Genomic DNA, 57,671 nt, shown 5'->3' with positions numbered 1-57,671 from the left:
GCGACCGCCCTCTCGACCCCGGCGCCCAAGATGCCAGCGCACGGCAATCTCGGCGGGGCGCTGGCTTGGCCTGAGCCGTTGGATCAGGGCGACCTGCAACAGCTGAAGGCCGATATTGGCACAGGCAAAATGGGTGATGTTGACTTAGGACCGTCAAAAAATATCCTGGATTATCTGCTGAACGGCAGGACAATTTCCCCGGCGGAACTGAGCAACCCGCGACGGCTGATCGATTCCTTGATCGCATCGCCCAGAGGCAAAGCGCTGGGTGAAGCGATTCAGGCTGCGTTCGAGGCGCGGGGCGTCAAAGGCAGCGCTTCTGACTGGCTGCTCACGGCCTTGAACACCGAAAGCGCCAGTGTCCCTGGCAACGAGGTCGATCACCAAGCCCCTGGCCAAATTGAAGGCTATCGGCTGGTCTCGGCGGAGAACTCGGGCAAAAAACCGTCAGCGGTTATCCAGGAGCTGGCTGATCACCTGGTCGCCAAAGGCAACGCCTCATCCCCGCAAAAGGCCATGATTCAGGCTCACCTGCTGCTGGCCAGCCGGGCTCCGGAATTCCTGATCAAGGACATTCCGGAAGGCGTCGTCGTGGGCACCCACAGTTGGGTCAGCTTTGCCACGGCGGCGGCCCGAATCGAAAACAAAGCGCCGGGAAACACCGCGTCGATGAGCTATGCAGACGTTATGCTCGAAGCCAGCGTTGCGCCGATCTCTGACGACGAACGCACTGTCGAATATGCCGCCCAGACCGACGCCATCAAACACTGGGCCGTTGCCAACGGTATGGATTACCCGTCGACGGATGCCTCGATGACGACTGCCCGCGAGGCCTACAGTGCGCAGATTCGCGAGTTGAAAGAAGCTGCGCAAATGCAAATCGGGCAGATGCCGACGACGAGGGGCATTGCGCTGGAACAGTTAAAAGTAGCCCTGCCTCACGTCGACCCGAAACTGTTCGAAGAAAAAACCATCACCCTGCAGCCTTCCAACCGGCACTTCCCCGGGCCTTACTCGATACTGGACATGTATATCGATGGTCGAGGCCTCAACGCCGCACCCGACTCAGCGGATAACTGGGGGGAAGCGGGCCGTAGTTTCGTGAACCTACTGACATTTGGCGGCGTCACCCTGCAGCCGGACGGTCGTCCCAGCGCATGGGTGTCCTCCTCGGACGGGTTCAACATTAACGATGTACTGGAACGGCTTAACGAACTACCGCGCCCGACGAAGATATTCAACGAGACGTTCCCGGACTACTCCAGTGCCGTCAAAAAAACGACCGCTGCGCAGCTCAAACACCTTATTTCGAAGCAGCCGCTGGAAGATCGGCAGAATCTGGAGTTTGGCAAAATAACCATCCGTAAAGAAATGGAGTTCCATCGCGCCGATCAGCCCAGGCGCGTTTCAGATGGTGTTCTGCTGGTCGAGACCGAGCGCAACGGCCAGCGCATGACCTATGAAATCGACCGACTAAAAGGGACGGTGACCAAGCTGCCGGACAAGACTTATCGGGACTATGAACCGACGCTTCACTCTATAAAAGCGGGCAAGCGTTTTGATCAGGTAAAACCCGCAGGTCACTCTGCAGCGGGGATAACGCATGAAAACAAAGATGCACAAGGCGCACCTAATAGTTTCAGTAGCGCTAGAACCCAATACATCGTTGATGCATTGATAGAGGATATCAACTTGCCTGCGGTGGAGAAGTACGCCAAGGGCAAAACCACCTTCGACGCTGAAGTACCGCTGCATGAGACCGTTGAAGAGATCGCGCTCAACCTGATCCCGTTCCGATCAGCCATCGTTAATTTTACCAACGGCAATATTGGTGGGGGCGTTGTCGATCTTGCCTTCGATATCTTTGGTTTCGCCGTCGGCTTGGGCGCCGCGGCAAAAGGCGCGAAAGTCGCGGCGGCCGGCGCGTCGACAGTTGCCAAAGCGGGTCAGGTTGCCAAGATTATAGGACGCGCGACCGTGGGCGCACTCAATCCATTGGACGGGGTTGCCGACCTGGCTCGCGGAGTGGCGGGCGGTCTGCGTAAAGGGGTCAGCACAGCGTTCAAGGGGGTCAAACATCTGCGCGGCTCTTACCGAGGTGTCGATCTACTTGAGTTGGCGAAAAAAACCGATGTCGCCGAAGGCACATTCAAAGCAGCCAATGGCACACGCGAAAGCAAAACACTGGGCAAATTCGATGAGGCGACCAATAAGTGGTACGCCTACGATCCGCTCACGAAGCAGGCATACGGCAAGCCGTTGGACAACTTCAGCGTCGACACGCCGAGGTTGAATGACCCCGATAGCCTGCACTCGATCGGCAGTAATAATGTGGCGAAAACTGCCAGTCAGCAGCACGGCGTGGCAGCAACCGGCACATTCACCGTGGGGCAAGAGACGGTCGAAGGTAACGTGGTTTTGTTTCAAGGTAACTGGCATCGTTACGATGCGATCAATAAACGTGCCTTCGGCCCGCCGCTGACAGATTTCAAACCGAGCCGGGTCGCGGCCAATGGTGACGTGAGGTCGATGGACGCCGATTTGTTGGGTTATGAGGTCAAGCACATTGCCCCCCAAGAGTTATCGACAAAAGGCTTGCAGTCCAATGTGTATGTGGGTCGCAGTAAAAAAGAATATGTAAAAATCGATGGCAAGTTTTATGAATCACACCTCAAGGATGGCCAGCGAGTTATCCGGCATCCGGCGCGCACCGGGCCTGACCTGCCGGTCAGGGATCTAGGGCTTTCCGGATGGGAACCGCTCTCCAGAACCGACCGCCTCCTGGGGGGCGCAGGGGGCAATCCTTGGAAACCCGGAGAAAATACCTACTTAATCCCGCTGGACGATATCCACCTGACGGGAAACCCAGCACGCCCCTATTCGCTGAACTACAAGGGCGTAGAACATGATATCTCCTTCGACAGCTATGCCGGCGCGTGGAAATCCAGCGACCTCAAAACAGCAAACGATGCCCAAGGCCAGGCTTACTTCTGGAGGAGTGGCAAAGGAAAATGGCAACGAGGAACGCTTAGTGAGTTTAAAAAGGCTAAAAAAATCGATGCGCGCGGGTTTAAATATGTTGATGTCTCTCCCCCGACAATTCTACGGGTTCCAAAAGATGCTCAGCCCATCCCCAAACAGATTCACTATTTTTGGGCTGGCAGTGATATCCCGTCGAACCTGATAGAAAACATCGCGAATAACTCTGCCAATGCACCTGGGTATAAATCCATTATCCATGTCGATGCAGACAGCCCGGCGATGTTTGAAAAAATCAAAAGCCAATTGCACGCCAAAGCGCCGGACCTAAGCGTCATGAATCTGCACGGGGAAGATTTTTTCAAACAATTGAAAGACACTGAAATGTACCGCTACTTTCGCCAGGGCCAAGGCAAAAATCTCGCCGCCACTTCGGATGTCGCCCGTTATCCACTGATGAATAAATACGGTGGCATTTACCTCGACACCGATGATGCGATTCCAGTCAATATTGGCACTACCGCATTGAAGGCGGGCGCCAACGACATTCTGCTTAACAGACCCGTCGCCCACACTATTACGGACTACAAGCCCTTCTACAACACCAGTAACTTTGCGACACAGCCTGACAATCCGGTGATCAACGATATGATCGCGGAGATGAACCAGCGGTTTTCCGCTAACAAAACATACTTTGAAAACAACCGCCCGACCGTCACCAGAGGGCCTGGAGGGGCAATCCAATACACCTCTGAATTTCGCACCTACGAAGGTAAAATTTTCGAGACGGTAGGCCCAACAATGTTTGATGACGTGCTCAAGTCAAAAAGACCTGACATGTACCATCTGGGCCTCGATGGATTGGCTAAAGAATCAAAGATTGTCGACGGTAAACTGGTCTCATCCGGACCAATAGTCGATATTGAAGGTGAAGCGCGCCAGTATTATGCGAGCAAGGGTATTACTCCGCCGGACCTGCTGGGTAATCAGATAAAAAAAATAAAGGAGCACTACCTGTCACTTCTTCACCAGTTCCAAATAAAGATTGGCGCTGAACACTCCTGGATCGGAACATGATCAACTAATGCTCATACCGGCAGCCGGCCAACGCTGGCGGGGTATGAGCAATCAGTCCTGATGCTCGTTGCTGCCAACGTCCTCCGCTTCATCCGGGTCCTTGAGCGGCACTTCTGCATCATCCATCAGCGACCCCGGGTCTTCATTGCCGGGGTCGTTAAGGTCTTCTTCCGCATCTTTTGACATGACCGTCCCCTCTGATCGCCTTGACATAGAGTAGCTCTTTTGAAGAACACGGCCTGCGTCAAGATGAGGCCCTGCGCGGGTCGTTAAAGTTCCGATGAATCCCTGGCCGGGCATTCAGAGACGTTCAAGTTCAAGTATGCACTGTTGTAGTGCGCACACCGTTCCCTTGTGGCGAGCAAACGCGCTCGCCACAAGGGAATAGAGACGCTTTGCCGGTTTCGGCACAGGCATTGCTTAATCCATTCATCGTTCACCTGCCATGCCCGGATACAGGAGCATTCGTTACCCCCCGACCCAGAGCCGACCCCATAAGAAAGTAAGGACCTGGCCCGATGGCACCCTGCGCCACGGGCTCATAAAAATGCGTTTTTCAAAGCGGCAGTGCCCCCCGCGCTTCCCTCGGCACTGACAAGGTACTGGAATGGCTCAATCTTTCTTTGATGAAATGAATGACGCACACGGCGTGTGCCGTGCGCACTATCAGGATTTCTCCCGCTGGCTGGCCAATACGCCGCCGGAACTGCTGGCCCAGCGTCGCCGCGAAGCCGACCTGTTGTTCCACCGCGCCGGGATCACCTTCACCTTGTATGGCGACGAGCAGGACACCGAACGCCTGATCCCCTTCGACATCATCCCCCGCAGCATCCCCGCCAGTGAATGGAGCGTCATCGAGCGCGGCTGTATCCAGCGCGTCAATGCGCTGAACATGTTCCTTGCCGATATCTACCACGACCAGCGCATCATCAAGGCCGGGATCATTCCGGCAGACCAGGTGCTGGGCAACGAGGGTTACCAGAAGGCCATGGTCGGCCTCGACCTGCACCGCGACATCTACTCGCATATTTCCGGGGTGGACCTGGTGCGCGATGGCGACGGCACCTACTACGTGCTCGAAGACAACCTGCGCACCCCCAGCGGCGTGAGCTACATGCTCGAAGACCGCAAGATGATGATGCGCCTGTTCCCCGAAGTATTCGCCAAGCAGCGCATCGCGCCGGTAGACCACTACCCCAACCTGCTGTTGAAAACCCTGAAAAGCGCCAGCCGCCTGGACAACCCCAATGTGGTGGTGCTGACGCCAGGGCGCTTTAACAGCGCATTTTTCGAGCATGCGTTCCTGGCCCGGGAAATGGGCGTGGAGTTGGTGGAAGGCGCCGACCTGTTCGTGCATGACCTCAAGGTGTTCATGCGCACCACCGACGGTCCCAAGGCCGTGGACGTGATCTACCGCCGTATCGACGACGCGTTCCTTGACCCGCAGGCGTTCAACCCGGAGTCGATGCTCGGCGTGCCCGGCCTGGTCGCGGCCTACTGCGCCGGCAACGTGGTGCTGGCCAACGCCATCGGCACCGGCGTCGCGGACGACAAGTCGATCTACCCCTACGTACCGGAAATGATCCGTTTCTACCTGGACGAAGAACCGATCCTGCAAAACGTGCCGACGTTTCAATGCCGCAAGCCGGATGAGCTGTCCCATGTGCTGGCCCACCTGCCGGAATTGGTGGTCAAGGAAACCCAGGGCTCCGGCGGCTACGGCATGCTGGTCGGCCCCGCGTCCACGGCGGCCGAGATCGAGGACTTCCGCCAACGCATCAAGGCGCGTCCACACGCCTATATCGCCCAACCGACCCTGAGCCTCTCCACCTGCCCGACATTTGTCGAAAACGGCATCGCCCCCCGGCATATCGACCTGCGCCCATTCGTGCTGTCCGGTAAGGAAACCCGCCTGGTACCCGGTGGCCTCACACGGGTGGCGTTGCGCGAAGGCTCGTTGATCGTCAACTCGTCGCAAGGCGGCGGAACCAAGGACACCTGGGTGGTCGAGGGCTGAGTATGTTGAGTAGAACCGCCGCAGATTTGTACTGGATGTCCCGTTACCTGGAGCGTGCCGAGAACCTGGCGCGCATGCTCGAAGTCAGCTATTCGCTGTCATTGATGCCCCAGGCCGGGCGCAGCGATGGCCTCGACGAACTGGCGATGTCGTTGCTCAGCAGCGGCACCCTGGACAGCTACCTGGAGCGCCACGGCCAACTGGATGCCGAACGCATGTTGCACTTCTTCGCCCTCGATGAAGAAAACCCCGCCAGCATCTACAACTGCCTGCGCGCCGCGCGGGGCAACGCCCATGCCGTGCGCGGGCGCATCACCGCCGACATGTGGGAAAACCTCAACGCCACCTGGCTGGAAATGCGCAGCATCGCCGCTGGCGGGCTGGCGCGGCATGGCATCAGCCACTTCTGCGATTGGGTCAAACAGCGTTCGCACCTGTTTCGCGGGGCGACGTCCGGCACCATCATGCGCAATGACGCCTACCGGTTCATTCGCCTGGGCACCTTCGTCGAGCGCGCCGACAACACCTTGCGGCTGCTGGATGCGCGCTACGAGATGTTCGGCGAGGAATCGGAGGAAGTCAGCGACTTGTCGGCGCGCGGTTATTACCAGTGGAGCGCCCTGCTCCGCGCCTTGTCGTCATTCGAGGCGTACACGGAGCTGTATCCGAATGCGTTGAACGCACGCTCGGTGTCGGAGTTGCTGCTGTTGCGCAGTGATGTGCCGCGCTCGTTGCATGCCTGCATCGAGGAACTGAGCCATATTCTGGCGGACTTGCCGGGCAGTTATGGCCGCACCGCGCAGCGCTTGGCCGCCGAGTTCGAAGCGCGGCTGCGCTATACCGGGATCGACGAAATCCTCGAAGAAGGCTTGCACAGCCGCCTGACGGAATTCATCGACACGGTACGCGAGTTGGCGCGGGCGATTCACAGCTCGTATCTGGAGGTGGTTTAGACATCGAGGGGCGCGCTCTTTCGCTCGCGGTATTCCCGAGGGGAGCAGTTCATCAGGCGCTTGAAGGCACTGCTGAACGCACTGTCCGACTGATACCCGAGTGACTGGCCGATACGGGAAACGCTACTGCCCGAAGTGCTCAAGGCCTGTACTGCCAGGTGCATGCGCCAGCGAGTCAGATACTCCTGGGGCGCCATCCCGACCCGCCGCTTGAAGTGCAGGGCAAAGGTCGATCGGGACTGACTCGCGACACCGGCCATGTCGCTCAAGGTCCAGCGGCGTGCCGGTGCGGCGTGTATTTGCTGCAGTACCGGCGCCAACCGCGGATCGTTCAACGCCGCCAACCAACCCGTGGTACTGGCGCCCATGGATGACTGATAGAGGCGCAGGATCTGCACCAACATCATTTGCGCCAGATGTTCGGTCATCAACGCCGCGCCTTGCATCGGGCTGGCATACTCCCGAGCCAAGCGTTCCAGGCACCAGCGCAAAACGCTGGCCTGCTCGGACCTGGCACTGATGCGCACCACCGGCGGTAACCCCTCCAGCAATAGCCGGGCGTCGTCACCGTAGCTAAAACGTCCGCCGATCAGGAACAAATCCACAGTTTCACCCAGACGGGCAATACCACCCACCGCGTCACGATACACCTCGCGCGCATCAACGCCCTCCCGCGCCAGGTTGCTGGACAACCTCCAGGGACGGTTTTGGGTCAACAAAAAGCAATCGCCCTCGCTCAAGGGGATCGGCACCGGCATGCCCTCCACTTCCAGCCAACACTTTCCCTCCACCACAGCGTTGAACTTGATGCCCTCCGGCGGCGGAAAATCCAGGGCCCAATCGCCGCCAGCCTTGAGGCCGGCGAAATAGGCGCGATGGCTCTTTAACAGTGCCACCACGTCGGACAGGCTATCCATAAAAAACTCCGGACGATCGCGATAGAAAAGCGGACTTTAGGCCGTTTCGCGTCCGACCTCTAGGGGAGAACATAGCCGCCCCCCCATGGAGAGCGCCCTATGATCAATACACAAAGCCCTATCGAGAGTGGATTCGACAGCACGACAACCGCTTTGCAAGCGTTGGCGGGTAAAGATTTGCACGGTATGACTGCCATCGTCACCGGAGGTTATTCAGGCATTGGCCTGGAAGCCGTTTTAGTCGCTATCGCCCACCACCGTGGCAACAGCTGCCGCACCCGCGCTTCGCCGAAGCGATCATCGATCAACATCACCACGCCGGTGTCCTGCTGGCTGCGGATCACCCGCCCCGCCGCCTGCACGACTTTCTGAATGCCTGGGTACAAGTAGGTGTAGTCGTAGCCGGAGCCGAAGATCGCGCCCATGCGCTGCTTCATGTGTTCGTTGACCGGGTTCAGTTGCGGCAGCCCCAGGGTGGCGATGAACGCGCCGATCAAGCGCGCGCCGGGCAGGTCGATGCCTTCGCCAAACGCGCCGCCCAGTACCGCAAAGCCAACGCCCTGGCTGTGTTCGGTGAACTGCTCGAGAAAGGCCTGGCGCTCGGTTTCGACCATACCGCGTGACTGCTGCCACAGTGCGATGTGCGGGTGTCGCTCGGCGAGTAACTGTGCCACTTGTTGCAGATAATCGAAACTGCTGAAGAACGCCAGGTAATTACCCGGTTGGCGGGCGAACTGCTCGGCGATCAATTCAACGATGGGTTCCAGTGAGGCCTGGCGATGCACGAACCGGGTGGAGACCTCATCGACAATCCGCACCCGCAATTGCGCGGCATTGAACGGTGATTCCACATCGACCCAGGCGGTGTCCGCCGGCGGGCCCAGCAGGTCGGCGTAGTAGTGACGCGGGCTCAGCGTAGCGGAAAACAACACGCTGCTGCGTGCCGCCGTCAGTCGCGGGCGGATGAATTCGGCGGGCACCACATTGCGCAGGCACAACGTGGAACCGCTGCGCTTGCCGCGCAGTTGGCGCAGGCTGATATCAAAGATGAAATGTTCGTTGAACAGCTCGGCGACCTTGGCAAATTGCAGTGCTTCAAAATAGAAGGCTTGCAGATCGCCGCTGAGTGCCTCGGGATGGTCGTTGAAGTAGTCACCCATGGCGCTGGCGCAAAGGCTCAGGGCCTGGAGCAGTTTGTCGGGTTTGGCCGCGTAGGCCTGATACGGCGCGAGCTGGTCCTTGTGCAAGGCGTTCCACTCACGATTCAAGCGCTGCAAGGGTTTCTTCAACGGTTCTGGCGCCATATCGCGCACGGTCTTGAGGGCGTACTGATCAAGGCTTGCGCTGTACATCGAACGGGCGCGCTCCACCAGGTTGTGGGCTTCGTCCACCAGCACCGCGACGCGCCACTGGTTGAGTTGGGCCAGCCCGAACAACAGCGCGCCAAAGTCGAAATAGTAGTTGTAGTCGGCGACCACCAGGTCGGTCCAACGGGCCATTTCCTGGCTCAGGTAATACGGACAGACGCCGTGCTCCAGAGCGACCTCGCGCAGGTTGCGCTGGTCGAGCAGGCGCACCTTGGCGGCCGCGTTACGCGCGGCGGGCAAACGGTCATAGAAACCTTTGGCCAACGGGCAGGATTCGCCGTGGCAGGCCTTGTCCAGGTGTTCGCAGGCCTTGTCCCGCGCCACCAGTTCCAACACGCGCAGCGGCAACTCGGGACTGCTGGCGTACAGCACTTGCGCGGCGTCGAGGGCCAGTTTGCGGCCTGGGGTCTTGGCGGTGAGGAAAAACACCTTGTCCAATTGCTGGGGGGCCAAGGCCTTGAGCATGGGGAAGATCGTGCCGACGGTTTTGCCGATGCCGGTGGGCGCCTGGGCCATCAGGCAACGTCCGGTGCTGACGGCCTTGTACACCGACTCTGCAAGGGGGCGCTGGCCGGGGCGAAAGTCGCTGTGAGGGAACGTCAGGGTCTGCGCAGCGCGGTTGCGAGCGTCGCGGTGCTGCATCTCCTGGCGCGCCCAACCGAGAAACAATGCGCATTGCCGGTTGAAGAACTGTTGCAGATCGGCGGCCGCAAAGCGCTGGTTCAGCAAGGTTTCGCCCTCGCCAACGATATCGAAATACACCAGCGCCAAATCGATGTGCGCAAGCCCGAGCTTCTGGCACATCAGCCAGCCGTAGACCTTGACCTGGGCCCAGTGCAATTGCCGATGGTTGGCGGGCTGGGCATCGAGGTCGCCGCGATAGGTCTTCACCTCTTCGAGGCGGTTGCTGTCCGGGTCGTAACCGTCCGCCCTGCCCCGCACCTTGAGCGCTTCGTATTCGCCTTCCAGGGCCACTTCGTTCTGGTAATGCGCACTGCGCCGGGAGGCGACCGTGCGATGACCGGCGATGCCTTCCTGGGCGCTGGGCGACGGTGTAAAGCGCAGGTCAAGGTCGCCGACCTTGGCCGTGAACTCACACAGGGCGCGCACCGCCACGGTGTAACTCAAGCGGGCTGCGCCCAGCGCACATAGCAGACGGTGACCGGCATCTGGTACTCGCCACAGAACTCCAGCCAGCGCAGTTGGTTGTCTTGCAGGCGATCGCCAGGGCCTTTGACTTCGATCATGCGGTAGGTTTTCCGGGCGGGCCAGAACTGGATCAGGTCCGGCATACCGGCGCGGTTGGCGCGGATGTCCAGCAGCAGCCGCTCGAACCAGTAGTGCAAGTGTTCGGCGGGCAAGCACGCCAAGGCCTGCTCCAGCAGCTCTTCACTGAGCAGGTTCCAGAAGACAAAGGGTGACTGGATGCCCCACTTGTCCACGTAGCGTTGGCGGATGGTGTTTTTGTAGCGGTCATCGCGCAGTTGCTCGAAACAGGCGGCAAACAGTGACGCACGACGCTGATGAAAGTCTTCGCTGTGCAGATCCGCCGGCCCGCGCTGGAACGGGTGAAAAAACGCCCCCGGCAGCGGCGCGAAGATCGCCTCCCAGCACAACAGGCCGAACAGCGAATTGATCAGACCGTTTTCGACGTAGTACACCGGCGCGTCGGGCTCGCTCAGATGGGCCTGCACGCAATACTCCACCGACACCAAGGGTTCCGGCAGCGGCAGCGCCAGGTCCAGGCGCGTGACTTCGCGCGGCTTGACCTTGGGCAAGGCCGGCGCGCCCAACTTGCGCCGCAGGCGCGGCAACACACGCAGCAGGTGTTGCTGCTCGGCGGGACTTTCCGGTGCCTCTTGGGCGGCGCACGCCAGGGCCATGGCCTGGGCGTAGTCTTCCTGGCGCTCCAGCACGCGAATCAAGCGTGAGCGTGCGCCGGGGAAAACACAGGCGCGGTAGATCTGCTCGGCCAGCGCCAACTCGGCACTGCGCTCGCAATACTGGCCGACCTGGAACAACAGCTTGGCCCGGCGTTTTTCCAGCCAAGGGTTGTCGGTCTGCAACATGGCGATCTGCGCCAGCACGCTGTCCAGCGCCTGTGCGGACTCAAAGGCTTGCTGGCACTGGTGCAGGAACAGAAACCCCAGCACATCATCGCGGCTGCGCAAACCGCGGGACTCGGCACAAAACTCGACCTTTTCGTAGGTGTAGATACCCAGGTCCGCCAGCACGAACTCCGACCAGTCCTGATGCAGGTTGCCGAAGAACATCAATCGCAGGCGATCGCACAAGTCCATCACGGTGAGGCTGTAGAGCACGTCATCCAGCTCGGGGCACCAGTGCGCAAAGCGGCGCTGCTCAGTGAACTGCGGCGCCAACTGCTCAAGCCAGTCGGCCTTCTTACCCTTGGGCTGGTCGATCCATGGCTGGAACGCACCCAGCACCTCGCCCTTTTGCAGCACCCCAAACAGTTCGTCAAAACCCAGCAGGCACTGATCATCGACCCAACCCAATGCCTTCAGCGGGCGCGCCGCAGCATGCGGGCAGCCGATTTCCAGATAATTGAGCTTACCCGCGCGAAAATGCACGCCCTTGCGCATCACCATGCGCACCAGCAATGCCTGGGACGGCTGCGGCAACCTGTCAAATTGCTGAATGAAATGCGCTTCGTCAGCATCGAGCAAATCGGCATAGCGTTGCCTCAGCCAATCGAGCACCTGGCGGAAGTTATGCAGGTAATACAGGGGGTCTTCGAGGGGGTCGGCCATGGTACGCAGCGATCAAATACTGGTTATGCATACAGAGTGCCGTCGTAGACGCGTTGTTGCAATCGGTAATAGATAAATGGCGCACGCAACTTTTTGCATAAAAGTGATCAGATGGGGGAGCTGATCGCGTAACATTTATGGCCCGCAGCTGCAGGTAGCGGGACTTTTCAGGGTTAAGGTAAGGGTTATGAGCATGAAGAATTTGGGGCTGCCACTGGTTGCACTCACTTTTCTGGTATTGGCCGGTTGCGCGACGCAAACCGTAGTGACATTGCAAAATGGCACGCAGTATTTAACCAAAGACATACCGAAGACCAATACCGCCGACGGTTTCTATGAATTCACCGACATCGCTGGCAAGCACATCCGCGTCAAAGCCGGCGATGTGGCCACGGTTCGCAAGGAAGACTGATCCCCCTCCGCACATTTTGATCGGCGTGACGCTATGGCTGCGCGCCCATCGGCCCAAACGCCTCATCGACTTGTGCCAGGTCGGTATCGCGCAGGTTGCCAGCGTAATAGTGCAATTTGGTCCAGGCCATCAGGTAGTCGTAGCGCGCCTGGGCCAGGTCGCGCCGGGTACTGTAGAGCTGCTGCTCGGCGTTGAGCACATCGAGGTTGACCCGCTCGCCGCCGAGGATGCTTTGCCGGGTCGACACCACCAGCGCCTCGGCCGAGGTCAGGGCTTTCTGGTAGGCGCGTAGCTTGCTGACGCCCGACAGGCAGGCGCTGAACTGGCGACGCAGTTCGATCAGGGTTTCACGGGTCTTGCCTTCCAGCTCGTATTCGGCCTGCTCCATGGCGCGACTGGCCTGGCGCGTGGAGGCAGAGATAGCGCCACCGGCATACAGCGGCAGGCTGACTTCGACGCCAATGGTGTTGGTGTCGTAGCGCTGGTTGTAGGTGTTGCCGCTGTCGGACTCCTGCTGGCGCGAACTGGCATACGCGGTGATCTTCGGCAGGTGCCCGGCGCGGTTGCGCTCCACTTCATAACGCGCCACTTCCAGGGCCTGGCGTTGCGAGGCCAGCGTCGGGTTGTTGCTGATCGCCAGCGCGTGCCAGGTGTCGTAGTTGGCCGGCGTCAGGCTGAAGGCGGCGAAACGCTGATTGAGCGGCGCGAGGTCGTTGATGTTGACGCTCTGCACGCCGATCAACGCGCCCAACTCTCTTAACGAGGCGTCCTGTTCATCCAGCGCCTGGATTTCTTCGGCAGTGGCCAGCTCATAGCGCGATTCGGCTTCAAGGATGTCGGTGCGCGTGCCCTCGCCCTGCTGGAACAGGTGCTGGTTCTGCTGAAACTGCTGCTCGAAGGCCTTTTTCTTGGCGCGGGCAATCTCGATCTGGTCTTGGGCGAACAACGCTTGGGTGTAATAGCTCAGCACCCGCACCAGCAGCGCCTGGCTCTTGTCGCGAAAACTTTCATCGGCAAACAGCGCCTGGGCCACGCCCTTGCGGTAGTTGGCATAGGCTTCGTAGTCGAACAGCGGCTGCTGCAGGCTGAAGGTGGAGCCGTAGCTGTTGTAATTACGCTCGTCGCGATAGCTGCCGCCGCGCCCGTCAGGCAGGTGCGCTTGGGAATTGTTGCGCCCTTTGTTGTAGTTGTAGGACAGCCGCGGCAGCAGCCCGGCGCGGCCGATGGTGCGGTTTTCCAGGCCGGCGTCGCGCTCCTTGATCGCGCCGAGAAACACTGGATCGTTGCGCAGAGCCTGTTCGTACACATCGAACGGGCCCATGGCGGCCTGGGCAGGCGCACAGCTCAACAGCAAGGCGATGAACAACGGTTTCATGTTCATTCCTCGGTCAACGCAGAGCCGGCGCGGTCGAGCAGCGGCTTGAACAGGTAATTGAGCAACGAGCGCTCGCCGGTACGCACAAACATCTCGGCGGGCATGCCTGGCTTGATCACCAGGCCGTGGAGTGTTTCCAGCGCGGCCTCGCTGACGGTGGTGCGCAGCACGTAGTACGGCTCGCCGGTTTTTTCGTCGAGCAGTTGGTCGGCGGAAATCAGGCTGACCTCTCCCGGCACACGCGGGGTACGGCTCTGATTGAAGGCGGTGAATAGAATATCGACCGGCAGGTGGGTGCCGACCTTGTCCACCAAGTGGACCGGCAAATGCCCCTCGACTTCCAACCGCGTACCCTGGGGCACAATCTCCAGCAAGGTTTCCCCGGCGCGCACCACCGCCCCTTCGGTGTGCACGCCAAGGTTGACCGCAATGCCATCGGCCGGTGCGTTGATTTCGCTGTGCTGCAGGTCGAACCCGGCGGACGTGAGTTGCTGCTCCAGGGTCAGGCTGCGCAGTTGCGCGTCGGCCAGTTGGCTGCGCACTTCCTTCTGGTATTCCTCGCTGTGCTGCTGCAGTTTGAGCCGCGATTCGAGGATGCCCTGCTCCACGCGGCCGCTTTCGCCAGTGTTCTGCGCCAGGTCCTGTTGCACCTGGGACAACTGGCGCTGGTACTCCATCAAGCGGTTGCGTGGGATGTAGCCATTGTCGGCCAAGGGCTGCAGATTACTCAGTTGGTCGCGCAGGGATTGGGCCTGGGCGGTCAGGTCGCTGCGCGCGCGGAGCATGCCATTGAGCTGCGCCCTGGCGCCGTCGATATTCGCGCGAATCCCCGCCTGTTCGCGGGCAAAGGCTTCGCGGCGGCTGCTGAACAGTTGGCGTTGACCTTCTAGCACCAAGGCCAGCGCGGGGTCGGGAGTGGCGCTGAGTTCGGCGGGGAAAACGATGACGGCGCGATTGTCGCGTTCGCTCTGCCAACGCGCCACACTGGCCCAGGCCATGCGGTACTGCGCTTGCAGCGATTGCACATCGGCCTGGTTCTGGGTCTGGTCAAGACGAAACAGCGGCTGGCCCTGTTTGACCGTCTCACCTTCACGCACAAGAATCCGGCTGACCACACCGGGGCTGAAGGTCTGCACCGCCTTGCGCTTGCCCGAAACCACCACGGTGCCCTGTACCGGAATACCCTGGTCCAGCGGCGCCAGGCTGGCCCAGAGGAAAAACCCACCGGCGCCGAGCACCGTCAGCCACCAGCCCATGCGCACGAAGAAACCGGCGCCGCGTTGTTCAACAGAGAGAATGCTCATGCGCCTGGATTCCTTCCGGCTTGATACTGACGACTGAAACTGACGCCGGTTTGTTCCTTCGGCGCCGCTTGCTGGCCGGACAACGCGCGCAGCACTTCCTGACTCGGCCCAAACGCCTGCAAGTGACCTTCGTTGAGCACCAGCAACTTGTCCGCCTGGGCCAGGGCCGAAGAGCGGTGGGTGACAAGAATCACGCTGCTGCCCTGGGCCTTCATCTGCACGATGGCGCTGGCCAGCGCGGCTTCACCGACGGTGTCGAGGTTGGAATTGGGTTCATCCAGCACGATCAGCCGCGGCCCGCCATACAGCGCACGCGCCAGGGCGACCCGTTGCTTCTGGCCACCGGACAGGCCGCCGCCGTTGTCGCCCAGCACCGTGTCGTAGCCTTGGGGCAGGCGCAAAATCAATTCATGTACGCCGGCCTGTTGTGCCGCCTGGACCACCTGTTGCGGATCGGCATCGCGAAAGCGCGCGATGTTGTCGGCGATGCTGCCACTGAACAGTTCGATGTCCTGGGGCAGATAGCCAATGTGCGGGCCGAGATCGTCACGGTCCCAGCGGTGGATATCCGCGCCATCCAGGCGCACGGTGCCGGCCAGGGTTGGCCACACGCCCACCAGCACACGGGCCAGGGTGGACTTGCCGGAGCCCGACGCGCCAAGCACTCCCAGCACTTCGCCGGCGCCCAGGCTGAAACTGACCTGATGCAGCGTCGCCAGGCGTCGCCCCGGCGGGCCAGCGCTGACCTGCTCGAAACCCACCTGGCCGTTGGGCGCGGGCAATGCCATCTGCGCGACTTCCGGCGGGAACTCGCGCAGTAACTCGTCAAGCCGCTGATAGGCCAGCTTGGCCGAACTCCACTGCTTCCACACCGCAATCAACTGGTCGATCGGGCTGAGCACCCGGCCCATCAGGATGGAACCGGCGATCATCATCCCGGCGGTCATCTCGCCTTTGATCACCAAAAACGCGCCCAGGCCGAGCACCAACGATTGCAGGCACAGGCGCAGGGATTTGCTCAGTGAGGTGATCACCGAACCGGTGTCGCTGGCCGTGTTCTGCAAACCCAAAAACTCTGAATGCACGGCGAACCAGCGCTTGCGCAATGCGCCGAGCATGCCCATGGCCTGGATGGTTTCGGCGTTGTGCAAATGGCTGGTGGCCAATTGGCTGGAGTGCTGGGAGTAGCCGCTGGCCTCGCCCAGGGGTTTTTTGGTCAGGTATTCATTCAGGCAGGCCAGACCGATCAGCAACAAGGCCCCCGCCGTGGCCAGCACGCCGAGCCACACGTTGAACAGGAAAATCACCAACAGATAGATCGGAAACCACGGCGCATCGAAAAACGCGAACAGCGCCGGCCCGGTGATGAACTGGCGGATGTGGGTCAAATCAGCGAGGGATTGCCCGGCATGCCCCTGGCCGCGCTGCAGATTGCGTTCGAAGGCGGCTTTATATACGCGCAAGTTGAAGCGTCGCTCCAACTGGCTACCGATGCGGATCACGATAAAACTGCGGATGACTTCCAGGCAGCCAATAAAGGCGAAGAAGCCTACGACCATCAGTGTCAACATCACCAGTGTGGTTTCATTCTGGGAGGACAACACGCGGTCATACACTTGCAGCATATAAATGGACGGCACCAGCATCAGCAGGTTAATCAATGCAGTGAAACAGCCAACGCTGATCAAAATACTTTTATATTCACCCAACGCCTTGAATAACGGCGCGACGACTTGGGGCTTCGCCATAGTGCTTGATCTTCCTTGAACCCAATGACCGGCAATAGTTACCCCAACCCCTGAATAAGCGGCGGCCAACTAGTAAATTCGAGTTATAGCGTTATAACTGGAAACTAAGGTATTCGTTGCAATGTCACGAGATCGCCGGATGGCGTGCGTGCCTGGTATTCACCGTCGCGCTGGCGATTCAAGTGGGTAATCCCTGAGCCTTCGGCATTCATCAACCAGATCCCGTCCGGTGTCGGCGACCACGTCAGGGGTTTGTCCCCCAGCCACTGCTCAACACATGCCACGTCGCCACCCAAGGCGTTGGCCTGCTCCAGCAAATCCAGGGCACAGACCTGATCCTCTCGGTGCAGTTGCCAATGTCCGGCCAACTGGGCGGCGCTGGGTAAAACAAGACTGCTAGCCATTGCGTGGGCTCCTGCCGACACGAACAACACCTGTAGGACACAGGCGATCAAATGAGAAAAACGCGGCATGTGCATGCTCCTTCCCGGAAGCGCGGCGCCGAAACGCCGCGCTCGTGCATCAGGCCACGATGTCGCTGACAGCGGCCTGGCCCACGGTGGTGACGAGGAAATCCGCCACGCCGTGCCCGGAGAAGTCCACGGCCAAGGTACCCAGGTGGGTGCCCGAGGCATAGCTCAATACCGCGTCGCCGGCATGCCCGGTGAACGCGTTGACGAAGCTCAGGCCCGCGCCTTGGGTGATGCCGCTCAGGTCGATCTTGTCGGAGCCGCTGGTGAAGTCAAAGATCTTGTCCGCCGCCCCTGGCTTGGAATCGGAACTGGCACCGAACACAAAGGTGTCGTTACCGGCGCCGCCCCACAGTTGGTCCGCCCCGCCAGCGCCGTAGATGAGGTCGTTGCCGGCCCCGCCCTTGATCAGGTTGGCGGCATTGTTGCCGATGATCAGATCGTTGCCCGCACCGCCAAAGGCGTTTTCCACGGTGACGCCCTTGGCGATGGACACATTGCCCACCAGGCCGCCAACGTCGGAGAACGAGGTCTCATTGAGGTTGATCTTCTGGTTCTGGGTGAAACCGGAGAAGTCCAGGGAGTCATTGCCACCGCCGTCCCAGACCGAAAACACCAGCTTGTCGGCGTTGGAAGTTGCGCTGAGGAAATCACGCCCGGTGTTGGAGTTGAAACCGTAGGTGGTGTCACCGGCGCGGGTGGCGTAGTTGGCGCCGTAGAGCTTCTGGATCGCCGCGATATCGTCGATCAATGGCCCGGAGGCGTAGGCCTCGACCCCGCCCTTGCTGAAGTTCTGATTGGTGTTGCTCTCACTCCAGTAACTCATGAGGCTGTAGCCGCGCGTGTCCTGTCCATAGGTCGCATCGTTGTAGGTCGGGTTGCCATTCCCGGCGTTGTAATCGCCAGGGTGAGCCAGGCCCAGGGTATGGCCGATCTCGTGGGTCAGGGTCTGCCGGCCGTAGTTGTTCAGGTCCGGGGTCTTGTTGGGCGTGTAGCTGCTGTTGGTCAGGTACCACGAGGTGCCGTCGTAGCCCGCGCCGGTGCCGGGCAGGTAGGCGAAGGCCGCCGCGCCGTCCTGGCCGCCGCTGTAGTTGCCGAAGGTCATATGCCCATCGCCGCCGCTGGCCTTCTCGGTGAAGGCGACGTTGGCGACATCCGACCAGGATTGCATGGCCAGTGCGGCCTGGGCTTTCTGCTGGCTGTTGAACTGGCTGAAGCCCGAGATGCCATGCTTGTTCAGCGTGCTCGAGGAGGCCGAGGTCAGGAAGGTGTAGGTCAGGTCGATCTTGCCGTTGCCGTCAAAGTCCCGGTAAGCAGCGCCATCGCGCAGCAGTTGAGTGGCCGCCTGGTCAACGGAATAAGAGGGTTTACCATTGATCGTGAGGTTGCCGCCACGGTCGTACAAATGACTGAAACTATCAATTTGCGTATACGCAGTGCTGGCTTGCGCGGCAGATACAATAGCCTGGTCTTTTACTTTTGACATAAACGTACTTCCTTGTGTGCAAGTGCATCAGTCTTGGGTCGATAGGAACCTCGCTGGCGAGATCGTCCTATCACTCGCCTCTTTTGAAGGCGTCACGAAACTGACACAACTTGAAATCTTTCGTCTACATCTATTTACGCAGTGAAAACCGACAAGCCAGCAACTTAAGCAAGTCGCGTGCAATGTTTGTAGGGGGTTAGTTGCTTTTGTCCGACAAAAACCGCCGCGCTGTTATTTAAATATTAAATAGCGGTAAAGCCGCTCAACTTGAGCGGCGCACTTGCTTAGATGGATCCAATATATTGTCACGGTGTCATTCGCCGCATTAAAGAGCCAGCATCTTTATAAATACACCGGATTATCGGCAGCTGTTCCAGCCCATCTCGCGCAACGCCTGCAACAGTGTTTCGCCGTCCAGACCCGGCACTCGCACCCCGTCGTCGGTGGTCATGCTCTCACCGGCCAGCATGGCGTTGACGATCGCCTCCTCCACCGCCTCCGCCGCGGCGAGGAACAGCGGGGACATATGATCGTTATTGACCATCTGCACCGCGCTGCTGAACGCCAGGTCCTTGCGCCCATAGTCCGCCGGGGGCAGCGCCTGATTGCCGGTGGCGAAGGCCAGGAACAGGTCGCCGCTGGAGTCCTCGGTGCCGCCGCCGGTGCGCGCAATGCCGATAGACGCGCGTTGCGCCAGGCGCCGGCATTGATGGGGCAGCAACGGCGCGTCGGTGGCCAGGATCACCACGATCGAGCCCATGCCCGGCGTGCCCCGCTCGGCGAACGGCGATGGAATCGCCATCAACTGCCGGCCCACCGGGTAGCCGTCGACCCGCAGTTCCTGGCGCTTGCCATGGTTGGCCTGCACCAGCACGCCGACCGTCCAGCCGCCCTGCTCCGCCGGCAACCGGCGCGACGCGGTGCCGATGCCGCCCTTGAATTCATGGCAGATCATCCCGGTGCCGCCGCCCACCGAGCCTTCCTGCACCGGGCCACTTTCGGCGTGGTCCAGCGCCTCGCGCACATGCGCAGGCTTGACGTGCTGGCCCCAGATATCGTTCAGCAGGCCATCGTAGGTTTCCATCACCACCGGCATGCACCAGTACACGGCCGGGTCCGCCAGACGCTCGCGCTCCAGGGCAATCAGGGTGTCGCGCACAATGCCGAGGCTGTGGGTGTTGGTGATCGCCAGTGGTGTGGTCAACAGCCCTGCTTCGCTGATCCACTCCAGGCCAGTGGCGTCACCATTGCCGTTGAGCACGTGATACCCGGCAAAGCACGGCTGCTGCCGCGCCTCGCCGGCACGCGGCTGGACCACTGTGACGCCGGTACACACCTGTTTACCGTCGACGCGGGTCTTGAGCGTGCTGTGGCCGACCCGAACGCCGGGAACATCGGTGATGGCATTCAACGCGCCGGGCGTGCCCAGCCCCAACGTGATGCCCAATTGACGTGCGCGCATAACCACTCCTTACAGTTTCTGATACGCCGGACTCAACCGGCCACTGATGCAATACAGAATCACCGACAGCGCCAGCAAGCCGATGATGACCATGATGTCGCGCACCGAAGCCTCCGCGATCAAGGTCATCAACAGATACCCGGCGCCCAGCACCGCCAGCAATGCCGGCAGCGGCCACAAGGGCATGCGATACGGATGTGCGCGCTCACGCAGCAGCACCCGGCTCATCAGCGCACTCAAGGCCACGATCAGGTACACCAGCATGATCAGCAGCACACTGAACGAGGTGAGGTCCGCCAGGTTGGAGCTGAAACTCAGCAGCGCCGAAGGGATCGCCAGGAACAGCGTCGCCAGCCAGGGCGAATCCCAGCGCGGGTGAATGCGCGTGAACAGTTTGTTGATGGTCGGCGTCCACAGCGCATCGCGGCCGCTGCTGAACACCACGCGGCCGATCTGGATCACGATGGCGACGATGGCGTTGAATACCGAGAGGAAGATCCCGGCACTGACCAGGCGTGACAAGGTTTCGTTGCCATGGCTGGTCAGCAGGTAGCCGATGGGGTCGGGGCTGCTGATCATCGCACTCAGCGACGGCGCGCCGATCAGCAGCGCCGTGATCGGCACCAGTTCGATCACCACCACCAGCCCCAGGGACCACAACACCGCTTTGTGTACGCCCTTGCCGCCGCATTTCATGTCTTCGGCCAGCAGCACCGCCGGCCCGTAGCCATTGAAGGAGAACAGACCGATGCCGACCGCGCCGATCACCAGGGCCCAGGGCGCCAGGTGCAACATGCCGTTTTCGACGATCTGCGGCTGAAACAGCACGCTGACCGGCTGCACCGGATGGCCGAAGCCGAGGAACACGATCACCAGCAAGGCCGCCACTTCCAGCAGCAGGCAAGTGCCGGTGATCCAGGCATTGAGCTTGATATTGAGGATGCCCAGGGCGTAACTGCACACCACAATGACCAGCGCAACGGTCTGGGCATCGAACCGGGTGCCCAGGGCGTTATTCAAGTAGGTCGCCGCGCCCGTGGCCAGTACCGGTGGGATAAACAACAACATCACCAGTACCGTCAGGAACGTCGCATAGCCCGCCATGCCGCCGAATACCCGCTTGGCATACACATATTCACCGCCAGCGCTGTTGTGGGCGCGGCCCAGTTCGGCGTAGCAAAAGGCGAACATCAGCGCGAGCAAGGCGGCCATGACAAAGGCCAGGAACACGCCGCTGCCGGCCTGTTGAATGGCGAACGGGGCGATCACGAACACCGAACTGGCGGGCGTCACCGCCGAAACGGTAATGGCCACCACATCGAAGACGCTCAGGGTGGGCTTGAGCACGCCGTCAGGCGCGGGGGAAGCACTCATATCGTTATCCTCTGTCGTTGTTTTTGGTGTGAGGCAGAAACGAAAAGTCTGAAAGTCGTGGGATATGTTTCCCACTCAATGATCGCGAAGTTAAAGCCAGAGCTGTTGTCAGCCAATTCCCCTATTGGCGTACTCCCCTTGACGACACCCGGCAAAAGCCGAACCCTTGGCCGATCTTTTGATGAGGGGAACCTGTGACATGAGCCTGTTCAGGGAAGTCGGCATGCATGCAGGGCTGGGGCGCACCCTGTCACAGATCGGCAGCGAGCGATTCTGGAAACAGCTGGTGCTGTTGTTGCACCAATGCCTGCCGTTCGATAACGCTCTGGCGATTTTCTACCCGCTCGACGGCCTGCCCCAGGCCCTGGAGGAATACGACGCCCAGCCCAGCAGCAAACCGGCGTCGATGCTGGTGTACCTCAACGGCCTGTACGTGCTTGACCCGTTTTTCCAGGCCTGTCGCGAAGGGTATGCCAGCGGCGTGTACCGCCTGGAGGAAGTGGCGCCGGACCATTTCCGCCAGAGCGAATACTTCCTCAATTACTTCCACGACAACGTGCTGGAAGACGAGGTGCAATTCATCCTGCAACTACCTGGCGCGGGCACGTTGTCGCTGTCACTGGGCATGCAGCGGCGCTTCAGTGCTGAAGAAACCGGGCTGCTGACCACCTTGGCGGCGTGGGTGCTGCCGTTGATGCAGCAGCATTGGCAGCAAAGCACCCAGCGTGTACCGGCAGCGCAGGCGATGGCCAGCCAGATTCGCGATGCATTGAGCCATTTCGGCTGCGGCGTGCTCTCGGACCGCGAGCTGGAAGTCGCCCGCCTGGTATTGCGCGGGTTCTCCTCCAAGGCCATGGCCGAGCGCCTGAATATCTCGCCGGATACGGTCAAAGTGCATCGCCGGCATCTGTACGCCAAGCTGGATATTTCTTCGCAGCCGGAGCTGTTCTCGTTGTTTATCCAGTCGTTGGGGCATGACCTGGAAAACCCCTGAAATCCAAATGTGGGAGGGGGCTAGCCCTCTCCCACATCAGTTCTTCAGCGCCCGGTACGAATGGTGTTCCACACCCGCGTGCGAACCCGGTCGATATTCAGCGGCATCGCTTCCAGCGCGAACAACTTGCCCATCATTTCCGCGCTTGGGTAGATCTTGGTATCGGCCTTGATTGCCGGGTCCACCAGGCTGTCCGCCGCACTGTTGCCGTTGGCGTAATGAACGGAGTTGGTGATGTCGGCCATCACTTGGGGCTCCAGCAAGTAGTTCATGAAGGCATACCCGGCCTTTTCGTCCGGGGCGTCGGCGGGCATGGCCACCATGTCGAACCAGATCGCGGCACCTTCCTTGGGGATCTGATAGCCGATGTTCACGCCATTCTTGGCTTCCTTGGCGCGGCTTTCGGCTTGCAGCACGTCGCCGGAGAAACCGACGGCCACGCAGATGTCGCCATTGGCCAGGTCACCGGTGTATTTCGAGGAATGAAAGTACGCCACGTAGGGGCGAACTTTCATCAGCAGCGCCTCGGCTTTCTTGTAGTCCTCAGGCTTCTTGCTGTGGGGTGGCAGCCCCAGGTAATTCAGAGCGATCGGCAACAATTCCGGGCCATTGTCGAGGATGGCCACCCCGCATTTGCTGAGCTTTTGCATGTATTCGGGCTTGAAGATCAGGTCCCAGGAATTCACAGGCGCGTTATCGCCCAGCACCGCCTTGACCTTGTCGACGTTGTAGCCGATGCCGGTGCTGCCCCACAGGTACGGGAAGCCGTGGGCGTTGCCCGGGTCGTTGTTTTCCAGGGCCTTGAGCAGCACCGGGTTGAGGTTCTTCCAGTTGGGCAATTGGCTCTTGTCGAGCTTCTTCAGGGCGCCGCCCTGGATCTGCCGCGCCATGAAGTGGTTGGAGGGGAACACCACGTCATAGCCGGAGTTACCGGTCATCAACTTGCCATCGAGGGTTTCGTTGCTGTCGTACACGTCGTAGCTGAAACCGATGCCGGTTTGTTTCTGGAAGTTCTTCGTGGTGTCCGGCGCAATGTAGCTCGACCAGTTGTAGATCTTCACCGTCTCGGCGGCCTGACTGATAGCGGCCACCAACATCAAGGGCAACAGGGCAATGGCTTTCATGGTTCGATTTCCTGGCGGTTTTAGGGCTGTTTTTATGGCAGGCGATCAAGGATCAAAGCGTTACAGGATCAATACATAGGTCTTGCGCACGGTTTCCTGGATATCCCAGGTTCCGCTGCTGTTGGCCGGCAACATCAGTGCATCGCCAGCTTGTAGGTGGACGATTTCACCGTCGTCAGGGGTGAAAGTGCAGCGGCCCTGGATAAAGTGGCAAAACTCCTGGGCTTTGATCTGTCGACGCCAGCGGCCAGGGGTACAGGCCCAGATACCGGTTTCGACGCCGTCGCTGCGCTCCACGCTCAAGGTCGACGCCACGGCGATCGGCTCGCCCAGGGGCACGGCGACAGGTGACGAATCCGGCAGGTGGGCATTCAGCGTGTCTTTGAAGTGAGTGATGCTCATGGGACTACCTGTGTGAGTGGAACGGCTCAGTGCATAAAACTTTCCATGAAACCCGCCACGCCGATCGCCAACTTGCGGCGCCAGGGCGCGGTATTGGGGTTGGCCAATACCTGGTCCTCATGGACAAAACTGCGAATGATCGCGTTGTAGCCCAGCCAGCGGCACGGCTCCGGCTCCCAGGCCTTGAGCGCCTCCAGGCCACGCTCGCGGATCACCCAGGGTTGATGGGTCAACGGCGTCTCCTGGCCCAGGATCAGGTCGGCCAGGGTGCGGCCGCCCAGGTTGGTGGCACCGACGCCCTCCCCGCCGTAGCCGCCGGACAACGCGATGCCGGTGGCGTGATGGCAGAGCATGTGCGGCCGGAACTGGCGCGACATGCCGAGGTTGCCGCCCCAGGAGTGGGTAATCCGCACGTTTTTCAACTGTGGGAACAGCTCGCCGAACAGGTAGCGACGCAGCGCCACTTCGCTGTCGGTCAAATCGAAGTCGTGGCGCAATTTACCGGCAAACTGATAACCGCCACGGGCGCCGAACACCAGACGGTTGTCGGCCGAGCGCTGGCCATAGGTGACCTGGCGACTGCTTTCGCCGAAGGCCTGGCCATGCCTCAGGCCGATGTCGTCCCAGGTGCTGGCGGGCAATGGCTCGGTAGCGACGATCAGGCTTTGCACCGGCAGTTGGTAGCGACCCAACGGCGCCAAGGTGGTCGCGTAACCCTCGACGGCCGGCACTACCCAGGCGGCACGCACGCCGGCCTTTGCAGTGCGCAGGCGGCCGGACTGCCAATGGGTAACGGGGGAGTTTTCGTAGATCTTGACGCCCATGCGTTCCACCACCCGCGCCAGGCCGCGGACCAACTTGGCTGGGTTGATCGTCGCCACATGGGGCGCATAAACCGCGCCAAAGGGCTTGGCGATTCGCAGTTGCTCAGCCAGTTGTTGCGGGTTCAGCCAGCGGTAGTCGGCCTCGGTGAGGCCTTGGGCGTAGAGCTTGTCCAGATAAAGGCGCAGGCTGCTTTCCTGCTCGGGGTAACGCGCGGCGCAGTACAGGGCGCCGCCCTTGCGGTAGTCGCAGTCGATGCCTTCGCGGGCCAGCACCTGCGCCACTTCGTCGGGAATGCCGTGCAGCAGGTCAAACGAAGCACGCCGCTGCTCGGGCGTGAGGCCGGCGAGTAAACGGTCTTCCCCCAACAGGTTGCCCATCAACCAGCCGCCATTGCGCCCGGACGCGCCGAAACCGGCGGTTTGCGCCTCGATGATCGCGATGTTCAGTTCGGGCGCCTGGCGCTTGAGGTAATACGCAGTCCACAGGCCGGTGTAACCGGCGCCGATGATGGCCACGTTGACGTCCAGGTCGTGCTCCAGAGACGGCCGCGCCAGCAGCGGGTCGTCCAACTGGTCCATCCATAAACTGATAGTGCGCCATGCCGGCATGCCAGGTTCTCCTACCTCGTTTCGATAGGCTGGATCCTAGAGCGGGATGTCAGGGGCTGTCTTGCGCGCGTGCACGCAGGGAAATGTTGGCGCGACCTGCTGCCCCGTCAACGCCGAATGATTGGCGCTAACCGACGCGGGCAGAGGCTGCGGGGCCGACTATTTATTCTACCCCTTGAAGGCGTACTGGACGTTTACGATAGTCGTTCGACCGTCAACACTGAACTCACAACTCACGTCCCCGAATAACCGTTTAAGAGGGATGCTCCTGGTGAGCGATACCTTGCCTGTGTGAGCGGGATAGCTGTTACCGGTTTGATGGTCGACGTAAATAACATCTTTAACACTCTCCCCGCCCACCTGGTATGTACCCGTCGAAATGGTGGGCGGTGTGAGTTGCACTTGAACCGCTTCGAATTTATCCGGGTTCTCGTCAACGGTTCGGGCACCGAAAAACCTCAGCGCACCGTCTTGCTCATCCATATACACACGGTCCGCTTGAAAGGTGTGACCCGTTCCGTCGATGTTAATGATTCCGTCCATGCGGCCTTCACTCTCTGGACCGTTCGGGTGGGCGGATTTATTGTGCTTAGACATAGCGGCACTCCAACTGAAAGAAAAGATGCCTGGGCATTACACTACGAATCCGCGAATGAAAAACCTGTCGAACATGACAGGTTTAACCCACATCTTTTTTATTGCCAGTTGATCTAGCCGACTCGCCCTCAAAGCGCCCTTTAATGTAAGCCTTCGGCGTCAGGCCGGTGTGCTGGCGAAAAGCGCTATAAAACGCCGATAACGAATTGAACCCCGCCGCATAGGCCAAGTCGTCCACGCGTATGGGCGGCCTGGCTTTATCCAGCGCAGCCAGCAAATGCACGAGCCGAGCCTGATTGACATAGCGATAGAAGGTTTGCCCGAGGACTTGATTGAGCAAGTAGGAAATCTGATTGCGACTGTAACCGCACTCCTTGGCAACCCGTTGCAGGTCCAACTCCGGGTCCAGGTAGGGTTGTTGCTGCTGGAAGTAGTGCTGCAGGTCGTTGGCCATATGCCCCAGTTGCTGGGGCGACAGGCCCAGGCGGCTGACGCTCGGGCGCGTGGTTTGGGGGCTGTGCTCATGCACCAGTGACGCATATTCGTTGACCCGCCAGATCAGCCCGTCGCGCACGGTGATGGCCTCACTGGTACGGAACGACACCAGGCCCTGCCCGCCGCGCAGGGTGATGCGGTACTGGATGAACGCGGTGTCGCCATCGGCGCGAATGCGGTCCATGTGCTCGATGGCCTCGTCGGGCCCGCGCGGCATGCTGGCTTGCAGGTACTCGCGCAGCTCGGCGTAGCCGACGACGCGGTTCTGGAAGAAGTCGTGGTACTGGATGTGCGGATGGTAGTAAGACATCACGCCATCCAGGTCGCGATGACGCCAGCACAGGTGGTGGCGCGTCACTAGCTCGCGCGTGGCGTGGGTGTGCTGGCAATCATCGTCCGCGGCGGTGTGGGGCATGCATGGCTCTACGACGGGTAAAAGGTGGAGGTTGCCGAATTTCAGCGCTGCCATCAATGGCCGACGGCAACTTCTGACTAATGGCCTTTTGCCAAGCCTTTAGCAAGACATGACACACGTCAAGCTATAGGAAAAGAACCGCCGAACGGGGTGAAAAAACTGCCCTTGCATTTATGAACGAATGCTATTTTTACACTCTCACTCGCTGTGACCAGTGACGGTCATGGCCCCCTGCCGCGAGCTAAAGGAAGCGCTCAATGAACAAGGTGGGCAACATGAACAAAGTGACATTCCCCAACGCCTGCCAGCTGATGCGCTGGCATTTCCATCCCATGGGCTTCGAAGGGAGCATGGACGCTCCCGGCAGTATGGTCGCGCGTCTGTTCGACCGCGCCAGCGGCGAGACGCTGATCGCCATCGCTGGCATCCCCTGCGCCACCGTGATGAATGCTACCGATGTAGAGCGCATCATCGAAGCGGTGGAAGCGGAGCTGGAGTGTTTTGTGCCGCCGCATTTGTTAAGGGCTTGAACACGACCAGCGGTGCGCCAGTCGAGCGGTCTATCGACTGATGCACCGCTATTGCGGGCAAGCCCCTTCATAGGGCCTGTGCCAGGCAGTGCTTAGCGCTGATCGTCAAAAAACGCTTTCTTGGCGTCTACCCGTTCCGATGCCTTCGGTACATTCACAGCCTGGCCCTCGGGCTTTTCCACATACCAGTAGCAATGGCTTATGGCGCGGGTAATGCCGACATAGGCCAGGCGCAGCACTTCGTCTTTTTGCGCGTTGTCATACGGTTCAGTGTCGCCAGCCTTGCCCAGGCCCGCCATCCGGTACACCTGGTTCTTGTAAGGCGAACGGGTGACATGCTGGCAATCCCCAAGCAGGAAAACCGCATCCGCCTGCAGGCCTTTGGCGCTGTGATAGGTCAGTTGTTTCAGCCTGCGCGCTGCCGACGGCAAGCTAGAATCAACATTAATAACGGATTTAATATGCTCTTGAATCAATAACTTATCACTACTTTTTCGATAAAGCATTAACACCGAATCGCCCTTTTCATAGTGTTCCTGCAGTCGACGACCCAGCGCCGCATCGTCGCGTTCCAACACCGTAACGGGCACCAACGCCTTGGGTGCGCCGCAGGCCTTGGCCTTCTTGCCGGGGATCGCCGGCGCTGCGCGCACAATGTGTTCGGCGGCATCGATGATGTGCTGATGGCTGCGGTAGTTCTCGCCGAGCATGACGCGGGTGGTACTCGGTGACGCAAATTCCTTGTTGAACTCCATGAAATACTTCGGCGAACTGCCGCGCCAGCCATAGATCGACTGCCAGTCATCCCCCACGCACAGCAGTGACGAATGCTGGGCGCCGCGCCCTACATGCATGGCAGGCCCACGGCTGCGGATTTCACGCAGGCTGGCGCGCAGCCAGGACACAATCTGCGGCGAGACGTCCTGGAACTCATCGATCATCAGGTGTGACAACGGCCGCAACAGGGGGTCGCTGAGCAACTTGAGGTTTTCCGGGGTGTTTTCGCCAAACAGCGAGAACATGCGGTTGTAGGTCATGATCGGCGGCGACTGGTCGAGCAGATGGTCTTCCAGGGCTTTCCAGAAAATGCTCAGGGCCTCGAAAAAGTAGCGGTCCGGATCGTCCTTGGCGAAGCTCATCTGGCCCACGGCGCCGGGCACATCCAGACCGAGATTCTCGATGAAGCCCGCGGCCATGACAAAGCAGTCCAGCAACGGCGCCGACGCCAGCTCGCCTTTGACCTTGTAATCGAACCCCGGCCCTGCGCTGGCGTCACCGGCCAGGCTGCTCAAAAGACGCTTAGATGACTCATAACTATCCAACCATATCAAAGGCTTACGACAGAATGCTTGAAACAAGGTGCGCTTTACCGCCCATTCCGCACGTACCGACAGCTTGGCATTGGGGCGGCTGACCTGGGCGTTTTCCCGTGAATCGAAGCCCAGCACGACCCAGGCATCCAGCTCGGGAATATAGCCATGGCAATGAAACTGCGCGCCATTGATCTCCACGGTCTGGCGACTCGGCTCAATCCCCTTGATGGGCCAGGCACCCGCACGAAACCACAGGTCTTCAAGCACGTCACACAGTTCTTCATCGCGCTTGGCGGCCAGTTCCGTCACCGCCATGCGCTTCTGCACGTCCGGGTGATCACGCTCCAGCTCCTTGAGCTGCAAGCCATGGCGCGCCAGCGGTGCAATCAGTTCGCGAAAGCGCGCATGCTGGCCGTGCAGCCGGTGGTAGCAGGCGTTCATCTGCTGGCGCTGTGCCTCATTGAGGCGCAGGTCGAACGGGTTGCTGTCCGCATCCTCGAAGCCTGCGCCGAGGTTCTCGAACGCCTGCAACCGCTCGAAGCCCGGCAGGCTGCGCACCATCGGCAGGATACGCGAGTGAAAGGTCCGAACTACGGTCTGGGCTTGTTTTATATCAATGGGTTGCCCCCACAAGCTAAGTATTTCCATGAGCTTGTTGATGAAGTCCTTGCGCGACTCACGGGTGAACGTCACCACGGTCATCGAGCTCAGCTCGAAGCCCAGGTAATGGGTAAGCAGCAGGATACGCAACACCAGCGAGGTGGATTTGCCCGCGCCAGCACCGGCTATCACTGAAGTCGACGGCGTGTCGCTGAAGATCATCTTCCATTGCGCGGCGCTGGGCTGGGCGTGGGCCGGCAGCAAGCGCGCCACATCGGCTTTGATACGCTTTTTCAGATCGGCCGTCAGCGGCAACCGCCAATCATCGAACAGGCTGTCATCCACCCCAGGCGCACGGTGCTCTTGCGGGCGAAAGTCGCGAATCAGCAGGACTTGCCGGCCTTCCTCGATGCCGTCGGCCTTGCCCTCGCGATAGCCGTACTCAACGCCCGCCTCGTGCCCACTGCGAAAACCATCGGCCTGCCCATGCAGCCAGGAGAACCGGTGCTGCGCGCGCAAGCGGGTCAGACCATGCCCGAACAATCGGGCGGCGAGCCGCTTCAACCACGGCATTTCGGCCAGGGGGCGCAATTCAGGGGGCAGATCAGGCTGTTGTTGCGGCACGCGGACTCCTGCGATGAGCTGGGTGTTGACGAGTGCGCCATGGTCGCCGGAATCGCCGCGCAGTTCCAGCCAATTGCTTTGTCGTCATGCAGTTAGGCGATGAAGTGAAAGTCAAAGCGCCCGAAACAAATCCAATAAATCGATAGGAATAAGGCAATTTTTACGCTTTTTATCGATCATGCGCTGTTAGATGATGAGTGCCATCAACGGGAGACGATCATGCTCGAATTACGACCTTTCACCGCCCTGGGCGGCGCCCATCATGGCTGGCTTGACGCCCATCATCACTTTTCATTCGCCGAGTACCACGACCCCAAGCGCATGCACTGGGGCAACCTGCGGGTCTGGAACGATGACATCATCGCGCCCGGCACCGGTTTCCCCCAGCACCCGCACCGCAACATGGAAATCATCACGTATGTGCGCGAAGGCGCCATCAGCCACGCCGACAACCTCGGTAACAAGGGCCGCACCGAGGCGGGTGACGTGCAGGTCATGAGCGCCGGCACCGGGATTGCCCACAGCGAATACAACCTGGAAGCCATCCCCAGCAAGATTTTCCAGATCTGGATCATCCCCAACGAGGCCGGCCTGCCGCCGTCGTGGGGCGCCAAGCCGTTTCCGAAAGGTGACCGCGAGGGCTTTGTGACACTGGCCAGTGGCAAGGCCGGTGACAGCGAGAGCCTGCGCATTCGTGCGGATGCGCGCCTGGTAGCCGCCAACCTGAAAGCCGGGGAAAGTGCCGAATACCGCCTGGACAGCGGGCGTCGTGCTTATCTGGTGCCGGCGACAGGAGTGATTGAGGTCAATGGCTTGCTCGCGCACGCTCGAGACGGTGTCGCGGTGGAAGATGAACAACTGCTGCGCGTGACCGCGATAGAAGACAGCGAGATCGTGCTGGTCGACCTGGCCTGATGTCGAGGCGAAATGTAGGAGCGGGCTTACCCGCTCCTACATTGACGCAGGTGTATCAGTTAGCGCTGATTGCACCGTCTACCAATACCTGCGCTTCTTCTACCAACTGCTTGAGGTGATCTTCACCGATGAAGCTCTCGGCGTAGATCTTGTAGATATCCTCGGTGCCCGATGGCCGCGCGGCGAACCAGCCGTTTTCAGTCATGACTTTCAAGCCGCCGATCGCCTGGTTATTGCCCGGCGCATGGCTGAGGATCTGCTGGATGCGCTCCCCGGCCAGTTCGGTGGATGTCACCTGTTCCGGCGACAGCTTGCCCAACAGGGCCTTCTGCGCCGGAGTGGCCTTGGCGTCGACGCGAATGGCGAACGGTTCGCCCAAGGCGTCGGTCAGGCCACGGTAGATCTGGCTTGGGTCCTGGCCTTTGCGCGAGGTCATTTCTGCCGCGAGCAACGCCGGGATCAAACCGTCCTTGTCGGTGCTCCACACGGTGCCGTCCTTGCGCAGGAACGAGGCGCCAGCGCTTTCTTCACCGCCAAAACCCAGCGAACCGTCGAACAGGCCGTCGGCAAACCACTTGAAGCCGACCGGCACTTCGTACAGGCGCCGCCCAATACGCGCCGCGACGCGATCGATCAAGCCGCTGCTGACCACGGTCTTGCCCACGGCCGCATCGGCGCGCCAGTCGGGACGGTTCTGGAACAGGTAATCGATGGACACCGCCAGGTAATTGTTCGGCGCCAATAGGCCGCCGGACGGGGTGACGATGCCGTGGCGATCGTGGTCCGGGTCGCAGGCGAAGGCCACGTCGAAACGCTCCTTGAGACCGATCAACCCTTGCATCGCGTAGCTGGACGATGGGTCCATGCGAATCTGACCATCCCAGTCGACGCTCATGAAACGGAAAGTAGGATCGACCTCGGTGTTGACCACGTCCAGGTTCAAACGATAGTGCTCGGCAATCGCCGACCAGTAGCGCACCCCTGCTCCGCCCAATGGATCGACGCCCAGGCGCAGGTCGGCGCTGCGAATCGCGTCCATGTCGATCACATTGATCAGGTCGGCCACATAGCGGTTGAGGTAATCATGGCGATGGGTGGTATCGGCCTTGAGCGCCTGGGCGTGAGTGATGCGTTTAACCCCAGCCAGTCGATTGGCCAGCAGTTCGTTGGCCTTGGCCTCGATCCACTTGGTGACGTGGGTATCGGCCGGGCCGCCATTGGGCGGGTTGTACTTGTAGCCACCGCTTTGTGGCGGGTTGTGCGACGGTGTGATGACAATGCCGTCGGCCAGGCCGCTGGTACGACCGCGGTTATAGCAGATGATGGCGTGGGAAATGGCCGGGGTTGGCGTGTATTCATCGCCCTCGGCGAGCATCACATGCACACCATTGGCCGCCAGCACTTCCAGCGCGCTGGCCCCTGCGGGCGTCGACAACGCATGGGTGTCGAGGCCGACAAACAACGGCCCGTCGATGCCTTGGGCTTCGCGGTACAGGCAGATGGCCTGGCTGATGGCGAGCACATGCCATTCGTTGAAGCTCAGTTCGAACGAACTGCCACGGTGCCCGGAAGTCCCAAAGGCGACGCGCTGGGTGGAGATCGCTGCATCAGGCTGGCCGGTGTAATAGGCCGTGACCAGTCGCGGGATATCTACCAGCAACTGGGCTGGCGCCGGTTTGCCCGCAAAAGGACTGATTGTCATGCATAAACCTCGGAAAGAAGGATTCGGAAAAAATGACAGTTTACTGAGAGTTGGACTACCGCGCGATGTTATCGATCCCACGCCAACAAGAGATTTTTCACACGCTAGGCGGTCTGCGCCTGCAGCAAGGCTTGCGCCAGCGCATCCAATGCCGCGTCCAGGTTCGGGTGCCCGTTGAACGCGTGGCTCAGCCGTAGCTGCTGATGATGCAGGCCACTGAGGCTGAATAACTCCCCCGGAGCAATCACCACCTGCTGCGCCAGCATGCGCTGGAACACCTGGCGCATGTCCACCGGTGCCGACGAGTGCAACCAGAAACTCGCCCCGGCCAGCGGCATACGGTAAGTCACCCGCCCTGCCAGGCGCTGATCCAGGCGCTGGCTCATGGCTTCGGCCTGCTCGCGCAGGCGCTGGCGCAGCGTCTGCAGGTGCTGATCCAGCCGCCCGCTTTGATACAGGTGGGCAATCGCGCGCTGGCGGATCGACGACAGTCGAAATGAACGCAGCAGAAACTGGCGCTGCAGTTCACTGCTCAGGTGGCGTGACAGCACGTAACCGAACGGCGCTTCCGGGCCGAGTACTTTTTCGAACGACGAGAACACGATCAGCCGTTCCGGGCTGACCAGATTGCGCAGCGCCGTATGGTTCTGCGCAAAGCCCAACTCGCCAAAGGTGTCATTCTCCAGCAGCCAGCAGCCATATTCTTCCAGCAACTGTGCCACCCGCAGGCGCTCATGGTTGAGCATGGCGCTGCCCGAAGGCATGCCTACCAGCGATGACAGCAGCACCAGGTGGACGGCTTCATGGCGCAGCAGGTGCTCGAACCTCGCCAGATCCAGACGGCCGTCGACCTGCCAGGGCAACTCAATGACGCGCACGCCGACAGCCTGCAATAGGCGCAGTATTAACCAGTCGCAGGGAGACTCGACCATCACCGTGGCGCCCCGGAGCCCCAGCACATCAATGAGAATTTCCAATACGCCGCGCAGATCAGCACCGATATAGACGTCATCGGCCTGCCAGCAGCGGGTCGGCGATGAGGTGTAACGCGCCGCCAACGCCGTGCGCAGCTCCCACACGCCGCAAGGCTGCGACCAGGGTTGCAACTGACGTGGGTGCCGGCGTACCAGTTGGCGTTCGAGCATCAGCAAGGCGCCGTCCAACGCACCCAGCAGCGCCGGTTCATCACCGCTGAGTACGACCATTCCGGGCCGCCGCGCCGCCGTGTACAAGCGTTCCAGCAGATCGGCACCTGCCGCCATCTGCGGATTGGCGGCCACGGGCCAGGCGAAATAGCCCGATTTGGCTACCGAATACACCCGTCCTTCCTTTTCCAGCAGCGAGTACGCGTATTGAATCGTCGAGATCGACACGTTCAAGCGCGTCGATAACTGGCGCAAAGAGGGCAGTTTGACGGGCATGTCCAGGCTGACTTCGTTGATCAAGTTGATCATGTAGCGGTACACCGCCTGATAGGCGAAATCCGTCTGCCGTTCACCTCGCAGGTTCATGGCTGCCCACCTGGACACACATCCTGGCGCACCCGACTAGCGCCCGAACAACTGAAACGCACGCGCCTCGGCGTTGGTCAGCAGGCGTGCGGCGCGGCGCTTGCGCGCGTCGGCGCCACGCTCAACCTCCAGCGGGCGCTTGCGGTAGAGGTGCTGGAGCAATGACAGCGGCAAGCCGCTGGCGTCGATTGCCCACTGGTGCAGCATCTCGGTAGCCGGCTTGCCCTGGAGCGCCTTGTGCAGCTCGGGGAGCACCACCAGCATGCCGGGATGGCATTGACGCAGGTAACCCTCCAACCGCTCACCATGATGGATAAAGGGCGAAAACAGCAGACAGGTCAACGGGCCCTCCTCCAGGCCAAAGAACGCTTGGGCGTAGGTAGTCGACAGCGCGCGCCCGTCCTCACTGCCCGCCCCTGCGATCAGATGTTCAGGAATTTGCTGGCGGCACATGTAGTCCATTGCTTGCCTTACAAAACCCGCCACGCCGTCCTCGTAGGACAGTTCGCGCAGGCACTCTGCCTGCAACCCCCGCAGGTGAGCCATCAGTAACGGGTTGGGGTAAGCAGGATGGCTGAACTGAAAACCAAATGGGTCGGGTACATAGCCCAGGAAGTCAGTGAGCAGAGGGGTCGAAGCAACATCTACGTTGTTAAGCAGGTCGGCGATGCCTATATAGGACAAATGGCGATGCCCACCCCGGCCAGGACTCTCATGTGCAACGTATTGCTCGCCATAGAGGCTTTGATAACAGCCGTTACTCCATTCCTCCATACGTGCGAACAACCCGGTGAGCGACGCCGGCTTACCGGGCGGAGTGCTGATGCCGGCCGCTTGGGCCGCGCTTTTCAACCACGCCAGGTACTGGCTCTGCTTGCGTGGCGAGTCACCGCTGACCAACGCATGCACACCACCGTTCCAGGAGGTGACACGCTGGTAGAAATCCCCCAGGGACAGGTAGGTATCGGTACACAGCGTCGCACGAATATCCCCGGAGGTGAGGTGCCCCACCATCAACATATTGCGCTGGCTGACCTCTCTGCCTGCGCTTGAGGCCGCGCGCAGGTGGTTGAACGGCTGCACTTCCTGGTTTTCCACCATCAGCAACTCAACCCGCGGATCGTCATGGAAAAACAGTGTGCTATAGCCGCGCTGGAGGCTGTCCAGCGTGGCCTGGGTCATGCCGACATGCCGTAAAGTCGCCACGCGCAGGTGAAAGGTCCTGGGCGCACGGCCGGCGATGGTCAGTTGCGCCGCACGCAGCAGCGCCAGGGTGTAGCTGCTGACCTCGCCGCCCCCATGGGCAACCAACACTTTGTAATTACCTATTTGTTCCATGCCGCCGGCAGCGACGACAATTCGCTGGATCAATAGTTGAAGTGCGGTACGTTCGGCGCGCGTAAAGTGCCCGACCAAACGTTGCAGAACTTGCTGATAAACATAGTTCATGGCTTGTTCGTGAGTTGCGCTCATAGTTCTACTACCTGAGTTGAAATATCAGTTCCAAGTAACTGCCGAGATTATTTGCTCGACCCATTAGATGCGTAGGAATGTCGTTCACCGCTCAAGGGTGACGATAAATAAACCTTAGCACGCTGTAACAAATCGACAGGGAACGCCAATTGTGTACCCTTCGCGCCGTCTCTCCTCGAGACCCTTGCGCCAGGGCACCCAGGCAACCCTAGGAACGTTCCGACAACGTCCTACACCGATTTGAGCGGGAAACTAAGGATGCATCCGACATAAAGGAAAGATCCAATTTAAGGAATTAAACTTCAATAAATTGGAATTATCTTTCCCTGCGCCATCACCCTGTCGTCCAGGTATGCATCGCGATAATTTAATTTCATATGTATCAGGCCGAAAAATCAGACATTCAATCATTGCTCAATCCTTGAGATGACAGTGAAGGCTCGATTATCGGCACTGGCATAATGATTAACAGATACAGAACGCCGCAAGAAACCAGTTCAGATGGCAATTGAGCGAGCCGTTGATTACGCACACACACAGATGCCGCGCTGGAATTCAGCGCGGCATCGGGGGCAAACCTCGTATTTTGCGGGGCCTGGCGCCCTAACGGCGGCTTAAACCCTGCGTGGGTTAAGCCCTGACAAATGGCGCATTTGCCCCACCCGTTCAGACGCCTGAGTATTCATTTGCGAATACTCCTACAGCTCAAACAGCCTCAACCTGCAATGCGACGCGCTCGCGGCACGGGCATTCGTCCATGTAGCGGTGCGCTTCGACGAACTGACTGAATGGAAACACTCTGGTTTTCAGCGGGACCAGCACACCATCGGCGGTCAGTTGGTTGATATCGCGCAATGCGCGTTGCAATGCCACTTGGTCCTGGACGATGCCCAGTTCCGGTTTGCCGGTGAAGTTGCCGATGCAATGCACAAAAAACTGAATATTCTTCTGGAACGCTGCACAGGCCGGGAATGGGGTCTGGTTGCCACCTTGCAAGCCATACAGCACCAGGCTGCCACGCGGAGCCAACACATCGCCGAGTAACGACATCTGCGGGCCGCCCAAGCCATCGAACACCACGTCGACGCCGCGGCTGTCGGTGAACTTGTTGATTTGCATGAGCAGGTCCTGCTCTTCGGTGACGATGACCTTTTCCGCCCCGAGGGACAGCAGATACTCGCGCTCCGCGCTGTCCTTGGTCGCCGCGATCACCCGCACGCCCAAGGCCTTGCCCAGTTGCACAAAGGATGGACCGGCGCAGTGGCTGGCGTCGGTCACCAAGGCAAACTGGCCGGGTTTGACCCGCGCCAAGTCCACATACGCAAAATACGCAATCAACAGCGGCGTGTAATGCACGCTGGCTTCGATCGGGCTCAAGACATCCGGATAACGGGTCAACGCCGAACGGGGCAAGACGATCTGTTCGCCATACACTGGGTAATCATTGGGGCTCTCGGCAGGGAAACTGGCGACTTTATCGCCCACTGCCAAGTCATCCACGCCATCGCCCAGGGCCACAACGACCCCCGCCATCTCATGGCCAAGGCCGGACGGCAAACGTGCGTGGGAAGACGCCAGGTTCTGACGCCACAAAATGTCGTACCAACTGATGCCAATTGCCTCGACACGCACCTGCACTTCGCCCGGTGCGGGCTGCGCGGCTGCATGCTCTTCGCACTTGAGCACCTCAGCCGGACCAAACTTGTGAAAACGGATCGTGCGGGACATCGCAAACCTCGTCAAAGTAACCTCTATTGCCCTGAACTCTATCTGGGCTTTCCCGGTAAGACTACCGGTCGCCATTAATAGTCGACATGTCTGTCATTGATTCCGCGACCGAGGAATAGACCTCAACTATCGTAGGAAAACTCAATTAGCCGGTGCAGAGTACCAGCCTTTCCCCGTAAGATTCATGCCGGTCATGCTCCGAGCATGGAGATCATAGGGATCATGTATGGCCGCTCTCGTCTAGTTTACAGACTCATCCAGGACACAAGATGAACCGTAACGACCTGCGTCGTGTCGACCTTAACCTCTTGATCGTATTCGAAACCTTGATGCATGAGCGCAGCGTGACCCGTGCCGCCGAGAAATTGTTCCTCGGCCAGCCGGCCATCAGCGCGGCGTTATCGCGCCTGCGCGGTCTTTTCGATGACCCGCTGTTTGTGCGCACCGGGCGCAGCATGGAGCCATCGGCCCGCGCCGTGGAAATCTTCGCCCTGCTGTCCCCGGCCCTGGACTCGATTTCCACCGCCGTCAGCCGCGCCGCCGAATTCGACCCGGCCACCAGCACCGCCGTGTTCCGCATCGGCCTGTCGGACGACGTCGAGTTCGCCCTGCTCCCCCAATTGCTCAAACGCCTGCGCGCCGAAGCCCCCGGCATCGTGCTCGTAGTACGCCGTGTCAATTACATCCTGATGCCGGGCCTGCTGGCCTCCGGCGAAATTTCCATCGGCGTCAGCTACACCGCCGACCTGCCGGCCAACGCCAAGCGCAAGGTGCTGCGTCGCAGCCTGCCAAAACTGCTACGCGCCGACAGCGTGCCCGGCGCCCTCAGCCTGGACGACTTCTGCGCCCGCCCTCACGCGCTGGTGTCTTTCGCCGGGGACTTGAGCGGGTTTATCGATGAAGAACTCGAAAAGCTCGACCGCAAACGCCACGTGGTGTTGGCCGTGCCACAGTTTAACGGCCTGGGCACCCTGCTTGCGGGGACCGACATCGTCGCCATCGTGCCGGACTATGCCGCCGAGGCACTGACCGCAGCAGGCGGCTTGCGCGCCGAGGATCCGCCACTGCCGGTGCGCTCGTTCGAGTTGCACATGGCATGGCGGGGCTCGCAGGACAATGATCCGGGTGAGCGTTGGTTGCGGTCGCGGATTCAGATGTTTTTCGGGGACCCAGATAGTTTGTAATGAAGTTTCAGTAAATTCCATAAAACTGTTCTATAACAAGTGCTTATTGGTAATTTCAGTCCACTGCAGCCCTGTCTAAATCCAATGGATTCCACGACTCATGGGGGCATAATTGGGGGCAAATTTCGGGTCCTTAAAAAGGATGCCCCCACCGATGCCCCCAGATAATAATGACGCGACGGGCCTGTTCGATTAGTTCATTGAGCGCCAGGAAAAATGTACTGTTCATTTCGGATTACCAATGGTCTTTTTCATCTTGCCGGTGACCTCGACCGATAAGTCACTGCCGGGTAAAACACGGCAGGCCAGCACGATGCCATCGGACAGGTCGGCCGCACTGACATGGGCGCGGCTCATCACCTTGGCGACATACTCGCCGCTGAGAATGCGTACCTTACATACCCCGCAACCGCCACCCCGGCAACCGAGCGGAATGCCCCGCCGCCCCAGTCGCGCCATACCTTCCAAAACGGACTCACGTTCATCACAGGGATACTGCTCGCCGGTATCTGCAATTACGATCTGGTACTTCATCGCGCACGCTCACGTCCCAGCGCAGCTTCGACCGCTAGCGCGCCTGTGTTCATTCGGCACCGCCCGCTTGCGCTGCACGGTCAAGGATTTCCTGTTTGCGTAACTCAGCGGCATCGCGCCCGCCAATGCACCAATCCTGCGGATCGACACGGATGCAGCGACCGCGTATCAGGCACCGTTCCACCGCGAGAGTCGCGCTGAGCAGGTCGGTGAAGCCGCGCATCAGCGCCTGACGTTCATCCAGCGGGCGACCTTCGAGCACGAAGAACTCAAAGAACGGTGCATGCCGCCCACCGGCCTCGACCACTTCGCCGGCCACCGCACACTCGGTCGCTGCGTGCAGGGTGATAAAGGCCCTGACGCGGTCGATGGGTGAGCGCAGCACCAGGCTGTAGAGCTGTGAGGCGTCCTTGAGCAAGCAGGCTTTTTGCTCGGCGCTGCAATGGCCGTCCACCAGGTGAAAGTTCACGACAGGCATAGGGGCGATCTCGCTGAATTATTGTTGGTTTTATGCGCTGGCAGGTCGATGTGCAGCTCGCTCAAGGCAGGCCGCGACGCCGCCCGGAATCGAGCATCAGGCTGGAGCCGGTCATGGCATCGGCCTCGGGCGCGAGCAACAGGTTCACGGCCCAGGCCACTTGGGCTGGCGTGGTCAAGGCGCCGAGGGACGACTCTGCGTACATCTCGCGCAGAACCGCTTCGGCACTGATACCGCGCTGCCGGGCACGGTCTGCCGCTACCCGGTGCAAGCGCTCGGTGTCCGCCGGCCCTGGGGCGATCAGGTGCGCGGTAATACCGCGTTCGCCATAGGCCAGGCTCAGTTGGCGCACGGCGTTCATCAGCGCCGCATTGGCCACCCCGGCAGCGGCGGCATAGGCGGTGGGTTCAAATCCGTAGTGACCGCCGATGGCCACCAACCGCGAGCCTTTCACCAGGCGCTCATCCACAGCACGCACCAGGCGCAACAGCCCGCCGACCTTGATATTCACCGCTTCCACCAGCGCGGCGGTGGGCGCATCGAGAATACCGCCGACGACCGCCACGCCAGGCCCGTGCACAATCATGCGCACCGGCCGGTCCAGCGCAGCGCGCAGGCTCGCCACCGCGCTATCGCTGGCGATGTCGGCCACACAGGCGATCAGCCCGGGATGGCAATCCACCAGTTCGTCGAGTGCGTCAGCACTGCGTGCCACGGCGACCACGTCCAGGTCACTGGCGCTTAACCGCGCCACAATCTGCCGGCCGAACGCGCCCGTCGCTCCGACCACCACGGCCAGTTGTTTTTGCGTATTCATGTTCAACCCTCGCATCGAGTCAGGGGCATGCAGCGCACACCCCTGCGAGCCATCACGTCGGCAACAGAACACCACGCTCTTTAGCCATGGTGAGGGCGGTGTCCTGAATCATGTCTTCCTGGCCACCGATCATTTTTTTGCGTCCCAGCTCCACCAGGATGTCGCGCGCCGGAACGCCGAACTGCAGGCCCGCACGTTTGGCGTGCAGCAGGAAGGTGGAGTAGACACCGGCATAGCCAAGGGTCAGCGACTCACGGTCCACCCGCACGATGTGCTCCATCATCGGTACAATGATGTCCTCGGCCACGTCCATCAGCTTGAACAGGTCGGTGCCGGTTTCGATCCCCATGCGCTCGCACACGGCGGCGAACACCTCCAACGGTGTATTGCCCGCCCCGGCCCCCAGCCCCGCGACCGATCCGTCGATCCGGCTCGCGCCAGCCTCGATGGCGGCAATCGAGTTGGCCACGCCCATGCCCAGGTTGTGGTGGCCATGGAAGCCGATCTCGGTTTCCGGGTTCAGCACCTCGCGCAGCGCCCCAACGCGGGCCTTCACGTCTTCCGGCAACATGTAGCCGGCCGAGTCGGTGACGTACACCGTCTGCGCGCCGTAGGACTCCATCAGCTTGCCCTGCCGGGCGATGCCGGCCGCATCATTGAGGTGCGCCATCATCAGGAACCCGGACGTATCCATACCCAGCTTTCGCGCGTAGGCAATGTGCTGCGGCGATGTGTCCGCCTCAGTGCAATGGGTGGCGACGTGTACGCTGCGCGCGCCGCAATCGTAAGCCGACTGCAGCTCTTTCATGGTGCCCAGCCCCGGAATCAGCAGCACGGAAATCTTCGCCTGCCTCATCAGCGGAGCTACCGCGCTGATGTATTCCTCGTTGCTGTGCGGAGCAAAGCCGTGCTGCAGCGAATTGCCACCCAAACCACCGCCATGGGTGACCTGAATGTAAGGCACCCCGGCATCGTCCAGCGCAGTGGCGACCTTGACCATTTGCGCCACGCTGATCTGCTCGCGCTTGGCGTGCATGCCATCGCGCAGGCACATGTCATGCAAGATCACTTTGCGGCCCTGCAGGCTCGTAGGGTTGGACTGGCTCATTACGCGACCTCCGGGGCTTTAAGGTGAAGCGTGCCGGCGAGAATTTGCTCGGCAAACATTTCGGCAGTGCGGGTGGCGGCCGCGGTCATGATGTCCAGGTTGCCCGCGTAGGTGGGCAGGTAGTCACCCAGGCCAGCCACCTCCATGAATATCGAGACTTTCTTGCCGTCGAAAATGGGACCGTTGACCAGGCGATAACCGGGCACGTACTTCGTCACTTCGGTGATCATTTGCAGGATCGATTCTCGGATGCGCACACGATCGGGCTCTTCATCGGTCAGGCAATAGATGGTGTTGCGCATCATCATGGGCGGCTCGGCCGGGTTGATGATGGCCAACGCCTTGCCCTTGCGCGCACCACCGATTTTCTCGATGGCGCTCGAAGTGGTGTTGGTGAATTCATCCAGGTTGGCGCGGGTGCCCGGGCCAATCGATTTGGACGCCAAACTGGCAACGATTTCGGCATATGCCACGCTTTGAATGCGCGAGACAGCATTAACAATGGGAATGGTGGCCTGCCCCGCGCAGGAGATCATGTTGACGTTCATCTGCTGCGTCTTGGCGTGTTCGCGCAGGTTCACCGGCGGTACGCAGAGCGGGCCGATGGCCGCCGGGGTCAGGTCGATCATCAACACGCCCAGGGCATTGAGCTTGCGGCTGTTTTCCGCATGCACATAGGCACTGGTGGCATCGAAAGCGATCTGAATGCCATCCTCCAACACGTGCGGGAGCAGGCCATCGACGCCTTCGTGGGTGGTTTTCAAGCCCATTTCGCGGGCCCGCAACAGCCCTTCGGAGTTCGGGTCGATGCCCACCATCCATACCGGTTCAAGCACCGGGCTGCGCAGGATCTTGTAGATCAGGTCGGTGCCGATGTTGCCGGAACCGATCAACGCACATTTGATCTTTTTCATTGGCCCTGCTCCCGCTGCTTGACGGCGCGCTGGGCCATGTCCAGGCCGGCCACGTAAAACCCGTCGCGCGCGTGCTCGGTGATCAGAATCCTTACGGTTTCCGCAGGGCATTGCAGGCTGAGGCACACCGCTTCAGTGACCGCGACAGCCATACGGCTCTTTTGCTCGGCAGTACGGCCCTCGGCCAAATGCATTTCAATAATGGGCATGACTGCCTCCTGGGTGCTTGTGGTTATTCAACGAAGCGCATCGATACGCTGCCCAACTCTTGGAAGCGCGCCACAATGCTGTCGCCGGGCTTCACCGCGATCGCTTCGGTAATGCCGCCGCTCATCACAAAGCTGCCGGCGGGCAATGACTCGTCCATCTCGGCGAGGATATTCACCAACATGGCGATGGCCTCAGCCGGATGCCCCATCACCGCGGCGGCGGCGCCCATGGTCACGATCTCGCCATTCTTTTCCATCACCACACCCAGGGTCGGCAGGTCCAGATCCGCGACATAGCGGCTACGCCCGCCGCCCACGAAGCGCGCCGACGAACCGTTGTCCGCAATCACGCTGGCCAGGTCGAACTTGAAGCCGGAAAACCGCGAGTCGATGATTTCCACCGCCGGGAGTACATAGTCAGTCGCTGCCAACACATCGGCGGCGGTGCAACCCGGGCCGCGCAGGTCCGCCTTCATGACGAAGGCGACTTCGCACTCGACCCGTGGATGCACGAGGTCGGCGGTGCTGATCGCCGAGTTTTCGGGGCGCGCCATGCGGTCGGTCAGAAAGCCGATCGAGGGCACGCTGACGCCCATTTGCTGCATCTTCGCCTTGGAGGTCAGCCCGGCTTTCCAGCCGACTTGCCTGTGCCCCTGGGCGATATAGCGGCGACGCAGTTCGTTCTGCACCGCGTAGCCATCGGCGATGGTCATCTGCGGGTAGTCGTCGGTCAGTTTGGGAATGGCATAAGCGCGGGTCTGTGCGCCTTCGACCCGTTCGCACAGGCGCACGATATCTTCGCGGGACAGCGTCAGTTCGCGGCTCATACGGCACTCCTTCCAGAAAACTTCACCCGGCAACTGCCCAGGCCGCCGATCCGGCAGACCAACTCGTCACCCTCCACCACCGGCACCAGCGCCGACTGCGAGCCGGAGAGAATCACCTCCCCCGCTTTGAACGGAATGCCCAGTTCACCCAGCGTATTGGCCAGCCAGGCCACAGCATTGGCGGGCGAGCCTTGCACGGCGGCGCCGACGCCGGTGGAGAACACTTCACCGTTCTTCTCCAGCACCATGCCGGCCAGGGTGATATCCAACCGGCGCGGATCGCCGCGGGTGGTGCCCAGCACAAACACGCCACAGGAGGCGTTGTCCGCGACGGTGTCCTGGATCTTGATTTGCCAGTCGCGGATGCGCGAATCGACCACTTCAAAACACGGCACCACATAGTCCGTGGCGCGAATCACGTCCATGGCGGTGATGCCCGGCCCCTTGAGGTCGTACTTGAGCACAAAGGCCAGTTCCGCCTCGGCCTTGGGCTGGATCATCTGACCCAGGTCAAGGGTGTCGCCGTCGGCAAACACCATGCCCGAGGTGAGCATGCCGAAGTCCGGCTGGTACACGCCGAGAAAGTCCTGCACGGGCTTGCTGGTGGCGCCGATTTTCTTGCCGACGATGGTTTCCCCAGCGGCCAGGCGACGGGCAATGAACCGCTCCTGGATGCGGTAGGCATCCTCGATGCGGATCTGCGGTTCACGACTGATCAGCGGCGCGATGGCGCGACGGGACACGAACGCCTGATACAGCTCGTCGCCGTACAGCTCGATGATTTGCTGGTTCATGGGGAAGCCTCAGAGTTTCACGCAGACGTTGCGGGTTTCGGTGTAGAACTCCAGCGAATGCACGCCGCCTTCACGGCCGATCCCGGATTGTTTGGAACCGCCGAACGGCGTACGCAAGTCGCGCAGGAACCAGCTGTTGATCCAGGTGATGCCCACGTCGATGCGCGCCGCCATGCGGTGCGCACGCGCCAGGTCGCGGGTCCAGAGGGTGGTCGACAGGCCGTACTCGGTAGCGTTGGCCTTGGCGACCACCTCATCTTCGCTATCGAAGGGCGAGATGTGGCAGCACGGGCCGAAGATTTCCTGTTGCACGACCGCCGCGCTCTCCGGCAGACCGGTCCAGATGGTCGGTTGCACCCAGGCGCCAGCCGCCAGGTCGGACGGCATCTGCGGCACACCGCCGCCGGTCACGACGGTGGCGCCCTCCTCGACCGCCTTGCGGTAGTACGACAGGACTTTTTCCCGGTGTTCCTGGCTGATCAGCGGCCCGTAATTGGCGTGACGATCATCGGGGCGGCCGTACTTCACCGCCTCGGCCTTGGCCTTCAGCGCCTGCACAAAACGCTCGAAGATCGGCCGCTCGACATACACCCGCTCAGTGCCCAGGCACACCTGCCCGGTATTGAGGAACACCGAACGCGAAAAGCTTTCCACTGCCGCCTCGAAGTCGGCATCGGCGAACACAATGCCGGCGTTCTTGCCGCCCAGCTCGAACGACACATCACGCATGCCTTCGGCAGCTGCTTTCATGATGGCCGTTCCGGTACGCGTCTCGCCGGTAAAGGTAATGGCATCGATCTGCGGATGCCGGGTGACAAACTCCCCGGCCGAATCGGGACCGAAGCCATGCACCACGTTGTACACCCCCCTGGGAATGCCGACCGTGTTCATCACTTCGCCCAGCAAGGTGGCCGTCTGCGGTGACTCCTCCGATGGCTTGACCACCACGGTATTGCCGCAGGCCAGGGCCGGGCCGACCTTCCAGGTCATCAACATGAAGGGCGCGTTCCACGGGCAGACCACCCCGATCACGCCCTTGGGCCGGCGCAGCGTGTAGTTCAACGCGCCACGGCCGTCGGGAGTGTCCATTGGGAACGACTCGCTGGCGACGTTCTTGATCACGTCGGCGAACACTTTGAAGTTGGCCGCGCCGCGCGGGATGAACACATGCTTCATCACGTGCTCGGGCTGGCCGGTGTCGGACATCTCCGCTTCGACGAAGTCATCGAAGCGGCGCGTGATCTCGTTGGCCACGTCGTACAGCAGCTCGACGCGCTGGTCGGTGCTCAGGCGGCCCCATTCGCCCTGCAGGGCATTGCGCGCGGCGCTGACGGCCGCATCCACCTCGCCACGCCCGGCTTCGCTGACCGAGCAGATGACGCTGTTGTCCAGCGGGGAGTGTTTATTGAACCGTACACCACTGGCAGCGTCGGTAAACTCACCGGCAATGAAGTGTTTGATCTGGCGCATGAGAGCTCCGTAGTTATTGTTCGTATGACGACCGCCTGTACCTGCCACGGCCAGTCCGGCATGAGTCCCTGAGTGCGAGTCTAGAAAAGCCAGCAGATACCGACTAATACTTTATTTGGCCTAACTTGATACCCTTAAGGTATGTCGAAAACGGCTGCGCGGCAGGCCTCGCCCGCCCCTCTCGCATCGTTCGAGGGGCGGGGCCAGTGGATCAAATCGCTTTGAACAGGGGGCTGCGAACCTGCTGCGCATCCGCCGCCGAGATGAACTTCTCGATGTAGATATCGCGCTCGAACAAGCGTCCCTGCATCAACGTACTGATGCAGGCGTCGATCATCAGCGGCGGGCCGCACAAGTAGGCCTTGTGCCCGCGGAAGTCGTTGTCGAAGTGGGCTTTGGCGGCCTCATGCACAAAGCCACGAAAGCCCGACCAAGATGAGCCTTCAGGTTCATGGGACAGCGCCGGCACGTAGGTGAAGTTCGGGTGTTGCTCGGCCATGGCGAGAAACTCGTCGTGGTAGTACAGCTCGTCACGGTTACGTTGACCGTAGACCAGGGTGATCGGCCGCTCGAAACCTTGCGCCAACAGATCGAGAATCATCGAGCGCGGGCTCGACAACCCCGAGCCGCCGCCCATGAAGATCACGGGCAGGCGCGCCGACTTTTTCACGAAAAAGCGCCCGTACGGACCGGTGATGCCCACCCGCTCGCCGACCTGCAATTGCTCGTGTACATACGCGGTGCCACGGCCGCCGGGCACGATGCGGATGTTCAACTCAATCTCGCTGCCGGGCGCCGGTGCGTTGGCCACCGAAAAGGCCCGACTGCCAATGCCGTCGGGTAACTGCAGGTTGATGTACTGACCGGCCTGGAAGTGCATGCCTTCGGGCGCGTCGAGCTTGATCCACACGCCTTTGATGGTCGGCGTCAGGGTTTCAATGCGGCTGACGGTGCCTGCAAAATCACGCACCGGCAGGTTTTGTGCGTCGTCGTCTTCGTCGATTTGCGCCTCGATCACCAAATCACTTTCGGCGGTGGCGCAGCAGGCCAGGCACTTTTTCTCTTCGCGCTCGAAATCCATCAGGGCAAAGCTGGAGGCTTCGCCATGCTCGATCTCGCCATCGACCACCTGGATTTTGCAGGTGGCACACAGCCCGTGGCAGCAGGCATGCGGCAGGTAGATACCCGCGCGCAACGCGGCGTCGAGAATGGTTTGGCCTTCTTCGATTGCAATGGTCTGACCCAGCGGCTCGATCGTTAATTCATAGCTCATGACTCGCCCCCTCAGTGGGTCGCACACAGGGTGTTGAGACCTGGCGTCTTGAAGCGCAACTGGTCTTTGTGGCCGATGCCGTTGGCAACCAGGCTGGCGTCCAGGTCGGGCACCCAGGGTTGGTTGTCCTTGAGCCATTGCACGTGCTGCCAGTCGATCAGCGCGGCATCCGGGTCGGCCTGCAGCAAAGGTGCAAGGGCCGTTTCCAGCAACTGGGCAAACGTGGTTTGCGGCGTCAGACACAGCAGGAACGGCGCTGCGAACAGCAAGTGGTGATCCCAGCTGGCGTACACCAACTGCTTGCCATTGAAGTTTTCAACGCGATCACGGGCAACGCCCACGTATTCTTTACGGGCGACTACAGGCATGGTGCTCTCCTTATTCTTGTTAGCGGGGCGTGGCCGCCGAATGCGCCGGCCACGCCCGTCGGGTTGTCACGTGGTTACTGGTTGGACGTCGCCATGCCGCGCCACATCGCGAAGTTGCGGCGGTCCTCGGAGTCGGCGAAGTCACCGTTGTCCTGACCGTCCTTGAGCGACACCCAGTCCATCCAGGCGGCCAGGTCGCCATCGGTGGGCGCCTGGAACAGCGCCGGCATCGGCAGCCAGGCCTGGATGTATTTCTCCGGCTCGTTATTGAAGATGCCCATGCAGTGATCGGAGCAGAAGTGGTACTTGTCGCCCTTGTACTGCACCTGCCGATGGCAGATCAGGGTCGGGTCATCCGGCTCGGTAAACACCGCGGGCAACTGGCAGCACTGGCATAATTTGGCCAGGCCGTAGTTCTTGAACGGGGTGCCGGCCGCCGCCATTTTCTTGATGTGCTCCCAGCGCGGGCGGTAGTACTTGTCGAACGTGGTCGGGTACTTGGCGGACAGCCACTGCATGTCGTCATCCGACGGAATCCAGGCGTGGAACGCGGTCCCGAAACTCCACTGGTACAGACCCAGCATGAACTGGTGGGACATGTGGTCGATGCTGGCCTCGGCATCGTCCCAGCTCTTGGGTGGGCGGATACCGTAACGCGCCAGATCCTTGAACAGCGCGCCGCCATTCTCGGCGCCGTAGATCTCCCAGGCCTCCCGCCACGACATCACGCGCTTGGGCAGCATGTAATCCATCATGGTGCTAACCAGGCCCAGCACGCGGAAGCCGCGCCAGAACCACTTGTCGATCCAGCCTTGAACGATCGGCAGGTTGGCCGGGTCTTGCTCGAGCATGAACTTGATGCACTCCAGGCCGAGCGTCATGTGCCGCGCTTCGTCCGACTGCGCGGAGAAGCCAAAGGTGACCGTGGCCATATCACCGTTATAAGCGGCGCCGGACATGAACGGCACAAACAACAGGTTGGTGAGCACGTACTCGAACGAAAAACCGATGGCGATCATGAACTCGAACGGACCGGCAGACATCGCATCGTCAAAGAACGAGCGGGCCACCGAGGTGTACCAGATACGGTCGCGCTGATCGGCAAAGGCATGGAAGCCGTTGTAGAACTTGTTGTAGTTGGACAAGGCGTGGATTTGCGTCTGCGCATGGCGCAGCTCGTCGATGGCCTGCATCTGGCAGGCCACTTGCGTACCGACGCCGCGAAACTCTCGACCCGCGCGCGCAAAGCCTTTGTGCGCGGCATACTCACCGGGGCTGATGGCCTGCAGGAAGATTTTCAGCGCCGACAGGTAGCGCGCATCGGTGATGTTGAGGTGGCCATTGTTCTGCGCGTGGGCGTCGATGATGGCGTAGAACTTGCGCTCCTTTTCGGCCTGGTATTTCCAGTAGGCGTCCATGGTCAGGCGGAACGGATCTTCCCACTTGTTCCAGTCATGGATCTTCAAGCCTTCATAGGCGATGTAGGGGAAAATCTCCTCCTCGGTGCGGTACGACGGCTCCCAGGCGAGGTCGCGCGTGAGCAGGCGGTATTTGTCTTTTGCATTGAGCTTTTTGTGAACGGTTTTCATGTCCATGCCAAATATCCTCGCTTAGTTGCCCCAGGTCAGGGTCAAGGCGTCTTCGTCTTCGTCGACATTGCCGGAGAGCGTGATCAGATTGATGTTCAGCTCCTGCATGTCGAAGCTGCGGCCCAGTTGCGCTTCGATGCTTTCGCGGCGAATGACCAGGCGGCCCGGGGCGTTGATCTTGACCATGGCTGGCTCGCGGTTGACCACGGCCTCGGGGTTATCCAGCTCGATCGCTTCGATGATCGGGCGGGTTTCTTCATTGGTTTGCAGTGCAATAAATACAGTCGACATAGCCGCTCCTCAGACCCCAACACCGGTTTTATCCAGGCGTACCCGGAAGGCAGCCAGTTGCTCGCTCATCACTTCATCCGCGTTGCCGGCAAACTCTTGCTCGATCACCGGCAGCAGGGCCGCGGCAGCACGGTCGCGCCACTGGATTGTCCAGGCCTGCAACAACGCGCGGTTATGTTCGGATTCGGCAGCCGCCACCTTCATCACCGCGTCCACCCACTTGCGCGTTTCATCGAACCAGTCGCTCATGAACTGGCTGAGCATGGCCACCAGCGATCCGCCATCGGCGGCGAACTGATCGTCGACGATGCCCTGGTACACCAGCGGGTACAGCAAGCCGTCCAAAGCCACGTTCTGCGCGACAAACAGCTCGAACGGATCGCGCACCACCAGGCAGTCCTCGGTGTAACGACGCAGCCCTTGCCAGGCATCGCCCTCCATCCAGGCCGCCTTGCCGGCGTCCAGGGCTTCGGTTGCGCCCAGCAGCAGGCCGATGCGCGACAGGTACTGGGCGATGCCGAGGTTATCCATCGCGTGGTACATGCACGGCTGGGTGAACACCGTTCCGTAGCCATAGCTGCAGATGAACGTGTTGTTGAGGTTGGCGCCCCAGGCGGCATGGCGCAGCGGCACCAGCAGGTTGAGGACGCGTTGGCGCAGTGCGTCCGGCAACAGGTCCACCAGACCGCGGGTTTCCACGAAGTTGAAGTTGGCTTCGGTGGTTTCCTGCTGCCGGGCGCGTGCCAGGGTGTAGGTGCTGTAGTAGAACTGGCGCGGGTCTTTCAACACGTACCAGTCGCTCATCACGATTTGGGTGACGCTGGTGTCGTACAGGGTTTGATCCGGGTCCCAGGTCGGCCGGTAATGCAGGTTTTCCACCGGTTGAATGTCGTAGCTGCCTTCCTGGTACCGCGAGGAAGGTTTGTCGCCAAAACGACGGGCCAAATGGTCGAACGTCTGCCGCAAGGGCTGGATGCTGACCGTACGAAGATCGATGTGCATAGCTGACTCCCACGAACGCCTCACTCAGGGTGAAGCGTCAACAACGATTAGTTTTTGAAACGAACCTGAGTGGCATCCGCCAGACGCCAGTCCCATTGCCGGGCGTCGTCCTCATCCTCATCTGCGACCTCAGGCAACGCCGCCATGGGGCGTGCCTGGTTGGCGCGGCAGAACTCGGCAAAGGCCTCGTGCGTCAGGATCATTTCCACGAATAATTCGGGCTCACCGATGGCAAAGTCGAATTCGACAAACTGGCTGCCACGACTGCCGGTGACACGCACGTAACGCTTGCGCGTGTCCATGTCGGCCGGCTGCATCTCGAGTGACTGATCAGGGAAACTCATGGGAGCGCCCTCAAGTCACGACAGTCAGGAACGATTCGTGCAACTTGCGTTGCGGGTAGTCCAGGCCCTGGGCGAAGTTGTCGTAGGTCCAGGACAGCGGCTGGTAGTCCGGATAGGGGTGGTAGCCGCCCATGAAGGTCTCGAAGCGGTTACCGGAGGGGTCCCAGGCATAGATGGTGCAACCGCGGGTCACGCCATGGCGGGTGGGGCCGATATCGACGTTCACTTCGTTCATGGACATGATGTCGCCGGCACGCAGCACCTGCTCCCAGGACTCGAGCAGGAACGAACAGTGGTGCAGCTTGCCCTTCTCTGGATATTCAACGAAGGCGATGTCATGGACCTTGTGCGAACACGACAGCCAGATGCCGACGTCACCGTCGCCCTCAGGGTTGAGGACGCGTTCGACCAGGTAGAAGCCCAGGACCTCGGTGAAGATTTTCTGCACTTGCGCAATGTTGGGACCGTACAGCAGGCAGTGGTCCAACTGAATCGGCGCAATACCGTGCTCGCGCAGCGCATTCCACGGGGCTGGGTTGACCTCAGGAATGCCGTTGCCGACACAGCTCTTTTCGGCGTACAGCTCAATCAGATGGCCCGAGGGCAATTCAAAGCGCACACGCTCGCCGGTTTCCAGCAACTCACCGGCGGGGATGCGGGTGGTGGCCAGCCCGTAGGCCTGCAGGTCGGCATCGAGCTTCTCCAGGGTGGCCTTGTCCAGTACCTTGAAGCCGAAGAAGTCGATACCGGCAGTGTCCGCTTCACGGATCACATAGCAGTTGTGATCGCGCTCATCCCAGCACTTGAAGTACACCCGCCCCTGATCGTCACGCCCGGTCTCGACCAGCCCCAGCACATTGCGATAGAAATGAACGCTTTCTTCAAGGTTCAACACGCGCACCTGGGCATGGCCCGGACGCAATACACCTGTCATCGCCATTTATTGTCTCCTTTATTGGCTGGATGAGGTTGGCTCCGTACCGCCTGGGCAGGCGGGCAGGAGCCGGGTTCACACACTCAACCCTGCATTGCAGAGATGATGCCAATGAAGGTAAATAATTGATTTAAAACAACTTACTATGAAAAACCGGACACTGTACCCAGCCCCTGGACTGACGTTTATGTCCATCCCCCCTTCCAGCCTTACAAAAACGTCAGTGCGCTTGCGCAAAGGCCGGGGCACCGACCAATGAACGGCCGCGACGGTCAGTAAAACAGGCGAAAAAAAAGCACCACAGGGTGCTTTAAGACGAAAACGGCGCATCCGCCATCCCCACTCGCGTGCCAAAACAACTGTAAGCGCGAAGGCACAGTGGCGGCGCGCCGAAGGGGGCGGCGGCTGTACGTTTTTGTCAGGCGCTCGCGGCCGGGCTGTCATCCCCCAAAGTCTGTTTCACCCGGTACGCCAACTGCCGGCGGGTGATACCCAGCAGGCGCGCCGCATGGGTCAGGTTGCCATGCGCCCGTGTGACGGCAAGCTGCAGCAAACGCGCTTCATGGGCCTGCAGGTCGAACCCGTCGACCAGCAAGGTTTCATACAACTGGTCGGTCCTGGCCTCGTCGGCGTTGCCGACTTTGCCTTCGCGGTCGATCACCGCGCCGTGTGCGGTCACCGGTGCCACGCCTGGGAAGAGATGCTGCAATTCAATGTGCCCGCCGGACGGCACCAGCAATACCGCACGCTCCACCAGGTTTTCCAGCTCACGCACGTTTCCCGGCCAGTCGTAGGCCATCAGGCCCTGCATGGCCAGGTCGCTGACGCCTTGAATGGTCTTGTGGTACAGCGGCGCATATTTTTCCAGCAGCACGGCAACCAGCACGGGAATATCCGACTTGCGCTTGCGCAGCGGTGGAATCTCCAGGGGGTACGTGGCCAGGCGGTAGTAGAGGTCGGCGCGAAAACGACCGTCGGCAATCGCCTGCTGCAAATTGACGTTGGTCGCCGCCACCAGGCGCACGTTGACCTTGCGCACTTTGTCATCGCCCAGGCGCTCGACCTCGCCGGTCTGGAGGACGCGCAGCAACTTGACCTGAGCCGCCGGCGACAGCTCGCCCAACTCATCGAGAAACAGTGTGCCGCCATCGGCGCGTTCGAACTTACCGGGGCGCGAAGCCTGGGCGCCCGTGTAGGCGCCCTTCTGCACGCCGAACAGCTCGGATTCGATCAAATCATTGGGAATGGCGGCGCAGTTGACCGCCACAAAAGGCTTTTCACCGCGCCCGCTGTTTTCATGCAGCCAGCGCGCGAACACTTCCTTGCCCACCCCGGTTTCGCCGAGCAGCAACACGGTGATGGGGCTGTTGGCGGCTTGGCTCAGCAGACTGAAGGCGGCGGTAAAGGCCGGCGAGCTGCCCACCAACTTGCCCGGTGGGCGCTGTTCATGCTGCCAGCCGCGCAGTTGCCAGAGCTCCTCTTGCAACTGCTCGAAGGTGGTTTGCGCATCTTCGGTGGGCAGACAGTGTCGCAAGAAGTCCGCATCCCCCCAGGCCTCGATTGGCCGTCCCTCCAACATGCAGCTGGAGGCGCCACAACAGACACACTGGGTTTCCCGGAAGATCACCACACGCTTGAAGAAGCGGGTGACATAGCCCGACGCGTAGCCGGCCAGGTTCCAGCAGCTCGGCTCGGGACTGACCCCGAACAACTGCAAATGGGACTCGGCTTCCCAGGAGTTATCGCAATTGACCGTGCCAAAAAAGCTGCCGTCTTCCCAGTCGATCTTGGCCTCGATAATGGTCGAGCGCACCAAGCCCTCGAACGCGTGCAACTCGGGGCCGATCTTGAACACGTCGTAGTTGTCGCCTTCGCCGAACAGTTTCTGGGCGAGATCGGCATCGTGCTGGCCGGCGGCGAAGCCCATGCGAAACAACAGCCCCTTGGCGCGACTGGGCCCGAGGGATTCCATCAGTTCCTGGCGTAAGGCGCCGAACGCCTTGGCATGCATCAACAGCATGCGGTTCTCGTCGAGCCAGATTTGCCCGGTTTCGACATTGAAGCGCAGTCGTGAACGAAGATTGAAGCGCTCAATCAGGGGTTGCTCTGCCATGTAAGCACCTAAAGCCCAGCCCATCGCGGACCAGTCGACTGGCGGGCTCGAGCCCTTGCCACGCCGCTGGCGTTTATTGTTCTACAAGCGATCCAGTGCCTTCGCCGTGGGCCCGAGTCTAAGCCGCTAAGGCAGCGCATGCCTCCTTTACCACGCGGTAGGCCTGTCGAACCAAGGGCGTACCGCGCTCAAGCGCGTGCTCAAGCCTCCCACTTTGCGCGGCCTCCAGCAACTCGTTACGCACGTGGCGGTAGGCGTCCAGCGCTTTGCGCACGCCCGACAGACTGTCACTGCGCCGTGCATCGACCGGTTCACATGCGCTTATCGCCTGCGCGAGCCAGGCATCTATCTCCCGGTCCAGCGCGTGAATACGCTGGATATGCGCGACCATCTGCGCTGGTTCGCGGGCATTCAGCACCATGATGTTATGGGCGCGGATTTCTTCGATAGCTTCCAGCATGGCGGCATGCGCATCGCGGCTGACATCAATTTCACCCGCCAGGCTTTTGAGGTCGACCAGGCCCAGCATCAGCCCGCGCAGGCCGGCGTTGCAGCCGTTGACGTGGTTATCGAGTTCGACGGCCAGGCGCGCCACGCCGCTGGAGTCGGCCAGCACCTTGTGCGCCTTTTGCATCTCGCTGCCGGCGCGTTCGGCAATGCCATGCACCGCCCGCTGCATGCTGTGGGAGGTGGCGGCAATACCGTTCAACACCGCCGTGGCCTGGCTGGCACGCGTCACGCCTTGCGCGGCCCCTTGGCGGGTCTGGGCCAGGCGCTGGTCTAGGCGGTCGATGCTCTGGCCAATCAGGGAAATGATCTCGCCCACGCTGAGGGTCGCGCTGCCGGTGCTTTCGGCGAGCTTGCGCACTTCGTCGGCGACCACACTGAAACCGCGCCCCTGCTCGCCGGCACGCGCCGCCTCGATGGCGGCATTGAGCGCCAACAGATTGGTTTGCCCGGCAATGCTCTGGATGATTGCAACGATTTCACCGACACGCGCCACCTGCTCGCGCACGCAGTCGAACTCTTCGGCCACCGAGGCCACGACGTTGGATAGATCCAGCATATCGCCGGCGACCCGTTGCACCTGCTCGCCGCCGGCGCTGACCTGGTCGCGCGCGCCGCTGCTCGCCTCTGCTAGGACCGTCGCCTCCGTCGCGGTCACGCGGGCCTGCTCGGCCATGGTTTCAACGTCCACCATGGCGTCGCGGGCCATCGCGGACTGACGGTCCGCCGTGGCCACCGCTTCGGTGAAGCCCGACACCAGCGTGCCGGTCGCCACGGTGAGATCGCAGGCCAACGTGCGCATGCGTTTGACCGCGGTCACCTTGTCGTGCAGCACCGCCTGCAGGCGCTCGATCGATGCCAGGGCGTCACCCGCCAGCGGTTGCCGGTCGTCGAGCAGCGCGCGGGTATGCGCCAGCGCCGCCACCACCCGTTGCTCGCGCTGGCCAATCCCGTGCAGCAGGCACAGCCCCGACACCACCATCACCAGCAGCCAGCCGGCCTGCCAGCCGAGGGCATCAACTCCGCTGGCGAACGCGGCAGCCGCGAGCGACAGCAGCGCGAGCAGATCCCGTGGATGCAGGCTCAATTTACTCAGCATCGTAACTCCGTCCTTTTCACCGACGTGACGTTCACCGGGCGCTGCGCAGCGGCACCGCGCCGGCGTTGGCGAGCATTCGCCTCAGACGTGCGCAACCCCGGCCTTGGGGCGCAACAAAAAGTGCGCCAGGGCCGGCAGCAGAATCAGCGCGCCGAGCATGTTCCAGACGAACATGAAGGCCAGCAGGATGCCCATATCGGCCTGGAACTTGATCGGCGACCACGCCCAGGTGGCCACCGCAATGCCCAGGGTGATACCGGTGAGCACCACCACCTTGCCGGTGAAAATCAGTGCCTTGTAATACGCCTGCGACAGCGTCATGCCGGCTTTCAAGTGCGTCAGGGTCACCGTCATCACATACAACGCGTAGTCCACGCCGATGCCCACGCCCAGTGCGATCACCGGCAGCGTGGCGACTTTGACGCCGATGTTCAGCCCCACCATCAACGCCTCGCACAGCACGGAGGTGACCATCAGCGGCACCACCGCGCACACCACCGCACGCCATGAGCGGAACGTGATGAAGGCGAGCACGATCACGGCGGCGTAGACCAGGAACAACATCTGCGTGTTGGCTTTCTTCACCACGATGTTGGTCGCGGCCTCGACCCCGGCATTCCCGGCGGCATTGAGGATACGGATGTCGTCGGTGCCGTACTTCGCCGCGAAGGCTTCCACGGTATTGACCACGCTGGTGAGCGTGTCGGCCTTGTGGTCCTTGAGGTAGGCGTAGAGGGTCAGCAGGTCGCAGTTCTGGTTGAACATTTCCCGGGGCGCTCGGGTGATGATCGAATTGAGCATGTCCTGGGAGCGCGGCATCTCGAACCATTTGAGGCTGCCCTCGTTCATGCCCGCATTGGCGGTCTTGGCCAACCCGGCGAGGGAACTGGTGGTCTCGACCCCTGGCAGTTGCTGCAACTCGCGCTCCAGCGCATCCAGCGTGTGCAGGGTGCTGTAGTGGGCGCAGGCATATTGCGGGGTCTTGACCATCACGATGTACACGTCGCTGCTGGCGGCGTAGTTGGCAACAATGAAGGCATTGTCGCGGTTGTAGCGCGAGTCCGGCCGTAACTCCGGCGCACCCGGGTCGGTGTCGCCGATTTTCAGCTGCGTGCTCACGGCCAGACCCACACCGCCCAGGACCAGCCCAAGCGTCACGGCAACCGTGGCCCAGGGGCGGCGGGTAAACAGGTCGAGGAACGCCCAGAACGGGTGCTTTTTGTGCGCCCTGTCGTCACGTTCCTGCAGCTCGTCTCGCAGGCTGCGTTGGGCCGCCGCCGGGCTGACGCCGGTGTACGACAGCAGGATCGGCAGCAACACCAGATTGGTGAAAATCAGCACCGCCACCCCCATGCTCGCGGTGATGGCCAGGTCCTGGATGACCTGGATGTCGATCACCATCAGCACCGCAAAGCCCACCGCATCGGCCAGCAACGCGGTCATGCCGGCGAGGAACAAGCGGCGAAACGTATAGCGTGCCGCCACCAGCCGGTGGGTGCCACGTCCGATGTCCTGCATGATGCCGTTCATTTTCTGCGCGCCGTGGCTCATGCCGATGGCGAATACCAGAAACGGCACCAATACCGAGTACGGGTCCAATTCATAACCCAGCGTCGGCAACAGCCCCAGCAGCCACACCACCGCCACCATCGAACACAACACCACCAGCAAGGTGCTGCGCAGGCAGCGGGTGTACCAGAACAGCACCGCAGTGCAGATCGCGATGGCGGCGGCAAAAAACACCAGCACCTGCTTCAGACCGTCGATCAGATCCCCGACGACCTTGGCAAAGCCAGTGACGTGGATAGCGATTTTGTCCGACTCATACTTGGCGCGCAGTTGCTCGATAGACTGGGACAACCGGTGATAATCGATGCGTTCGCCGGTTTCGGCGATCTTCTCCTGCAGCGGCACCAGGATGATGCTCGACTTGTAGTTGGCCGCCACCAACTGCCCGATTTCCCCGGAGCGCTCGACGTTGATACGTACCTGTTCGAGGCTTTGGGGCGAGCCGTCGAAGTCGTCGGGAATCACCGGGCCGCCGTCCAGGCCGTCTTCGGTCACGCCGGTCCAGCGCACCGCCGGGGCCCACAGCGATTTCATGTAAGGCCGATCGACGCCGGGAATCAGGAACACCTCATCGCTGAGCTGGCGCACGGTGTTCAGGTAGTCGGCGTCGAAAATCGCGCCCTTCTTGGCCTCCACGGCAATGCGCAAGGTGTTGCCCATCCCCGCCAGTTGTTTACGG

Annotated in this window: 48 protein-coding genes (2 of these 48 cut by a window edge); 8 read left to right on the top strand and 40 right to left on the bottom strand. The window is 60.8% G+C overall.

The genetic code is table 11. The features are described 5' to 3' along the window. Positions 1-4,056 carry the 3' portion of a glycosyltransferase family 32 protein gene (locus U5A08_RS14035; protein WP_321852032.1) on the top strand. The gene continues 942 nt to the left of window position 1, outside the view, so only the last 4,056 of its 4,998 coding nucleotides appear in the window; its start codon lies beyond the left edge, outside the window; its stop codon occupies positions 4,054-4,056. A gap of 51 nt (positions 4,057-4,107) precedes the next feature. Here U5A08_RS14035 and U5A08_RS14030 read toward each other — a convergent pair whose 3' ends face one another. Continuing rightward, a complete protein-coding gene (locus U5A08_RS14030) occupies positions 4,108-4,242 on the bottom strand; it encodes a hypothetical protein (RefSeq protein ID WP_301294996.1) in 135 nt (44 codons plus the stop codon). A gap of 421 nt (positions 4,243-4,663) precedes the next feature. Here U5A08_RS14030 and U5A08_RS14025 point away from each other — a divergent pair, with 421 nt between their 5' ends. Next, entirely contained in the window at positions 4,664-6,073 is a 1,410-nt protein-coding gene (locus tag U5A08_RS14025; RefSeq protein WP_247399929.1) for a circularly permuted type 2 ATP-grasp protein, read from the top strand. A gap of 2 nt (positions 6,074-6,075) precedes the next feature. Beyond that, positions 6,076-7,026, top strand: a complete 951-nt coding sequence (locus tag U5A08_RS14020) for an alpha-E domain-containing protein (protein ID WP_247399927.1) — start codon at positions 6,076-6,078, stop codon at positions 7,024-7,026. Here the strand turns inward: U5A08_RS14020 and U5A08_RS14015 are convergent. The 3 genes from U5A08_RS14015 to U5A08_RS14005 all read right to left on the bottom strand — a co-directional run bounded on the left by U5A08_RS14015 (position 7,023) and on the right by U5A08_RS14005 (position 12,081). Then, positions 7,023-7,943: an AraC family transcriptional regulator gene (locus tag U5A08_RS14015; RefSeq protein ID WP_321852029.1), complete on the bottom strand. Its 921-nt coding sequence runs from the start codon at positions 7,941-7,943 to the stop codon at positions 7,023-7,025. The two genes, U5A08_RS14020 and U5A08_RS14015, sit on opposite strands and share 4 nt — an antisense overlap. A 209-nt stretch (positions 7,944-8,152) precedes the next feature. Next, complete coding sequence (locus tag U5A08_RS14010) at positions 8,153-10,438, bottom strand: ATP-dependent DNA helicase (RefSeq protein ID WP_321852027.1); 2,286 nt, start codon at positions 10,436-10,438, stop codon at positions 8,153-8,155. Next, complete coding sequence (locus U5A08_RS14005; protein WP_321852025.1) at positions 10,435-12,081, bottom strand: VRR-NUC domain-containing protein; 1,647 nt, start codon at positions 12,079-12,081, stop codon at positions 10,435-10,437. Before U5A08_RS14005 ends, U5A08_RS14010 begins: the two co-directional genes overlap by 4 nt. A 187-nt stretch (positions 12,082-12,268) precedes the next feature. On the opposite strand from U5A08_RS14005, the gene U5A08_RS14000 reads away from it, so the two are divergent. Beyond that, positions 12,269-12,493: a YgdI/YgdR family lipoprotein gene (locus U5A08_RS14000; protein ID WP_247405211.1), complete on the top strand. Its 225-nt coding sequence runs from the start codon at positions 12,269-12,271 to the stop codon at positions 12,491-12,493. Between the two features lie 31 nt (positions 12,494-12,524). Here U5A08_RS14000 and U5A08_RS13995 read toward each other — a convergent pair whose 3' ends face one another. The 7 genes from U5A08_RS13995 to U5A08_RS13965 form a co-directional block, all read right to left on the bottom strand. Beyond that, complete coding sequence (locus tag U5A08_RS13995; RefSeq protein ID WP_321852022.1) at positions 12,525-13,868, bottom strand: TolC family outer membrane protein; 1,344 nt, start codon at positions 13,866-13,868, stop codon at positions 12,525-12,527. Between the two features lie 2 nt (positions 13,869-13,870). After that, positions 13,871-15,172 (bottom strand): HlyD family type I secretion periplasmic adaptor subunit, encoded by a 1,302-nt coding sequence (locus U5A08_RS13990; protein ID WP_321852020.1) that lies wholly within the window; start codon positions 15,170-15,172, stop codon positions 13,871-13,873. Continuing rightward, on the bottom strand, positions 15,169-16,920 hold the full coding sequence (locus tag U5A08_RS13985; RefSeq protein WP_321852018.1) for a type I secretion system permease/ATPase: 1,752 nt from the start codon (positions 16,918-16,920) through the stop codon (positions 15,169-15,171). Before U5A08_RS13985 ends, U5A08_RS13990 begins: the two co-directional genes overlap by 4 nt. Positions 16,921-17,024: 104 nt before the next feature. Further along, a complete protein-coding gene (locus U5A08_RS13980) occupies positions 17,025-17,393 on the bottom strand; it encodes a protease inhibitor Inh/omp19 family protein (RefSeq protein ID WP_253395715.1) in 369 nt (122 codons plus the stop codon). Positions 17,394-17,442: 49 nt separating this feature from the next. Continuing rightward, positions 17,443-18,876 (bottom strand): serralysin family metalloprotease, encoded by a 1,434-nt coding sequence (locus tag U5A08_RS13975; RefSeq protein ID WP_253395713.1) that lies wholly within the window; start codon positions 18,874-18,876, stop codon positions 17,443-17,445. 358 nt (positions 18,877-19,234) lie between these two features. Then, complete coding sequence (locus U5A08_RS13970) at positions 19,235-20,338, bottom strand: DmpA family aminopeptidase (protein ID WP_321852017.1); 1,104 nt, start codon at positions 20,336-20,338, stop codon at positions 19,235-19,237. Between the two features lie 9 nt (positions 20,339-20,347). After that, a complete protein-coding gene (locus U5A08_RS13965) occupies positions 20,348-21,712 on the bottom strand; it encodes an APC family permease (protein ID WP_017845710.1) in 1,365 nt (454 codons plus the stop codon). Between the two features lie 199 nt (positions 21,713-21,911). Between U5A08_RS13965 and U5A08_RS13960 the strand changes: the two genes are divergently transcribed. Next, a complete protein-coding gene (locus U5A08_RS13960; protein WP_017845709.1) occupies positions 21,912-22,706 on the top strand; it encodes a helix-turn-helix transcriptional regulator in 795 nt (264 codons plus the stop codon). Between the two features lie 44 nt (positions 22,707-22,750). Here U5A08_RS13960 and U5A08_RS13955 read toward each other — a convergent pair whose 3' ends face one another. The 5 genes from U5A08_RS13955 to U5A08_RS13935 form a co-directional block, all read right to left on the bottom strand. Continuing rightward, positions 22,751-23,830 carry a polyamine ABC transporter substrate-binding protein gene (locus U5A08_RS13955; RefSeq protein ID WP_017845708.1) on the bottom strand — a complete coding sequence of 360 codons (1,080 nt, stop codon included), beginning with the start codon at positions 23,828-23,830 and terminating at the stop codon, positions 22,751-22,753. A gap of 60 nt (positions 23,831-23,890) precedes the next feature. Beyond that, the gene (locus tag U5A08_RS13950) at positions 23,891-24,232 is read right to left on the bottom strand and encodes a cupin domain-containing protein (RefSeq protein ID WP_321852015.1); all 342 of its coding nucleotides are present in this window, start codon (positions 24,230-24,232) and stop codon (positions 23,891-23,893) included. Positions 24,233-24,258: 26 nt separating this feature from the next. Then, complete coding sequence (locus U5A08_RS13945; protein ID WP_253395704.1) at positions 24,259-25,665, bottom strand: NAD(P)/FAD-dependent oxidoreductase; 1,407 nt, start codon at positions 25,663-25,665, stop codon at positions 24,259-24,261. Between the two features lie 168 nt (positions 25,666-25,833). Further along, positions 25,834-26,262, bottom strand: a complete 429-nt coding sequence (locus U5A08_RS13940; protein ID WP_321852013.1) for a hypothetical protein — start codon at positions 26,260-26,262, stop codon at positions 25,834-25,836. Between the two features lie 82 nt (positions 26,263-26,344). Beyond that, positions 26,345-27,172 (bottom strand): helix-turn-helix transcriptional regulator, encoded by an 828-nt coding sequence (locus tag U5A08_RS13935; protein WP_046383340.1) that lies wholly within the window; start codon positions 27,170-27,172, stop codon positions 26,345-26,347. Between the two features lie 257 nt (positions 27,173-27,429). On the opposite strand from U5A08_RS13935, the gene U5A08_RS13930 reads away from it, so the two are divergent. Further along, positions 27,430-27,702 (top strand): DUF1652 domain-containing protein, encoded by a 273-nt coding sequence (locus tag U5A08_RS13930; protein WP_017845703.1) that lies wholly within the window; start codon positions 27,430-27,432, stop codon positions 27,700-27,702. A gap of 92 nt (positions 27,703-27,794) precedes the next feature. Here the strand turns inward: U5A08_RS13930 and U5A08_RS13925 are convergent, their stop codons facing one another. Beyond that, entirely contained in the window at positions 27,795-30,239 is a 2,445-nt protein-coding gene (locus U5A08_RS13925; RefSeq protein WP_321852010.1) for a UvrD-helicase domain-containing protein, read from the bottom strand. A gap of 219 nt (positions 30,240-30,458) precedes the next feature. Between U5A08_RS13925 and U5A08_RS13920 the strand changes: the two genes are divergently transcribed. Continuing rightward, on the top strand, positions 30,459-31,154 hold the full coding sequence (locus U5A08_RS13920) for a pirin family protein (protein ID WP_321852008.1): 696 nt from the start codon (positions 30,459-30,461) through the stop codon (positions 31,152-31,154). A gap of 55 nt (positions 31,155-31,209) precedes the next feature. Here U5A08_RS13920 and pgm read toward each other — a convergent pair whose 3' ends face one another. From pgm to U5A08_RS13900, 4 genes are all read right to left on the bottom strand, one after another. Further along, entirely contained in the window at positions 31,210-32,856 is a 1,647-nt protein-coding gene (gene pgm, locus U5A08_RS13915) for a phosphoglucomutase (alpha-D-glucose-1,6-bisphosphate-dependent) (RefSeq protein ID WP_253395697.1), read from the bottom strand. A gap of 104 nt (positions 32,857-32,960) precedes the next feature. Next, a complete protein-coding gene (locus U5A08_RS13910) occupies positions 32,961-34,367 on the bottom strand; it encodes an aminotransferase-like domain-containing protein (protein WP_253395695.1) in 1,407 nt (468 codons plus the stop codon). Between the two features lie 36 nt (positions 34,368-34,403). Beyond that, positions 34,404-35,840: a hypothetical protein gene (locus U5A08_RS13905; RefSeq protein WP_321852006.1), complete on the bottom strand. Its 1,437-nt coding sequence runs from the start codon at positions 35,838-35,840 to the stop codon at positions 34,404-34,406. Positions 35,841-36,545: 705 nt separating this feature from the next. Continuing rightward, entirely contained in the window at positions 36,546-37,568 is a 1,023-nt protein-coding gene (locus U5A08_RS13900; protein WP_253395693.1) for a zinc-dependent alcohol dehydrogenase family protein, read from the bottom strand. Between the two features lie 269 nt (positions 37,569-37,837). On the opposite strand from U5A08_RS13900, the gene U5A08_RS13895 reads away from it, so the two are divergent. Continuing rightward, a complete protein-coding gene (locus U5A08_RS13895; protein WP_253395692.1) occupies positions 37,838-38,752 on the top strand; it encodes a LysR family transcriptional regulator in 915 nt (304 codons plus the stop codon). Between the two features lie 225 nt (positions 38,753-38,977). Here U5A08_RS13895 and U5A08_RS13890 read toward each other — a convergent pair whose 3' ends face one another. The 19 genes from U5A08_RS13890 to U5A08_RS13800 form a co-directional block, all read right to left on the bottom strand. Further along, a complete protein-coding gene (locus tag U5A08_RS13890; RefSeq protein WP_253395691.1) occupies positions 38,978-39,286 on the bottom strand; it encodes a 2Fe-2S iron-sulfur cluster-binding protein in 309 nt (102 codons plus the stop codon). A gap of 49 nt (positions 39,287-39,335) precedes the next feature. Further along, a complete protein-coding gene (locus U5A08_RS13885) occupies positions 39,336-39,764 on the bottom strand; it encodes a tautomerase family protein (RefSeq protein WP_321852003.1) in 429 nt (142 codons plus the stop codon). Positions 39,765-39,825: 61 nt separating this feature from the next. Next, the gene (locus U5A08_RS13880) at positions 39,826-40,581 is read right to left on the bottom strand and encodes an SDR family oxidoreductase (RefSeq protein ID WP_253395689.1); all 756 of its coding nucleotides are present in this window, start codon (positions 40,579-40,581) and stop codon (positions 39,826-39,828) included. Between the two features lie 52 nt (positions 40,582-40,633). Then, complete coding sequence (gene dmpG, locus U5A08_RS13875; RefSeq protein ID WP_017845629.1) at positions 40,634-41,689, bottom strand: 4-hydroxy-2-oxovalerate aldolase; 1,056 nt, start codon at positions 41,687-41,689, stop codon at positions 40,634-40,636. Then, a complete protein-coding gene (locus tag U5A08_RS13870; protein ID WP_253395687.1) occupies positions 41,689-42,603 on the bottom strand; it encodes an acetaldehyde dehydrogenase (acetylating) in 915 nt (304 codons plus the stop codon). Before U5A08_RS13870 ends, dmpG begins: the two co-directional genes overlap by 1 nt. Next, positions 42,600-42,812, bottom strand: coding sequence for a tautomerase family protein (locus tag U5A08_RS13865; protein WP_253395685.1), 213 nt, complete (start codon positions 42,810-42,812; stop codon positions 42,600-42,602). Before U5A08_RS13865 ends, U5A08_RS13870 begins: the two co-directional genes overlap by 4 nt. A 23-nt stretch (positions 42,813-42,835) precedes the next feature. Beyond that, on the bottom strand, positions 42,836-43,639 hold the full coding sequence (gene dmpH, locus U5A08_RS13860) for a 2-oxo-3-hexenedioate decarboxylase (protein WP_253395683.1): 804 nt from the start codon (positions 43,637-43,639) through the stop codon (positions 42,836-42,838). Continuing rightward, the gene (dmpE, locus tag U5A08_RS13855) at positions 43,636-44,433 is read right to left on the bottom strand and encodes a 2-oxopent-4-enoate hydratase (RefSeq protein ID WP_253395681.1); all 798 of its coding nucleotides are present in this window, start codon (positions 44,431-44,433) and stop codon (positions 43,636-43,638) included. Before dmpE ends, dmpH begins: the two co-directional genes overlap by 4 nt. Before the next feature lie 9 nt (positions 44,434-44,442). After that, positions 44,443-45,903, bottom strand: coding sequence for a 2-hydroxymuconic semialdehyde dehydrogenase (locus tag U5A08_RS13850; RefSeq protein ID WP_321851998.1), 1,461 nt, complete (start codon positions 45,901-45,903; stop codon positions 44,443-44,445). Between the two features lie 211 nt (positions 45,904-46,114). Continuing rightward, a complete protein-coding gene (locus U5A08_RS13845) occupies positions 46,115-47,176 on the bottom strand; it encodes an NADH:ubiquinone reductase (Na(+)-transporting) subunit F (protein ID WP_253395678.1) in 1,062 nt (353 codons plus the stop codon). 11 nt (positions 47,177-47,187) lie between these two features. Continuing rightward, positions 47,188-47,544 (bottom strand): phenol hydroxylase subunit P4, encoded by a 357-nt coding sequence (locus U5A08_RS13840; protein ID WP_046484115.1) that lies wholly within the window; start codon positions 47,542-47,544, stop codon positions 47,188-47,190. Between the two features lie 74 nt (positions 47,545-47,618). After that, positions 47,619-49,139 (bottom strand): YHS domain-containing protein, encoded by a 1,521-nt coding sequence (locus U5A08_RS13835; protein WP_321851995.1) that lies wholly within the window; start codon positions 49,137-49,139, stop codon positions 47,619-47,621. 15 nt (positions 49,140-49,154) lie between these two features. Then, positions 49,155-49,424, bottom strand: coding sequence for an MmoB/DmpM family protein (locus U5A08_RS13830; protein WP_017845621.1), 270 nt, complete (start codon positions 49,422-49,424; stop codon positions 49,155-49,157). A gap of 9 nt (positions 49,425-49,433) precedes the next feature. Next, positions 49,434-50,426, bottom strand: coding sequence for an aromatic/alkene monooxygenase hydroxylase subunit beta (locus tag U5A08_RS13825; RefSeq protein WP_253395675.1), 993 nt, complete (start codon positions 50,424-50,426; stop codon positions 49,434-49,436). Between the two features lie 47 nt (positions 50,427-50,473). Further along, positions 50,474-50,770, bottom strand: a complete 297-nt coding sequence (locus U5A08_RS13820) for a phenol hydroxylase subunit (protein ID WP_017845619.1) — start codon at positions 50,768-50,770, stop codon at positions 50,474-50,476. Positions 50,771-50,780: 10 nt separating this feature from the next. After that, the gene (locus tag U5A08_RS13815) at positions 50,781-51,710 is read right to left on the bottom strand and encodes a catechol 2,3-dioxygenase (RefSeq protein ID WP_017845618.1); all 930 of its coding nucleotides are present in this window, start codon (positions 51,708-51,710) and stop codon (positions 50,781-50,783) included. Positions 51,711-52,122: 412 nt separating this feature from the next. Next, positions 52,123-53,817: a sigma 54-interacting transcriptional regulator gene (locus U5A08_RS13810; protein WP_321851991.1), complete on the bottom strand. Its 1,695-nt coding sequence runs from the start codon at positions 53,815-53,817 to the stop codon at positions 52,123-52,125. 118 nt (positions 53,818-53,935) lie between these two features. Beyond that, complete coding sequence (locus U5A08_RS29915; protein WP_373423755.1) at positions 53,936-54,883, bottom strand: methyl-accepting chemotaxis protein; 948 nt, start codon at positions 54,881-54,883, stop codon at positions 53,936-53,938. A 621-nt stretch (positions 54,884-55,504) separates the two neighbouring features. Next, positions 55,505-57,671: the 3' portion of an efflux RND transporter permease subunit gene (locus tag U5A08_RS13800; RefSeq protein WP_321851988.1), read on the bottom strand. Its footprint extends 236 nt past the window's final position; 2,167 of the gene's 2,403 nt are visible here — the last part of the coding sequence; its start codon lies beyond the right edge, outside the window — the gene reads right to left on this strand; it ends in the stop codon at positions 55,505-55,507.

The sequence above is a fragment of the Pseudomonas paraveronii genome (assembly GCF_963681955.1).
Classification (GTDB): domain Bacteria; phylum Pseudomonadota; class Gammaproteobacteria; order Pseudomonadales; family Pseudomonadaceae; genus Aquipseudomonas; species Aquipseudomonas paraveronii.
The sequence above is the reverse complement of the archived record's forward strand: the minus strand, read 5'-3'. Positions and strand labels throughout refer to the sequence as shown.

Coding starts and splice junctions, on each gene's coding strand:
- U5A08_RS13890 (WP_253395691.1), bottom strand. CDS start 39,286: ATGAAGTACCAGATCGTAATTGCAGATACCGGCGAGCAGTATCCCTGT.
- dmpG (WP_017845629.1), bottom strand. CDS start 41,689: ATGAGCCAGTCCAACCCTACGAGCCTGCAGGGCCGCAAAGTGATCTTG.
- U5A08_RS13995 (WP_321852022.1), bottom strand. CDS start 13,868: ATGAAACCGTTGTTCATCGCCTTGCTGTTGAGCTGTGCGCCTGCCCAG.
- U5A08_RS13980 (WP_253395715.1), bottom strand. CDS start 17,393: ATGCCGCGTTTTTCTCATTTGATCGCCTGTGTCCTACAGGTGTTGTTC.
- U5A08_RS13970 (WP_321852017.1), bottom strand. CDS start 20,338: ATGCGCGCACGTCAATTGGGCATCACGTTGGGGCTGGGCACGCCCGGC.
- U5A08_RS13950 (WP_321852015.1), bottom strand. CDS start 24,232: ATGAGCATCACTCACTTCAAAGACACGCTGAATGCCCACCTGCCGGAT.
- U5A08_RS13840 (WP_046484115.1), bottom strand. CDS start 47,544: ATGCCTGTAGTCGCCCGTAAAGAATACGTGGGCGTTGCCCGTGATCGC.
- U5A08_RS13870 (WP_253395687.1), bottom strand. CDS start 42,603: ATGAAAAAGATCAAATGTGCGTTGATCGGTTCCGGCAACATCGGCACC.
- U5A08_RS13910 (WP_253395695.1), bottom strand. CDS start 34,367: ATGAACCTGCGAGGTGAACGGCAGACGGATTTCGCCTATCAGGCGGTG.
- U5A08_RS13900 (WP_253395693.1), bottom strand. CDS start 37,568: ATGTCCCGCACGATCCGTTTTCACAAGTTTGGTCCGGCTGAGGTGCTC.
- pgm (WP_253395697.1), bottom strand. CDS start 32,856: ATGACAATCAGTCCTTTTGCGGGCAAACCGGCGCCAGCCCAGTTGCTG.
- U5A08_RS13935 (WP_046383340.1), bottom strand. CDS start 27,172: ATGCCCCACACCGCCGCGGACGATGATTGCCAGCACACCCACGCCACG.
- U5A08_RS13895 (WP_253395692.1), top strand. CDS start 37,838: ATGAACCGTAACGACCTGCGTCGTGTCGACCTTAACCTCTTGATCGTA.
- U5A08_RS14015 (WP_321852029.1), bottom strand. CDS start 7,943: ATGGATAGCCTGTCCGACGTGGTGGCACTGTTAAAGAGCCATCGCGCC.
- U5A08_RS13945 (WP_253395704.1), bottom strand. CDS start 25,665: ATGCCGGCATGGCGCACTATCAGTTTATGGATGGACCAGTTGGACGAC.
- U5A08_RS14030 (WP_301294996.1), bottom strand. CDS start 4,242: ATGTCAAAAGATGCGGAAGAAGACCTTAACGACCCCGGCAATGAAGAC.
- U5A08_RS13830 (WP_017845621.1), bottom strand. CDS start 49,424: ATGTCGACTGTATTTATTGCACTGCAAACCAATGAAGAAACCCGCCCG.
- U5A08_RS13835 (WP_321851995.1), bottom strand. CDS start 49,139: ATGGACATGAAAACCGTTCACAAAAAGCTCAATGCAAAAGACAAATAC.
- U5A08_RS13825 (WP_253395675.1), bottom strand. CDS start 50,426: ATGCACATCGATCTTCGTACGGTCAGCATCCAGCCCTTGCGGCAGACG.
- U5A08_RS13905 (WP_321852006.1), bottom strand. CDS start 35,840: ATGAGCGCAACTCACGAACAAGCCATGAACTATGTTTATCAGCAAGTT.
- U5A08_RS13920 (WP_321852008.1), top strand. CDS start 30,459: ATGCTCGAATTACGACCTTTCACCGCCCTGGGCGGCGCCCATCATGGC.
- U5A08_RS13940 (WP_321852013.1), bottom strand. CDS start 26,262: ATGTCTAAGCACAATAAATCCGCCCACCCGAACGGTCCAGAGAGTGAA.
- dmpH (WP_253395683.1), bottom strand. CDS start 43,639: ATGAGCCGCGAACTGACGCTGTCCCGCGAAGATATCGTGCGCCTGTGC.
- U5A08_RS14025 (WP_247399929.1), top strand. CDS start 4,664: ATGGCTCAATCTTTCTTTGATGAAATGAATGACGCACACGGCGTGTGC.
- U5A08_RS13960 (WP_017845709.1), top strand. CDS start 21,912: ATGAGCCTGTTCAGGGAAGTCGGCATGCATGCAGGGCTGGGGCGCACC.
- U5A08_RS13810 (WP_321851991.1), bottom strand. CDS start 53,817: ATGGCAGAGCAACCCCTGATTGAGCGCTTCAATCTTCGTTCACGACTG.
- U5A08_RS14000 (WP_247405211.1), top strand. CDS start 12,269: ATGAGCATGAAGAATTTGGGGCTGCCACTGGTTGCACTCACTTTTCTG.
- U5A08_RS13990 (WP_321852020.1), bottom strand. CDS start 15,172: ATGAGCATTCTCTCTGTTGAACAACGCGGCGCCGGTTTCTTCGTGCGC.
- dmpE (WP_253395681.1), bottom strand. CDS start 44,433: ATGAACCAGCAAATCATCGAGCTGTACGGCGACGAGCTGTATCAGGCG.
- U5A08_RS13865 (WP_253395685.1), bottom strand. CDS start 42,812: ATGCCCATTATTGAAATGCATTTGGCCGAGGGCCGTACTGCCGAGCAA.
- U5A08_RS14005 (WP_321852025.1), bottom strand. CDS start 12,081: ATGGCCGACCCCCTCGAAGACCCCCTGTATTACCTGCATAACTTCCGC.
- U5A08_RS13955 (WP_017845708.1), bottom strand. CDS start 23,830: ATGAAAGCCATTGCCCTGTTGCCCTTGATGTTGGTGGCCGCTATCAGT.
- U5A08_RS13885 (WP_321852003.1), bottom strand. CDS start 39,764: ATGCCTGTCGTGAACTTTCACCTGGTGGACGGCCATTGCAGCGCCGAG.
- U5A08_RS13820 (WP_017845619.1), bottom strand. CDS start 50,770: ATGAGTTTCCCTGATCAGTCACTCGAGATGCAGCCGGCCGACATGGAC.
- U5A08_RS13930 (WP_017845703.1), top strand. CDS start 27,430: ATGAACAAGGTGGGCAACATGAACAAAGTGACATTCCCCAACGCCTGC.
- U5A08_RS13845 (WP_253395678.1), bottom strand. CDS start 47,176: ATGAGCTATGAATTAACGATCGAGCCGCTGGGTCAGACCATTGCAATC.
- U5A08_RS13975 (WP_253395713.1), bottom strand. CDS start 18,876: ATGTCAAAAGTAAAAGACCAGGCTATTGTATCTGCCGCGCAAGCCAGC.
- U5A08_RS13815 (WP_017845618.1), bottom strand. CDS start 51,710: ATGGCGATGACAGGTGTATTGCGTCCGGGCCATGCCCAGGTGCGCGTG.
- U5A08_RS13985 (WP_321852018.1), bottom strand. CDS start 16,920: ATGGCGAAGCCCCAAGTCGTCGCGCCGTTATTCAAGGCGTTGGGTGAA.
- U5A08_RS13880 (WP_253395689.1), bottom strand. CDS start 40,581: ATGAATACGCAAAAACAACTGGCCGTGGTGGTCGGAGCGACGGGCGCG.
- U5A08_RS13965 (WP_017845710.1), bottom strand. CDS start 21,712: ATGAGTGCTTCCCCCGCGCCTGACGGCGTGCTCAAGCCCACCCTGAGC.
- U5A08_RS29915 (WP_373423755.1), bottom strand. CDS start 54,883: ATGCTGGATCTATCCAACGTCGTGGCCTCGGTGGCCGAAGAGTTCGAC.
- U5A08_RS14020 (WP_247399927.1), top strand. CDS start 6,076: ATGTTGAGTAGAACCGCCGCAGATTTGTACTGGATGTCCCGTTACCTG.
- U5A08_RS13850 (WP_321851998.1), bottom strand. CDS start 45,903: ATGCGCCAGATCAAACACTTCATTGCCGGTGAGTTTACCGACGCTGCC.